This window comes from Christiangramia sp. 3-2217-3z (genome assembly GCF_051195275.1).
Lineage (GTDB): Bacteria > Bacteroidota > Bacteroidia > Flavobacteriales > Flavobacteriaceae > Christiangramia > Christiangramia marina.
Map to the genome: position 1 here is coordinate 57672 of NZ_JBNJLI010000003.1, position 57671 is coordinate 115342.

The 57671-nt window shown below is 39.1% G+C and carries 46 protein-coding genes and 2 tRNA genes (2 of these 48 cut by a window edge); 14 read left to right on the forward strand and 34 right to left on the reverse strand.

The window, feature by feature from the left end; all coding sequences use genetic code 11:
* The 7 genes from ACSHZO_RS06160 to ACSHZO_RS06190 all read right to left on the reverse strand — a co-directional run.
* Positions 1–886, reverse strand: the 5' portion of a protein-coding gene (locus tag ACSHZO_RS06160; protein WP_298246688.1) for a peptidylprolyl isomerase. 1235 nt of this gene lie to the left of the window's left edge; the window shows 886 of its 2121 coding nt (coding positions 1–886); it begins with the start codon at positions 884–886; its stop codon lies off the left edge, out of view.
* A gap of 94 nt (positions 887–980) precedes the next feature.
* A complete protein-coding gene (locus ACSHZO_RS06165) occupies positions 981–2267 on the reverse strand; it encodes a hemolysin family protein (protein ID WP_298246689.1) in 1287 nt (428 codons plus the stop codon).
* A 5-nt stretch (positions 2268–2272) separates the two neighbouring features.
* Complete coding sequence (locus ACSHZO_RS06170; RefSeq protein ID WP_298246690.1) at positions 2273–2464, reverse strand: hypothetical protein; 192 nt, start codon at positions 2462–2464, stop codon at positions 2273–2275.
* Positions 2457–3029, reverse strand: coding sequence for an LPS export ABC transporter periplasmic protein LptC (lptC, locus tag ACSHZO_RS06175; RefSeq protein WP_295181006.1), 573 nt, complete (start codon positions 3027–3029; stop codon positions 2457–2459). The genes ACSHZO_RS06170 and lptC overlap by 8 nt, the downstream gene beginning before the upstream one ends.
* 1 nt (position 3030) lies before the next feature.
* Positions 3031–4398: a hypothetical protein gene (locus ACSHZO_RS06180; RefSeq protein WP_298246691.1), complete on the reverse strand. Its 1368-nt coding sequence runs from the start codon at positions 4396–4398 to the stop codon at positions 3031–3033.
* A gap of 18 nt (positions 4399–4416) precedes the next feature.
* The gene (locus tag ACSHZO_RS06185; RefSeq protein WP_298246692.1) at positions 4417–5661 is read right to left on the reverse strand and encodes an OmpP1/FadL family transporter; all 1245 of its coding nucleotides are present in this window, start codon (positions 5659–5661) and stop codon (positions 4417–4419) included.
* Entirely contained in the window at positions 5658–6389 is a 732-nt protein-coding gene (locus ACSHZO_RS06190) for a type III pantothenate kinase (protein WP_295181002.1), read from the reverse strand. The genes ACSHZO_RS06185 and ACSHZO_RS06190 overlap by 4 nt, the downstream gene beginning before the upstream one ends.
* 104 nt (positions 6390–6493) lie before the next feature.
* Here ACSHZO_RS06190 and ACSHZO_RS06195 point away from each other — a divergent pair.
* Positions 6494–6566, forward strand: a tRNA-Phe gene (locus ACSHZO_RS06195).
* Between the two features lie 129 nt (positions 6567–6695).
* On the opposite strand, the gene ACSHZO_RS06200 is transcribed toward ACSHZO_RS06195, so the two are convergent.
* The 4 genes from ACSHZO_RS06200 to era all read right to left on the reverse strand — a co-directional run bounded on the left by ACSHZO_RS06200 (position 6696) and on the right by era (position 12125).
* Positions 6696–6845 (reverse strand): hypothetical protein, encoded by a 150-nt coding sequence (locus ACSHZO_RS06200; protein WP_298593598.1) that lies wholly within the window; start codon positions 6843–6845, stop codon positions 6696–6698.
* Between the two features lie 157 nt (positions 6846–7002).
* Positions 7003–9744, reverse strand: coding sequence for an outer membrane beta-barrel protein (locus tag ACSHZO_RS06205; RefSeq protein ID WP_298246693.1), 2742 nt, complete (start codon positions 9742–9744; stop codon positions 7003–7005).
* A gap of 109 nt (positions 9745–9853) precedes the next feature.
* Positions 9854–11158 carry a ribosome biogenesis GTPase Der gene (der, locus tag ACSHZO_RS06210; protein WP_298246694.1) on the reverse strand — a complete coding sequence of 435 codons (1305 nt, stop codon included), beginning with the start codon at positions 11156–11158 and terminating at the stop codon, positions 9854–9856.
* 79 nt (positions 11159–11237) lie between these two features.
* A complete protein-coding gene (era, locus tag ACSHZO_RS06215) occupies positions 11238–12125 on the reverse strand; it encodes a GTPase Era (RefSeq protein WP_141876728.1) in 888 nt (295 codons plus the stop codon).
* 246 nt (positions 12126–12371) lie between these two features.
* On the opposite strand from era, the gene ACSHZO_RS06220 reads away from it, so the two are divergent.
* A complete protein-coding gene (locus ACSHZO_RS06220; RefSeq protein WP_298246695.1) occupies positions 12372–13910 on the forward strand; it encodes a SulP family inorganic anion transporter in 1539 nt (512 codons plus the stop codon).
* Here the strand turns inward: ACSHZO_RS06220 and ACSHZO_RS06225 are convergent.
* Positions 13907–14353: a VOC family protein gene (locus ACSHZO_RS06225; protein WP_298246696.1), complete on the reverse strand. Its 447-nt coding sequence runs from the start codon at positions 14351–14353 to the stop codon at positions 13907–13909. The two genes, ACSHZO_RS06220 and ACSHZO_RS06225, sit on opposite strands and share 4 nt — an antisense overlap.
* A 172-nt stretch (positions 14354–14525) precedes the next feature.
* Between ACSHZO_RS06225 and ACSHZO_RS06230 the strand changes: the two genes are divergently transcribed.
* Entirely contained in the window at positions 14526–15971 is a 1446-nt protein-coding gene (locus tag ACSHZO_RS06230; protein WP_298246697.1) for a TonB-dependent receptor, read from the forward strand.
* Here ACSHZO_RS06230 and ACSHZO_RS06235 read toward each other — a convergent pair.
* Entirely contained in the window at positions 15968–16432 is a 465-nt protein-coding gene (locus ACSHZO_RS06235) for an RNA methyltransferase (RefSeq protein WP_298246698.1), read from the reverse strand. The two genes, ACSHZO_RS06230 and ACSHZO_RS06235, sit on opposite strands and share 4 nt — an antisense overlap.
* Before the next feature lie 132 nt (positions 16433–16564).
* On the opposite strand from ACSHZO_RS06235, the gene ACSHZO_RS06240 reads away from it, so the two are divergent.
* From ACSHZO_RS06240 to ACSHZO_RS06250, 3 genes are all read left to right on the forward strand, one after another.
* Positions 16565–17068 carry a hypothetical protein gene (locus tag ACSHZO_RS06240; protein WP_298246699.1) on the forward strand — a complete coding sequence of 168 codons (504 nt, stop codon included), beginning with the start codon at positions 16565–16567 and terminating at the stop codon, positions 17066–17068.
* A gap of 387 nt (positions 17069–17455) precedes the next feature.
* Positions 17456–19363, forward strand: coding sequence for a 1,4-alpha-glucan branching protein GlgB (gene glgB / locus ACSHZO_RS06245; RefSeq protein WP_298246700.1), 1908 nt, complete (start codon positions 17456–17458; stop codon positions 19361–19363).
* A 63-nt stretch (positions 19364–19426) separates the two neighbouring features.
* Positions 19427–21826: a glycoside hydrolase family 31 protein gene (locus ACSHZO_RS06250; protein WP_298246701.1), complete on the forward strand. Its 2400-nt coding sequence runs from the start codon at positions 19427–19429 to the stop codon at positions 21824–21826.
* A gap of 71 nt (positions 21827–21897) precedes the next feature.
* On the opposite strand, the gene ACSHZO_RS06255 is transcribed toward ACSHZO_RS06250, so the two are convergent.
* The 3 genes from ACSHZO_RS06255 to ACSHZO_RS06265 all read right to left on the reverse strand — a co-directional run bounded on the left by ACSHZO_RS06255 (position 21898) and on the right by ACSHZO_RS06265 (position 27162).
* Positions 21898–25728, reverse strand: a complete 3831-nt coding sequence (locus tag ACSHZO_RS06255) for a triple tyrosine motif-containing protein (protein ID WP_298246702.1) — start codon at positions 25726–25728, stop codon at positions 21898–21900.
* A 155-nt stretch (positions 25729–25883) separates the two neighbouring features.
* Positions 25884–26525 carry a deoxyribose-phosphate aldolase gene (deoC, locus tag ACSHZO_RS06260; protein ID WP_298246703.1) on the reverse strand — a complete coding sequence of 214 codons (642 nt, stop codon included), beginning with the start codon at positions 26523–26525 and terminating at the stop codon, positions 25884–25886.
* A gap of 1 nt (position 26526) precedes the next feature.
* A complete protein-coding gene (locus ACSHZO_RS06265; RefSeq protein WP_298246704.1) occupies positions 26527–27162 on the reverse strand; it encodes a DUF4403 family protein in 636 nt (211 codons plus the stop codon).
* A gap of 194 nt (positions 27163–27356) precedes the next feature.
* Between ACSHZO_RS06265 and ACSHZO_RS06270 the strand changes: the two genes are divergently transcribed.
* The 3 genes from ACSHZO_RS06270 to ACSHZO_RS06280 all read left to right on the forward strand — a co-directional run bounded on the left by ACSHZO_RS06270 (position 27357) and on the right by ACSHZO_RS06280 (position 28813).
* A complete protein-coding gene (locus ACSHZO_RS06270; protein WP_298246705.1) occupies positions 27357–27764 on the forward strand; it encodes a hypothetical protein in 408 nt (135 codons plus the stop codon).
* Complete coding sequence (locus ACSHZO_RS06275) at positions 27761–27955, forward strand: helix-turn-helix transcriptional regulator (RefSeq protein WP_295179705.1); 195 nt, start codon at positions 27761–27763, stop codon at positions 27953–27955. Before ACSHZO_RS06270 ends, ACSHZO_RS06275 begins: the two co-directional genes overlap by 4 nt.
* A 312-nt stretch (positions 27956–28267) precedes the next feature.
* Positions 28268–28813 carry a lipid-binding SYLF domain-containing protein gene (locus ACSHZO_RS06280; RefSeq protein ID WP_295179707.1) on the forward strand — a complete coding sequence of 182 codons (546 nt, stop codon included), beginning with the start codon at positions 28268–28270 and terminating at the stop codon, positions 28811–28813.
* 228 nt (positions 28814–29041) lie between these two features.
* Here the strand turns inward: ACSHZO_RS06280 and ACSHZO_RS06285 are convergent, their stop codons facing one another.
* Positions 29042–29947 carry a LysR family transcriptional regulator gene (locus tag ACSHZO_RS06285; protein ID WP_298246706.1) on the reverse strand — a complete coding sequence of 302 codons (906 nt, stop codon included), beginning with the start codon at positions 29945–29947 and terminating at the stop codon, positions 29042–29044.
* Between the two features lie 94 nt (positions 29948–30041).
* On the opposite strand from ACSHZO_RS06285, the gene ACSHZO_RS06290 reads away from it, so the two are divergent.
* Positions 30042–30635 carry an NAD(P)H-dependent oxidoreductase gene (locus ACSHZO_RS06290; protein ID WP_298246707.1) on the forward strand — a complete coding sequence of 198 codons (594 nt, stop codon included), beginning with the start codon at positions 30042–30044 and terminating at the stop codon, positions 30633–30635.
* Positions 30636–30696: 61 nt separating this feature from the next.
* Here ACSHZO_RS06290 and ACSHZO_RS06295 read toward each other — a convergent pair.
* From ACSHZO_RS06295 to ACSHZO_RS06325, 7 genes are all read right to left on the reverse strand, one after another.
* Positions 30697–30769 (reverse strand) — tRNA-Met (locus ACSHZO_RS06295).
* Positions 30770–30826: 57 nt separating this feature from the next.
* Entirely contained in the window at positions 30827–31180 is a 354-nt protein-coding gene (locus tag ACSHZO_RS06300; protein ID WP_295182588.1) for an STAS/SEC14 domain-containing protein, read from the reverse strand.
* Positions 31181–31247: 67 nt separating this feature from the next.
* Positions 31248–31430, reverse strand: a complete 183-nt coding sequence (locus tag ACSHZO_RS06305) for a CPXCG motif-containing cysteine-rich protein (RefSeq protein WP_298246708.1) — start codon at positions 31428–31430, stop codon at positions 31248–31250.
* A 3-nt stretch (positions 31431–31433) separates the two neighbouring features.
* Positions 31434–32777 carry a TolC family protein gene (locus tag ACSHZO_RS06310; RefSeq protein ID WP_298246709.1) on the reverse strand — a complete coding sequence of 448 codons (1344 nt, stop codon included), beginning with the start codon at positions 32775–32777 and terminating at the stop codon, positions 31434–31436.
* Positions 32778–32810: 33 nt separating this feature from the next.
* Positions 32811–36044 carry an efflux RND transporter permease subunit gene (locus tag ACSHZO_RS06315; protein WP_298246710.1) on the reverse strand — a complete coding sequence of 1078 codons (3234 nt, stop codon included), beginning with the start codon at positions 36042–36044 and terminating at the stop codon, positions 32811–32813.
* Positions 36041–37213, reverse strand: coding sequence for an efflux RND transporter periplasmic adaptor subunit (locus ACSHZO_RS06320; RefSeq protein ID WP_298246711.1), 1173 nt, complete (start codon positions 37211–37213; stop codon positions 36041–36043). The genes ACSHZO_RS06315 and ACSHZO_RS06320 overlap by 4 nt, the downstream gene beginning before the upstream one ends.
* Positions 37214–37263: 50 nt before the next feature.
* The gene (locus tag ACSHZO_RS06325; protein WP_298246712.1) at positions 37264–39180 is read right to left on the reverse strand and encodes an ABC-F family ATP-binding cassette domain-containing protein; all 1917 of its coding nucleotides are present in this window, start codon (positions 39178–39180) and stop codon (positions 37264–37266) included.
* A gap of 67 nt (positions 39181–39247) precedes the next feature.
* Here ACSHZO_RS06325 and ACSHZO_RS06330 point away from each other — a divergent pair, with 67 nt between their 5' ends.
* Positions 39248–39631 (forward strand): DUF983 domain-containing protein, encoded by a 384-nt coding sequence (locus tag ACSHZO_RS06330; protein WP_295180770.1) that lies wholly within the window; start codon positions 39248–39250, stop codon positions 39629–39631.
* On the opposite strand, the gene ACSHZO_RS06335 is transcribed toward ACSHZO_RS06330, so the two are convergent.
* The 8 genes from ACSHZO_RS06335 to ACSHZO_RS06370 all read right to left on the reverse strand — a co-directional run bounded on the left by ACSHZO_RS06335 (position 39628) and on the right by ACSHZO_RS06370 (position 50304).
* Positions 39628–40698, reverse strand: a complete 1071-nt coding sequence (locus ACSHZO_RS06335) for an NAD(P)/FAD-dependent oxidoreductase (RefSeq protein WP_298246713.1) — start codon at positions 40696–40698, stop codon at positions 39628–39630. The two genes, ACSHZO_RS06330 and ACSHZO_RS06335, sit on opposite strands and share 4 nt — an antisense overlap.
* 58 nt (positions 40699–40756) lie before the next feature.
* Entirely contained in the window at positions 40757–41650 is an 894-nt protein-coding gene (gldN, locus tag ACSHZO_RS06340; RefSeq protein ID WP_295180748.1) for a gliding motility protein GldN, read from the reverse strand.
* Positions 41651–41662: 12 nt separating this feature from the next.
* The gene (gene gldM / locus ACSHZO_RS06345; protein WP_298246714.1) at positions 41663–43213 is read right to left on the reverse strand and encodes a gliding motility protein GldM; all 1551 of its coding nucleotides are present in this window, start codon (positions 43211–43213) and stop codon (positions 41663–41665) included.
* Between the two features lie 47 nt (positions 43214–43260).
* Positions 43261–43908: a gliding motility protein GldL gene (gldL, locus tag ACSHZO_RS06350; RefSeq protein ID WP_295180752.1), complete on the reverse strand. Its 648-nt coding sequence runs from the start codon at positions 43906–43908 to the stop codon at positions 43261–43263.
* A 54-nt stretch (positions 43909–43962) separates the two neighbouring features.
* On the reverse strand, positions 43963–45327 hold the full coding sequence (gldK, locus tag ACSHZO_RS06355) for a gliding motility lipoprotein GldK (RefSeq protein ID WP_298246715.1): 1365 nt from the start codon (positions 45325–45327) through the stop codon (positions 43963–43965).
* A gap of 117 nt (positions 45328–45444) precedes the next feature.
* Complete coding sequence (locus ACSHZO_RS06360; protein WP_298246716.1) at positions 45445–46605, reverse strand: formimidoylglutamase; 1161 nt, start codon at positions 46603–46605, stop codon at positions 45445–45447.
* A gap of 3 nt (positions 46606–46608) precedes the next feature.
* Entirely contained in the window at positions 46609–49173 is a 2565-nt protein-coding gene (gene topA, locus ACSHZO_RS06365; protein ID WP_298246717.1) for a type I DNA topoisomerase, read from the reverse strand.
* Between the two features lie 150 nt (positions 49174–49323).
* Entirely contained in the window at positions 49324–50304 is a 981-nt protein-coding gene (locus tag ACSHZO_RS06370; RefSeq protein WP_298246718.1) for a hypothetical protein, read from the reverse strand.
* A 159-nt stretch (positions 50305–50463) separates the two neighbouring features.
* On the opposite strand from ACSHZO_RS06370, the gene ACSHZO_RS06375 reads away from it, so the two are divergent.
* Together ACSHZO_RS06375 and ACSHZO_RS06380 are read left to right on the forward strand one after the other, a co-directional pair.
* The gene (locus ACSHZO_RS06375) at positions 50464–51198 is read left to right on the forward strand and encodes an SDR family oxidoreductase (protein WP_298246719.1); all 735 of its coding nucleotides are present in this window, start codon (positions 50464–50466) and stop codon (positions 51196–51198) included.
* A 30-nt stretch (positions 51199–51228) separates the two neighbouring features.
* Positions 51229–51465, forward strand: a complete 237-nt coding sequence (locus ACSHZO_RS06380) for a hypothetical protein (protein ID WP_295180764.1) — start codon at positions 51229–51231, stop codon at positions 51463–51465.
* A 282-nt stretch (positions 51466–51747) separates the two neighbouring features.
* On the opposite strand, the gene ACSHZO_RS06385 is transcribed toward ACSHZO_RS06380, so the two are convergent.
* Complete coding sequence (locus ACSHZO_RS06385; protein ID WP_435066766.1) at positions 51748–53748, reverse strand: protein-disulfide reductase DsbD family protein; 2001 nt, start codon at positions 53746–53748, stop codon at positions 51748–51750.
* Positions 53749–54028: 280 nt separating this feature from the next.
* Positions 54029–55225 carry a GAF domain-containing sensor histidine kinase gene (locus ACSHZO_RS06390; RefSeq protein ID WP_298246720.1) on the reverse strand — a complete coding sequence of 399 codons (1197 nt, stop codon included), beginning with the start codon at positions 55223–55225 and terminating at the stop codon, positions 54029–54031.
* 1303 nt (positions 55226–56528) lie between these two features.
* Between ACSHZO_RS06390 and ACSHZO_RS06395 the strand changes: the two genes are divergently transcribed.
* Positions 56529–57671, forward strand: the 5' portion of a protein-coding gene (locus ACSHZO_RS06395) for a zinc-dependent alcohol dehydrogenase (protein ID WP_298246721.1). The gene runs 9 nt beyond the window's last position; the window shows 1143 of its 1152 coding nt (coding positions 1–1143); it begins with the start codon at positions 56529–56531; its stop codon lies beyond the right edge, outside the window.

A 57671-nucleotide genomic window follows, 5' to 3' on the forward strand; every position in this document is an offset into this window, starting at 1 on the left:
CTGAATTGTTGGCTATAAAATCTGCATAATTATCTGTATTGTCGAATCCAGGAAGTGTGTCATTAGCACCAACCGCAGCATTATATTCAACTCTCTGACTTCTTAGTTTAGATAGTGCTTCTTTAGCTTCAGATTCATCACCTTTAGAAGCAGCTTCTTCAAAGATCACATACTGCATGCTTCTGGAAGCATCAGATTCGAACTTAGAAGCATGATTTTCGATATATTTCTTGATATCAGATTTAGAAACTTCAACTTCGCTATCTGGAATTGAAGAATATGGGATCTGAACGAATTTCATATTGATATTATCGTTCTGCATCTTGTATGCCTGCTCACCTTCCAGTAAAGTAGCTCCAACACCAGCACTTACCATATTGTAATAAGCATTCATCTTGGCAGTTTGTGCAAGATTGGAAGTAAACTGCTGCCATTGAGCATAAGCTTCCGGGGAAGTTTCTTTCAAATTAGCAACATATTCTCTCAACCTGTTTTCATCAAACATTCCAGCTTCGTTAGAGAAGTTTGGATTTCCAGCCATTTGAGTACGCACAAGTTCCGTAACCTGATCTTCTCCAGCTCTTAGTCCAAGCTTTTCAACTTCTTCTTCAAGAATTACCTGGCGTAATTTCTGATCCCAGATACGGTTTACAGCCTGAGTAGTACTAATATTATTACCCATATTTCTTTCGAAAGCCTCAACTTCACGGGCGAATTCCTCTCTATCTACTTCATTCCCATTCACGGTAGCGATAACATTTTGAGAATCCTGGCCACTAAAGCCTCCATTTCTAATCACATCGGCCAATACAAAAGAGAAAAGAGCCAATGCAATGATAATAATCAAGAAAACAGACCGCTGTCTGATTTTGTTTAATACTGCCATTTGAATATAAAATTTGTCAAAATATAGGGGGCGAAAATAAGGTTTTTAGGCTAATAATAAAATTTAAAATTAGCAAATTCTTAACTTTCGATATTTAGTCTTCCGGATTGATTTTCAGCTCAACCAATTCGATTTTAGTGTTGGAAGTTTCCAGGATTTTAATCTCGAAATCCTCGATCTTAATAACCTCTCCCTGCTGCGGAATTTCTTCGGTATGATTTACTATAAATCCGCTTAAGGTCTCGTAATTTTCACCTTCTGGAATTTCGGTCCTGTAATTCTCATTTAAATAATCCACTTCCAGCCTTGCTGAAAATTTGTAATGATCGTCACCCAGTTTCTCCTCAATCAGGACTGCTGAATCATGCTCATCTTCGATTTCACCGAAAAGCTCCTCTACAATATCCTCCACGGTCATCATCCCACTGGTTCCACCATATTCATCGATAACCACCGCGATACTCTTTCTCTTTTTGATAAGAATATTCAGAACATCCTTGATCCACATGGTTTCGGGAACAAAGATCACCGGAAGTAATATGGACTTTATAGAACGAGGTCTTTTGAACAATTCGAAGGAATGCACATATCCAATGATATCATCAATGGTATCATTATAAACCAGCAATTTCGAGAGTCCGGTTTCAGTAAAGGTTTGCACAAGATCACTCGGCGCCTGATTTTGATCTACTGCTATGATCTCGGTTCTTGGGATCATTACTTCCCTGGCCTTAATATCTGAAAATGAAAGGGCATTCTGAAAGATCTGTATTTCACTATCTACGTCTTCATGCTCTTCAACTGTTTCCATTTGCTCGCTAATGAAGTTGCCTAATTCTACTTTACTGAAGGCTAATTGAACTTCATCTCCATCGGTTTTGAAAAATCTCTTCAGAATAATATCTGAGATCCAGATAACAAAAGAGGACACGAAACTGAATAGCAAGTAGAAAATATAAGCAGGTACTGCAAATAATTTCAACATGCTGTTCGCATAGATCTGAAAAAATACCTTCGGAAGGAATTCCGCAGTCAGCAAAATTATCAGTGTAGATATTACAGTTTGAGTAAGCAGACTAAGATCTACTACGATATAATTAATGATGCTGTTTTGTGGATCGAGTCCGCTAAGCCAGTACATTAAAAGGTCACCCATAAAGAAACCATAAACCACCAAAGCTATATTGTTTCCAACAAGCATGGTTGCTATGAATTTAGAAGGTTTCTTGGTAAGACGTTTTAAAACGGTCGCCAGAAAATCATTCTGACGCTTTTCTATCTCTATGAAGATCTTATTAGAGGAAACATAAGCGATTTCCATTCCTGAGAAAAACGCAGAAAGTATTAAAGAGCAAACTATGATTAGTATTTCAACCTCCATTCAGGCTATTTATTACGCTCTTCGTAGCGACGCCTAAATCGCCGTTTGAAGAAGAACATGAATATTGCAATTGCCACAAAGAACAGGAAAACATATGCCCTTTGACGCTGATCATTCCAGATGCGCACTGCTTCAAAAAGAAAGAATGCTGCGAACAGCAAATATGCATATTCAAAATATTTGAAAAACTTACTCATCTTCTTTTTCTTCTTCTACGATTTGAATTCCCGTATTGGTTCTAGAACGAAAATTACTGAAATCCTGATTAGAATCAAAACCGAGATCTTCAGTATAGGATCCATCAGGGAATCTTATCTTATTTGGTTTGTCTGTAAATACCCAGCTCCTGTCCTGATCCCAGAATAGCTGACTTGCTTCCAGCTTGGTACTATCGGCAGTGATTATGACCACATTTCCCTGAAGATCGATAAGTTTGGTATCCTCATAAACGATCCCGTAATCTGCCACCACCGTATTTTTTTCGTCCTTCTCATCAAAGAACTCTACTTCCACCCCATCAGGAAATTCACGGTAAGGAAAGCTTTTGTTCGTGAAATCCAGCATACGCGGACTTTTTAAAGTCGCAACCAGTCTACCGGAATCTGTGAACTTTAAGTTGATACCCTCGGCTGTAGCCTGCGGCGCATCTTCTTCCATGCTAAATGCACGTACCTCGCGAAGATTACCTTCACATGAAAAAAGCATTGTCACGCCTAAGAGCGTGACAATGCCTGAAATTATATTGCTATATGTTAGCTTCATCTTATAGATTCGGCACTTTTACCGATGCACCAATCCAACATCCAAAAGTGATTGATTGTCCAGGCTTGTATTTAGACTGGAAGATATCAGACTTCTGTGGAGCAAGACCTTTATAAGAAGCTGCTGCCTGATTTGCGTTAGATGCTATCGATGGATCAACCCTCGCTGCTCTCGAAGCATAGTCTGCTGCTAACCAGTATACTGCTCTTTTAGTGAACGTATCTGTACCACAACTGTTTGCACTTTTCGCATACATGTTTGCGATCTGTAAGTAAGCACTACCTAAAGATGGTTTTGCAGCTACCGCTTTGTTGTAGAAGTTTCTAGCCTGCCCATACTGACCTTTATCCTTGTAGTTACCAGCAATTCTGTAGTAGATCTTCGCTTGATCAGACTTGTTAGTTTCAAGCTCTGCCGCCTGGTTGTAATATTGTAAAGCTTTAGAAGCGTTACCTTCAGATTCAGCTAACTGACCTAAAGAGTAAGCAGACTTAGCAGAAGGCTCTAACTTGTGTAATGCTTCAGAAACCTGGATGAACAATGGATCTTCAGTACAATCTTTAGCAGAAAGTCTAGCATTCGCATTCTGCAACCACTTCACATCTCCCTGCTTTTCTTCGAAATCTTTCTTGTACAATGGAATAAGGTTACTACAATCTGCTCTTGCACCTAACTTTCCATTCAATGCATTTCTAACCATACTGTAGTTCTTCAGGTTGATCTCTGCATTCTTGATCTTCTTTTCTTCCTTAGAAGTAAGCTCTTCACCATCTTCCTGTTTTTTAAGAAGTGGAGCTAATGCCTCTGCAGCATCGTTTTCTTCTTTCTCGATCTTAGCGTAAACTCGGTCGTATTGATCGAATACATCCTGAAGATTTTTATCTCCTGCATCCTGCATATCCACTACAAGATCAAAATATGCATATAATGCTTTAGGACTGGTGAAGTTCTCTACATCTTCTTCCCATGCTTTATCATAAGCCATGTAAAGTTCTTCTTTATCTCCCAGTTTGTTGTCATACTTTAACTGAGCGATATCTGAATATACTTTACCAGCTTTCGTTTTTTCAGGATATAATTCAAGTCTGGTTTCCCATACTTTAATTAATTCCTTAACTAATTCACCTTTATCTCCTTCTTCAGCTTTATCGATTTTAGATTCGATAGCTCTTTCCAGGTACTGGTAAGTTGCAAGACTATATTTTGGACAGTCTTCCATCACTTCCATAAGTTTAGGATAAGCTGCTTCGTAATTTTTTGCTTTAGCAGCATCATAAGCTAAAGCTGCGGTAGTTGTACAATCCTGTGCACTAACAGCTCCAGTTCCTACCATGGCAACCGTCAATAGTGCTAAGAAATTCTTTTTCATCGTTGTAGTTTATTGTGGTTAATCAAATTTTCTTTTCGTGAACCATTTGTCGTTTAAAGAAAGTCCTACAGACAGTCTTAAAAACTTCTCCTGAACTAGTCCGGCATCTCTTGTACCTCTCTGTCCAAGCTCGATTCCGAAGTTTGCATTGGAGAACAATTGTCCAATCGGTAATCCTAATCCAAAAGACATGCCAAACTCATTAATAGATTCACCGTTGACTATAAGACCGGTCTCATCATACCTGAATCCAGCACGATAAACCACTCTCTCCAGGTAACTTGTGAATGAATTATAATCTGGCACATAAAAACCTCCCAGACTAAATTGGGACGCATCCTCATACTCTCCTCCATCATTTCTGAAGCTAAAGCTATCCTGGTAAGAGCTTGATCCTACATTAGAATACTCAGCTCCAACAAACCATTTGTTCGTTTGACCAATTCCAGCTCCTAGACTGTATTTAGAAGGAAATGTAAATTGGGTTTCACTAAGGTCCAATTCTCGCTGATCTATCGTTCTACCCGTACCACTCGCAAAATCTATAGTGGAAATTGTTCTGAAATTTTCAGAATCAAGATCCATTTCTGGCGCGTAGGTAGTGGAGACATGAAGATTCAACTTTTCTGAAATTGGGCGCTGGTAATTGGCTCCAAAGTTGAAAGTGAAACCTTTGATGTCTGATCTGTTCACATCGCTGGTTCCATATTGCAAACCTTCAGTATTGATACTCTGCGTATTCTGGAAATTTCCGAAGTTATAGTCAGCATCAACACCCAGACTTAAGTGCTCATTCACGGCATATCCGGCAGAAAGGAAAACTCTGTTCATACCACCTCTACCTGTAAGCAAGCTGGAAGCATCATCTTCTACATCCAAAATCCTGTATCCCACAGAGGTATACGGCATCACTCCAAGACCAATCCCGATCTTGTCGCTAATTGGAAATGCCAGTGCTAAATAATCCAGAGATGAGATCTTTGAATTATCTGATGCTTCATCAGTTTCGAGTTTTACTCTATCGTGACTTGCACCAATAGTGAAATCTGTAAGCTTTAGTCTACCATAACTTGCAGGGTTCTGCAAATTCACGTGGATACTATCCATAAATACACTTAAACCCCCCATAGACCTGTTTTCCACAGTTCCCTGAAAATTGGTTAAACCAATACCGTAATATGAATAAGGCGAAGAAACATTTTCCTGAGCTTCAGCGATAAATCCTGTAAATAAAGCTACGATTACTATAAATCGTTTAATCATTGAGTCTTGTTAAATTCTAGAATGAAATTAAGTCCTTCTAACAAAAAATTTGAGTTGGCAAATATGCTATTTTTAGTTGGTATAGACAAAAGTTGACTGTCCCCTCCTGTAAATATTACTGTTAAATCTTCAAATTCAGAAGCATAGGTTTCTACAACCCCTTTTAATTCCATTTTGAGTCCGTTAATAATTCCGGATTGTATGCTGCTCTCGGTCGTTTTGCCAATAAGATCAACATCCGGCTTCGCAGATACTAACGGTAAATTTGCTGTAAACTTGTGCATACTTTTAAATCTCATCTGCAATCCCGGAGAAATTGCTCCTCCAAGGTACTTTTCCTTAGCCGTTTTCAGGTCAAATGTGATACAGGTTCCGGCATCGATGATTAACACATTCTTCTTCGGAAATTGATCTACGGCCGCGGCGACCAAAACAATTCTATCCAGCCCCAGTGTATGCGGAGTATGATACTCATTCTGAAAAGGTACGTGTGTATCCTGTCTTAAACGAAGAAAGTCTGTAGCTTTTTCAAGCTCGAATATGACCTGTTCGTCAATTTTTGTTACTTCAGAAAGTATCGAATGAGTGATTTGCGGATAGTCTTTGAAAATTTTTTCTAATTCCTGCAAAAAGATTTCTTTTGGAAATATGAGTTTCTTCTGAAGTGTATCGTTTTGATAAACAGCAGCTTTTACTGAAGTATTCCCGGCATCGAGTACTAAGTTCATGCTTGATTTTGTTCAACTTCAAAAATACAAAAGCAATTTTTTAAAATTTCCTTTGCCAGTTCCTAAAAATGAAATTATATTTGCCACCGCTTAACAAAGCAACTGGTGCCTTAGCTCAGTTGGTAGAGCAAAGGACTGAAAATCCTTGTGTCCCTGGTTCGATTCCTGGAGGCACCACCTTTAAAAACCCGATTCATCTGAATCGGGTTTTTTTATGCATATAATTGAACTATGTAAAATACAAAAAGCCGGAATTAGCATTCCGGCTTTTCGCACAATAACCTGATTCCTCAGAATGCAGTGTTATCAAACAGTGTGAATTACAAGGTTTACTACCGCACCTACAATGGCGGCGAAAATAAACAGCAGGGTTAGCATGACCAGTATCTTTCCGATAATGTTCAGGCCATGAATACTCATCTTGTAGTTGTCCACAAATTCAGTAAAGATTTCCATACGCCTGTTATTTTTGATTTATACTTAACTCACTATAATATAATCACTTAAGTAGTTAAATCATAATTTTTTCGGTCAGGTCATTGGAAAATCGTTAAACGCACTAATTGGGTTAAATTCCCGTATATCTGTACCAAAAATCTACTTTATTTTTCTATTACATACGTATTACTCTACCTCCTCTTCTGGATGGCGCCTTTCCACCTCCAAAACTACTTAGCTTGTAAGTAAAACTCAGCATTGCATATCGTTGCAGAACGAGGTTATTCACATCCTGAATATAATCGTCTCCTACAAGTCTTCTAGTATCCACATTTTGATCCAGTAAATCATATACTTTCACTTTTACAGTAGCATTGTCTTTCAGGAACTGGTATCCAAGACTCATATTCCACAATAGACTCGTACTGTCGAATCCCGGAGTAACATTTCCAAATTTGTTATAGGAGATATCATTTCCAAAAACCACGTTCTTTGGCCAGTAGGTTGTAGTTTCAAGAGACAGACTATGGTTTACATAATTTTGATCTCTTCCACTATTGATATCGTACTGAATATCATTGAAGGTCGCCGAGTAACCTGGTTCAATCTCAAAGACTTCATCGATCGCGTAAGTAAGCCTCAAAGTAGGAGTTACCGTAAATTGATCAGATTCATACTGTACAGCGTTAATAAAGCCTACATTCCTGTTATAGCCTCCATTTGCTCCAATCCTATATCTAAACTCTGTAGCGTCCTTCTTGTAGCTTTTACTGTAAGAAGCTCCCAGATTTCCGTTAATAACTCCATCTACATTGGTATAGGTTGTAGTTCTAACAAAATTATCCACGCTGCTGGTTGCTGCCACCTGATTATCTGTGAAATTGAAATAGGCATAAGCAAAGATTCCACTTCGGGAAGCAAAATCGAAATTTCTATAATTTAAGTTCACTCGCTGATTAAAGGTTGGTTCAAGCTCAGGGTTACCAATGATGATATTTGTAGGGTTTGTTCTATCCACCACTGGCTGCAGTTGCCTCACTGATGGAACATCGGCATTTGTACTGTAACCAATACTTATACTTTTGGATCTTTCCGGAGAATAGCGGAGATCGGCATCCACATACACATTATTAAAAGTATTGTCGAAGCGTATATCTTCCATAAAGTTCTCGGTCTTTAAAGTTGTGCTAAGCAACCCAACCTCAGAACTAACACGCCATTTCTCACCTTCATAATTAAGTCCGGCGTTTGGAGTATGTTTGAAACTACGGAATTCAAAATCATTACTCAATAGCTCATTTAAATTAGTATACTCACCATCAACAGCATCAAAAACACTTCTGGTATTGCTGCTCTTTTGTGTATCAAACTCATAATTGATGTCCAGAAAGAATTTATCTGCCAATACACTTCTTTTTGAAGCTCCAACACTAAAAGAATTGGAATTTTCATCCTGATCTATAAATTGATCCTGAACGATATTATTTTCAGGGTTATTTACGAATGTGCTTTCAGAAAAGTAAATATTCTCATTCTCCTGTTTGCTGTGGGCATGGTCCAGATCCAACTGAAGATAAGAACCCCTGCTTCCAAAACGTTTTATAAAGTTGATATCATTACTAAAATCCAGACTTGTAAGATCTTCAGTTTCATCTATAAGTGTGGTATTCTGAAGCTGCATGTCCTCATCAAGATTTTCTTCAAATCTATCTCGATAGGACGTTCCAATGTTAGCATTGAATCGTGGAGCGATAGAAAGCCTCGTAAGAGTATCAAATTCTACTTCGTATCGAAGTGTCGCTCTGTGACTATCATTCAGTAAATTACTGGAGCTGGTGGAATTAGTGAAGTACCTGGAATCTGGAAGAATATTCTCCCGTTCGATCCTGGTTCTGGTTTCTGTATCTGACCCTCCATAGAAGTAATCGGCAGTAAGTTCCATACCATTGTCCCATTCATTTACAAAGTTGAATCCGCCGGTTTCAGATTTCGTAATCCCATTATTAGATCCAAAACCGGTTCCATTGATACTGAAACTTCCATTCCCATTGAACCTTACACTACGGGCATGTCCACCCATCATGTCGAACACCTCATCAAAACTAAATCCGGAACTATTGATATTATTGGAACTAGCAAGTACACTTACCCTGAGGTCATCTTTAAAATAATTGGCGATACCACTAAGTTCATATCGGTCATCTGTACCACCACCGGCAGTTGCCCGTGAAAACCAGCCTTTGTTCTTGTCTTCCTTCAGTTCAATATTGATGGTCTTATTTTCTGAATCTCCCGCCTTTCCGGTAAATTCTTCACTTCTTGTTTTGGTATCCACTACCTGTATCTTATCTATGATTTCCTTCGGAAGGTTTTTCGTAGCGATCTTGGGATCATTTCCGAAGAATTCCTTACCGTTTACCAGGATTCTCGAAACAGGCTTCCCGTTCACGGTGATATTACCATCGCTATCCACTTCTACTCCCGGCAGCTTTTTCATGAGTTCTTCCAGGTTGGCATCCTGCCTGGTATTGAAAGAATTGGCATTGAATTCCAGCGTATCCTGCTTTACAGAAATAGGTGCTCTTGTAGCGGTTAAAGTAACCTCATCCAGCGCGTTATCCAGGATTTCCAAAGAAATAGCACCTAGATCCTGCTTTTTGGTAATTTCTATTTGCTTACGGTAAGGTTTAAAACCAGCGTAGCTTACGTAAAGATTTACAGCTTTATTTTCGGTATTTCCCTTAAGCAGAAAACTCCCGTCCTTTTCAGAAATAGTGTAAGTGACCAGACTGCTATCAGCAATCTTTTCGACATAAACCGTGGCAGATTCAAGAGGATTGGATTCAGTATCAACGATCTTTCCTGATACTTCGAATTCCTGGGCAAAGCTTAGTGCACTCACTAAAAGTAGCAGCAAGCTGAAATAATTTCGCATATAGATAGTGTAAAAAATTGAACCAATGCTCACTACTGAACATTTGTTTGAGATTTAGACTACCTACAACGTTAAAAGTTTAAGGTTTCGTTTACTTTTTTCTAAAAAAGATACTGATAGGCACCCCTTGAAAATCGAATTCCTGACGTAACTTATTCTCTAAGAAACGTTTATATGGGTCACGAACATACTGTGGCAGGTTACAGAAAAATGCAAACTGTGGATGTGGTGTTGGTAATTGTGTACAAAACTTGATCTTTACGTATTTCCCTTTATATGCCGGTGGCGGATTCTTCTCAATGATCGCCAGCATAATATCATTAAGCAAACGGGTCTTGATCTTCTTGCTTCTGTTTTCAAAAACTTTTACAGCAGTTTCAATTGCTTTAAAAACCCGCTGTTTAGTTAGAACAGAAATAAATACGATCGGCACATCTGTAAACGGCTCGATCTCACGACGAATCATGGTTTCGTAATCCTTAAGCGTATTGGTCTCCTTATCCAGAAGATCCCACTTATTCACCAGGATCACGATTCCCTTGGAGTTTCTCTGAGCGAGCCAGAAGATATTCTGAACCTGACCATCAAACCCACGGGTTGCATCCAGCACCAATAAACAAACATCACAGTTCTCAATTGCACGCACAGAACGCATCACCGAGTAAAATTCCAGATTTTCCTTAACCTTAGATTTTTTACGAATTCCTGCAGTATCTACAAGGTTAAATTCGAAACCAAACCTGTTGTACCTGGTATCGATAGAGTCACGGGTAGTCCCGGCAATATCGGTTACGATATAACGATCTTCCCCAATAAGGGAATTAATAAACGATGATTTTCCTGCATTTGGACGGCCCACGACCGCAAATCTTGGTAATTCTGTATCTTCCTCTTCTTCAATTACTGGTAAAGCTTCTACAAGTGCATCCAGAAGATCACCGGTTCCACTACCGTTTGTACTGGCAATTGGAAAATAATCACCCAGACCAAGCGAGTAAAATTCTACCGCGTTAGCAAGACGTTTGTTATTATCTACTTTATTCACTGCAAGTAAAACAGGCTTGTCCACTCTACGAAGTAGGTTGGCTACTTCTTCATCCATAGACGTCACTCCTGTTTCCACATCTACGATAAAAATGATCGCATCTGCTTCTTCGATCGCAAGCTCTACCTGCTTATCGATTTCAGCTTCAAAAACATCATCGCTACCTTTCACATACCCACCGGTATCGATAAGGGAGAATTTATGACCATTCCAGTCAGATTTCCCATAATGTCTGTCCCTGGTTACACCACTAACAGAATCGATAATGGCCTCTCTACGCTGTATAAGCCTGTTAAAAAAAGTAGATTTACCAACGTTTGGTCTCCCTACAATGGCGACAATATTGCCCATAATATGATATTGATTTCAGGAAGCAAAATTAATGATTTTAAGCTAATTAGCTCAACTTCCCGTATTCTTGAAAATGTAGTTACTTCTTATCTGTATAGCCAAATCTCTTCAGCTGCCTGGCATCACTTCTCCAGTTCTTATTCACTTTTACATAAAGTTCTAAATGAACCTGTTTTCCGAAGAATTTCTCCAGGTCCTTTCTAGCCTCTACTCCTACTCTTTTTAATGCGGCACCTTTATGACCAATGATGATCCCCTTCTGGGTATCTCGCTCTACCATGATTACACTGCGCATCCTGATGATCTTTTCCTCTTCAAAGAATTCACCGGTTTCGATCTCTACACTATAAGGAATTTCCTTTTTGTAATGCATAAGGATCTTCTCACGAATGATCTCGTTCACGAAAAATCGTTCAGGCTTATCGGTAAGCGTATCTTTAGGGTAGAAAGCCGGAGATTCTGGCAATAATTCGATGATCCTGTTAAATACCTCTGCCACATTAAAACCTTCCAATGCTGAAATTGGGTGAATTTCGGCCGTTGGCACTTTTTCACTCCAGTACTTTACCTGTTCTTCAAGTTGATCCTGGTTTGATTTATCGATCTTATTCAGTAATAATAAAACCGGCACTTCAGAGTTTTCGATCTTTTTAAAGAATGCTTCATCCTTTAATCCTTCTTCTCCAATTTCAACAATATAGATCAGAACATCTGCATCTTCAAAAGCAGATTTCACAAAATCCATCATGGAAGCCTGTAGCTCGTAAGCTGGTTTAATGATCCCGGGTGTATCACTCAAGATCATTTGGAAATCTTCTCCATTCACAATACCCAGAATTCTATGACGGGTTGTTTGTGCTTTTGAAGTGATTATTGAAAGTCTTTCACCTACGAAAGCGTTCATTAAAGTGGATTTCCCAACATTTGGGTTACCTATGATATTTACGAAACCGGCCTTATGTGCCATAATGAAATTTTTGCAAAGGTATTTCATTTGTGAACTGTTACCTAATGTTTGTTCAATTTCTAACATTCGGCGTTCAGCCCGCTGGAATTTGCTATTTAGCGTACCTTTCTAGTATGATATTATGAATATAATCATTTGATAATCAAAATTTAGTAAAAATTTCAATCAATAATACGATCGGGTTGTCCTTCTGTTTTTAATGACTATTTTTGCCGCTTCTTAAAATTAAGCTGAAAAAGCCTCATTATGAAAAAAGTGCTGAACTTATTCGACTTCAAACAACAGGTTAACTATAAAACTGAAGTACTTGCTGGATTAACGGTTGCTATGACCATGATTCCCGAATCACTTTCTTTCGCTATTCTGGCTGGTTTTCCTCCGCTAATGGGTCTTTACGCTTCTTTCATTGCTGGTTTGGTAACCGCAATATTTGGTGGTAGACCGGGAATGATCTCTGGAGGTGCCGGCGCCACTGTAATTGTTTTGATCGCGTTAATGAAGTCAGACGGACTCGAATACGTTCTTGCCGCAGTTGCATTAGCAGGAGTTTTCCAGATCATCATTGGTGTCTTCAAGCTTGGTAAATTTATAAGACTGGTGCCTCATCCCGTAATGTTCGGGTTTGTGAATGGTCTGGCTATCGTGATCTTCATGTCTCAGCTGGATCAGTTTAAAACCGTTGTGAACGGTGATATAGAATGGTTGTCTGGAACTGCACTGTACATTATGGGTGGCCTGGTCGCTTTAACGATTGCCATCGTGGTGCTTTTACCTAAGGTCACTAAAGCTGTTCCTTCTTCTTTAGTTGCCATCATTATCGTGTTTCTACTGGTATATTTCTTCGGAATAGACACCAAAACAGTAAAAGATATTGCCTCTGTTAGTGGTGGTTTTCCTCCATTCCATATTCCTCAAATTCCACTAACCTGGGAAACCATAGAATTGATCGCTCCTTATTCCATGATCATGGCAGCAGTTGGTCTTACTGAAGGTTTATTAACCCTGAACCTGGTGGATGAGATCACTGAAACTAAAGGAAACGGTAACAGAGAATGTATCGCGCAGGGTGGTTCTAATATTCTAAACGGATTCTTCTTCGGAATGGGTGGCTGCCCGATGATCGCTCAAACTCTTGTAAACCTTTCTGCTGGATCAAGAGCCCGGTTATCTGGAATCATTGCAGCATTTACAATTCTTGCGATCATTCTATTTGGCGCTCCTATTATTGAAAAACTCCCAATGGCAGCACTGGTTGGTGTAATGATCATGGTGGCAATTGGAACTTTTGAATGGGTTAGTTTGAAGATCTTTAATAAAGTACCTAAAAAGGATATTTTCCTGGTAGTTATCGTGGCGTTAATTACCGTATTTCTGCACAACCTTGCCTTAGCAGTTCTGGTTGGTGTGATCCTTTCTGCACTGTTCTTTGCCTGGGAAAGCGCGAAAAGAATTAGAGCCAGAAAATTTATCGATGAGAACGGGGTAAAGCATTACGAGATCTACGGACCTTTATTCTTTGCTTCCACCACTAATTTTGCTGAAAAATTTGACGCATTGAACGATCCAGAAGAGATCATTATTGACTTTAAAGACAGTCGCGTTTCAGATATGTCTGCTATCGAAGCCTTGAATGCCGTGACTCAGAAATATAGCAAGGTGGGCAAAAAAGTTCATCTTAGACATTTAAGCGATGACTGCATTAGGCTACTGAAAAATGCAGATGCTATCATAGAAGTTAATATTCTGGAAGATCCAGACTACAAAGTGGCGGCAGATGAATCTTAAAGCATGTTGTCATTGATCTCGATCCAGTAACCGTCTGGATCCTGCAGGTAGATCTGCTTAATCCCATCAGGGCGGGTGTTTGTTGTCTTACTTTTGCCCGGCCAGTTTTCAAAAGCAATATTATGTTCCTGCAGAAACTTCATGAATTTATCCAATTCCGAAGTATTTAAACTCATATGCACACCTTTGTGGGTAGCAGGAACTTCCTCGCTCTCGATCAAATGGATCTGTACGGAATCTTTTAGCTGAAACCACCTTATACTGGCAGGCAATCCTCCGTTATCTATTTCTTCCAGTCCTAATACTTCGGAATAGAATTTTGCTGAGCGGGAGAGATCTTCTACGAGTAAAGCGTCATGATCCTTATTAAAACTGAAGGTGTTAGTCTGAGCACTGCTGTTGTAACCCAGAAATGCAATTAGAATGATAAGTATCTTCTTCATAAAAATTTTATTTAAAGTTCAAGATACTTAATTTTCAAAGTAAAATTACTTCCAAAAATTAAGCGCTCTATTGAAGCTTTAACGAGTTAAATTCTTTTAAACATTACTTAAAACGAGCATAGGGTTGTTTTAATATTCCTAACTTTCAGCTACCAACCAAAACAATCTGCAAATGGCCGAATTAAGCGAGGATGAATTCCAAAACATACTTTCCGTAGAGAATAAGTGCACACGCTTGAACCTCAACGAAAACATCTATGGAACTTTCGCTGAAATTGGAGCGGGACAGGAAACTGTTCGCCATTTCTTTAGAGCACGAAATCCAAAAGGGACGATTGCGAAAACGCTTAGCGCCTACGACAAGGATTTTAGTGATGCGATCTATGGACTCGACCCTCAGAACCGTTATGTAACCGAAGCTCGTTTAAAAAGAATGATCGATTACGAAGCAGAATTGATCGAAAAAAGACTTTCAAGAAAAAAATACCCAGATAAATTATTCTTTAGTTATGCTAATACGGTAGCGACTATAGACTGGGCGAAGAAATACAAAGGCCACGGGTGGCTTGGAATAAAATTTCAGCGAGAACCAAAGCAGGAATATAGCGAGATCATACTTCATGTTCAGTTTCATGAAAATAATGCTTCCCAACAGCAAATTAGCCTGGGAATCATGGGTGTAAACCTCATCTATGCTGCATTCTACCAGAGTAATGATCCTAAGGTGCTCATCAAAAAACTATACGATCACTTAAGCACAGATAAGATCGAAATTGATTCTATCAACTTTCGCGGTCCGGTTTTTAAAGATGTCGATAACCGACTTATGAGCCTGGAGCTTGTTAAGGATGGTATAACAGATGCGGTGATGTTCTCCAAAGATGGAAACAATATTCTACCGGCAAATGCACTTTATAAAAAGAACATCCTTACACTTAGAGGTAGTTTCCGTCCAGTAACCAATCTGAATCTCAATATGTACATGACCTCACGGAAACTGTTTCTGGAACAGGAAGAGGTCGATCCTGAAAATACGGTTACCATCTTTGAAATGACCCTGAATAATCTTAAAGCTGAAGGTGAAATAAATGAAAAAGATTTCCTGGATCGTGCAGATCTTCTTTGTGCTTCGGGACAGACAGTAATGATCTCCAATTTTCAGGAATATTATAAGGTCGTTGAATATTTTGCGCAGCATACCAAGAAAGAACTAGGTCTGGCCATGGGAGCAGATAATCTCGTGGACATTTTCAATGAGAAATATTACAGACACCTAAGCGGGGGAATTCTGGAAGCCTTCGGCAAACTTTTCTTTAAGAGTTTAAAGGTATATCTCTACCCTATGCTTGATGAAAAAACCGGGGAGATCATCGATAGCTCGAATTTAAAAGTGCATCCAAGAATGCGAGAGCTTTATAATTTTTTCATAGATAACAATAAGGTGATCGATATTACTGAGTACGATAGAGATTCTTTAGAAATTCATCCTAGAAAAGTGTACGAAATGATACGCGAGGGCAATCCGAAATGGGAAGAAATGGTTCCAGGCCTTACCGCTAAAATGATCAAGGAGAAAAATTTGTTCAGCAAGGAACGAGCATCTGAAAATGAAGCTTAAGTAGAAAATTCAGATTTCATTCTGCGGTCATACATTACGATACTTCCGGCCACAGAAACATTCAAACTTAAAGTAGAACTAAACTTTACCAGATGATGTGATTTTTCGATGGCTTCATTGGAAAGTCCATGGTCTTCAGCCCCAAGCAAATAGACACAGCGCCTGGGATGTTTGAAAGTTTCCAGAGGAACTGCACTTTCGGCCAGCTCCACACCTACCAGCATGGCACCTTTTGGGAGGTGTTTATAGAATTCCTCGAAACTTTCATAATGAAAATAAGGCATTGCACCTACAGCTTTATGGGTATCACAAGCCTGTTTCGCGTACCTGTTGCCAATGGTGAAAATAAAACTCGCTCCCATATTTTGAGCTGAACGCCATAAAACACCAAGATTTTCAGGCGTTTTACCATTTTGGATTCCGATTGCAAAAAATCCCTGTTCGAGGTTGTTTGTTGTCATTTTGCAAAGATACTATTAGCACTCCATATTTCAGAATAGAAGTAAAACTTCCGTAGTGTTATGAATGGCAGAACTACTAATAATGAAATATTTATTATTGATAAGTATTGACAATCAACTAATTACAATCTTATGGAAATTCCTAAAAAAAGCCCATCTACTTTATTCAAGTTTATAATTACAGGCTTCTTAGCTTTAACTATCGTACTTATTTCCTGCCAGGATAAGAATGATTACGCTAAAGTTCCGGCTCAGGAACTTAGTCCTCAGGATAGTATTTCGCATGGTGAATACCTCGTAAACACCATAGGTTGTCATGGTTGTCATTCTCCAAAACGAATGACAGAAAGAGGTCCAGAGATCATACCAGAGCTGGCACTTTCGGGTTACCAGTCAGGAGATAGCCTTCCTTCGTTTTCTTCAGAAGCGATCAAAAATGGATGGCTACAAATGAGCGGTGATCTTACCGTGGCCATAGGTCCATGGGGAATTAGTTATGCTTCAAATCTTACTTCTAGTGACACGGGACTGGGTAACTGGAGCATGCAAAGGTTTAAAATTGCTATTAGAGAAACTCAAAGGAGATTCCGGTGGCAGGATGATCTTACCACCTATGCCGTGGCAGAATTACAGTGAGCTGACCGATAAGGACCTTGAATCTATTTTTCGTTATTTAAAGTCTACTAAGCCAGTTGAAAATGCCGTACACGCTCCGGTGGCGCCTAATAAACTGGATAGCCTTCAGAATGCCTGATTTTATGTCTCTATATTATTCGGGAATCTGCAATAAATCAACCGTTTAAAACTTAATCTTCAGCAAATTATAAACGAATACAGGATTTCACTATAAACTCCTCAATTAAAGATCAAAAACCGAAACAACTTTGAGATTGCCGGTATTTTTAAATATCAGTTTGTTATTTTTATTTCCTGATCGGTAATTTCAGGAATCAAATCTGGGTTTAATTCAACAGAGAATTTTCAGAAATAAAATTTAACCGTAAATACAATTAAAAACGACGCATGAAACAGGAAGTACAGGTTTACTCATTATTTACAGAATTTGACATTTCACTTTTTAGATCGGGTAAACATTACAGACTGTACGAAAAGTTCGGTGCTCATTTAATAACTCATGAAGGACAGGACGGAGTTTACTTTTCTGTCTGGGCTCCCTCGGCAAAGTTGGTTTCCGTAATTGGTGATTTTAATTACTGGAATATTGATGACCATCCTCTAAATGTACGCTGGGATGAGAGTGGCATCTGGGAGGGTTTTATTCCGGGTGCTAAGAAAGGAGATAAATATAAATTCAGAATTGTATCTAATAACAATGGAGAAATTCTTGAAAAGGCTGATCCTTACGCTTTAAGATGTGAACATCCACCAAATACGGCTTCTATTGTCTGGGATCTGGATTACAAATGGAAGGATAAGAAATTCATGTCCCGTCGTGAAGAGGTGAATGCCTTGGATAAGCCTTATTCTGTTTATGAAGTCCATCTTGGCTCCTGGAGAAAGAATACCCTCGAAAACCGTTCTCTTACTTACCTTGAAATGGCAGATGAGTTGGTAAGTTATGTAAAGGAAATGGAGTTCACGCATGTAGAATTCATGCCAATAATGGAATTCCCTTATGACCCGAGCTGGGGCTATCAATTAACAGGATACTTTGCTCCCACCTCCAGGTTTGGCGATCCCCAGGAATTCATGCAACTGCTGGATGCCTTTCACAAAGCTGGCATTGGAGTCATTCTGGATTGGGTGCCTTCACATTTTCCAGAAGACAAACATGGTCTTGGCAAATTTGATGGTTCACATCTTTACGAACATCCAGATCCACGCAAAGGCTATCACCAGGACTGGAAAAGTCTCATTTTTAATTATGGCAGAAATGAAGTGCGGTCCTTTTTGATAAGTAACGCAGTTTTCTGGTTGGATAAATACCATATCGACGGTCTTCGAGTAGACGCCGTAGCTTCCATGTTATACCTGGATTATTCAAGAGAAGATGGTGAATGGGAACCTAATGCTGAAGGCGGAAGAGAAAACCTCGATGCCATTAGTTTTATAAAAGATCTTAATACTGAAGTATATAGCAGTTTCCAGGGAGTACAAACAATTGCTGAAGAATCCACCTCATTTCCTAAAGTTTCCAGGCCGGTAAGCCATGGAGGTTTAGGTTTTGGAATGAAATGGATGATGGGCTGGATGCACGATACCCTGGAATATTTCAAAAAAGATCCTATTCATCGCAGGTATCATCAAAATGATATCACCTTCAGTATGACCTATACATTTACTGAGAACTTCGTATTGCCTTTAAGTCACGATGAAGTTGTCTACGGAAAAAAATCATTGCTTGGCAGAATGCCGGGTGACGACTGGCAGCGTTTCGCAAATTTGAGATTGATGTATAGTTATATGTATACACATCCAGGTGCGAAACTTTTATTTATGGGAGCTGAGCTGGGACAGTATGCAGAATGGAACTACAATACCAGCTTGGACTGGCATTTGCTGGAACAGGATTCTCATAATGGTATTAAGAAGGCACTTACCGACCTCAATATACTTTATAAAAAACAGCCTGCATTATACGATAACCAATTCAGTGAAGAAGGATTTGAATGGATCTCATTTGATGATAATCAGAATTCGGTGATCAGTTACTTGAGAAAGGGAACTTCAGAAAAAGAAATACTGGCAGTTGTCTGTAATTTCACTCCCACTGTATTGAAAGAATATTCCATTGGTCTTCCGAAGAAGGGAAAACTAAAAGAGATTTTTAATTCAGATGATACGAAATACGGAGGATCTGGAGTAACGAATAATGCTATTAAAATCGAAAAAGAAGCTTTTCACGGGAAAAAATTTTCAGCAAAAATTACTATTCCTCCACTTGCAACAGTGGTATTTAAACTTGCATAATATCAAAAAAAACATACTCTGGTTGCAAATTTTGGTTGCCGGAATAATTAGAAGCTAAGAAAAATGATTACAAATACAGAACTTGAACAAAAGGGAAATCTATACCCTACCGGCCTAATTTCTTACGAACACGATCAGGATACCGTCAATTTTATCACTAAAAATGGCGTAAGGCTACAACTAACGATCCTTCGGGACAATATGATGCGATTTCGATATACCACCAATGGTATTTTTGAGCACGACTTTTCATATGCAGTAGATCAAAATCATCCTCATGGTTTTAACCACCTGGAAATTTCAGAAGAGGACACACATGTTGTTGTAAAGACTGAAAAGTTCATTTGTAAAGTTGCCAAGGACGATCTGCGTGTAGGGATGTACGAACATAGCGGTAAGATCATTCTGGAAGACGAACTTGGGTTCCATTGGGAAGAAAGCTTCGAGTTTGGAGGGAATTTTGTCAAAATGAGCAAATCTTCGAAAGACCAGGAAAGTTTTTTCGGACTTGGGGACAAGCCAACCAACTTCAATTTAAAGGGTAAAAGACTGAGCCTCTGGAATACAGATCAATATGCTTACGGAAAGGATACTAACGAACTTTATAAAGCGGTTCCTTTCTACATGGGGCTTCAACAGAATATTTCCTACGGAATCTTTTTCGACAATACATTTAAAACCCATTTTGATTTTTGTAGTGAACGACGAAACGTAACCAGCTTCTGGGCAGATGGCGGGGAGATGAATTATTACTTCATTTACGGTCCTCAAATGACCGATGTCCTCACAACGTATACAGATCTTACCGGTAAACCAGAATTACCACCAATGTGGGCACTGGGATTTCACCAGTGCAAATGGAGTTATTACCCTGAAAGCAAGGTTAAGGAGATCACTTCAAAATTCCGGGAATTGAATTTTCCTTGTGATGCGATCTACCTGGATATTGACTATATGGAAGGCTTCCGTTGCTTTACTTGGAACAAGGAATTTTTTCCAGATCCTAAACGAATGGTTCGTGAACTGGAAGAAGATGGATTTAAGACCGTTGCCATCATCGATCCCGGTATCAAAATAGACCTGAGCTATGATGTTTTTAAAGAAGCTTTGGACAAAGACTATTTCTGCCGCCGTGCAGATGGACCATACATGCGAGGTAAGGTCTGGCCGGGGGAATGTTACTTTCCAGATTTCACCAATCCCGATGTACGTGAATGGTGGAGCGGTTTGTACAGAGAACTTATTGGTGAAATTGGAGTAAAAGGAGTCTGGAACGATATGAACGAACCAGCAGTGATGGAGGTTCCAGGAAAAACTTTCCCGCTGGATGTTAGACATGATTATGATGGTCATGCATGTAGCCATAGAAAAGCTCATAATATCTACGGAATGCAGATGGCGAGAGCCACCTATGAAGGAGTTAAAAAGTTCAATTTCCCGAAGCGGCCGTTTATTATTACCAGGGCTAATTATTCTGGAGGACAGCGCTATACTTCAACCTGGACTGGTGACAATGTCGCTACCTGGGAACATTTATGGCTTGCAAATGTCCAGATACAACGACTTTGTATGAGTGGAATGAGCTTTGCCGGATCTGATATTGGTGGTTTTGCCGAGCAGCCTTCCGGAGAACTTTATACCAGATGGATACAACTAGGAATATTTCATCCTTTCTGCCGTGTTCATTCCTCGGGAGATCATGGCGAACAGGAACCATGGTTCTTTGGAGAGGACGTACTGGACATTAGCAGGAAGTTCGTAGAATTGCGTTATCAGCTATTGCCATATTTGTATACGGCGTTCTATAATTACGTACAGGAAGGGCAGCCAATTTTAAAACCGCTGGTTTATTTTGACCAGGAAGATGTGCAAACACACTATAGATCTGATGAATTTATCTTCGGAAACCAGATCCTGGTGTGCCCAATTCAGGAACCAAATGTACAGGGACGAAGAATGTATATTCCAAAAGGCCAGTGGTACAACTTCTGGAGCGATAACCTTGTAAATGGTGGTAAGGAAATTTGGGTTGACGCGCCACTGGATATCGTACCGATATTTATCAAGGCCGGAGCAATTATTCCTAAATACCCGATCCAGCAATATGTAGATCAGGTAGAGATTGAACAAATGACGCTTGATGTATATTACAAACTAGGAAAAGAGAATTCTGAATTTTATGAAGATGCGCACGATGGTTATGAATACCGCCAGAACATTTATAGCCTTCGTACATTTAAGCTAACAGGTAAAGAAGATGAGGTGATCATCCAGCAGCATAAAAGCGGAAAGTTCTCAGCTTCCTATGACACCTTTAAACTGAATCTACACGGTCTTCCATTTGAAATTAGACGAGTATTCTACGAAAATGAAGAAGTGCCGTTAGAGACACTTCAATACAATGCTGAAGAAAAAAGCATGATCATAAAGAAGGATTTTAGTGAACTACAACTGGTAGGATAATTACTATTATTAGAAAGTAAAAAGCCTGTTCTTGACGAACAGGCTTTTTTTTGTGGAATGAACACTGGAAACTACCGTTCTAAGATAGAGTTATAATCCTTTCCGTAGAACTTCTTCAGACTTTCCTGAAGGCGTTTTGGACTGGAAAAACCTGCTTTGTATGCAACCTCCATGGTATTAAAATCACCATCGTTCAGCAATTCTCTTCCGTATTCTGCATGGACAAACTCTATAAATTCCTGAGGCGAAAGGTTCACCAGACTTTTAAGTTTCATGAACAGTGTATTACTCGAAATACCTAAGGATGCGCTAAGATCGTGCACAGTGAAATTGTCTTTTTCAATATTATCAAGGATAGTCTGTTTTGATTCCTGAATAAATTTCCTATCACGATCAGACCTGTATACTATGTCAATATTTTGCAAATGACTTTTGATGAAGCCTTCTCGAAATTCCTGCTGACTTTTCAAGGTTGAAGCGATCTTATTCATCAATAATGTCATATTCAAAGGTTCACTGATAAGTTCTGTAATTTCAGCTACCTGATCCGTATCAAATTGCTGTCCCTCATTTGTGATCATGAATATATCGATATGGTTGAGAGCAGGATTACGCCTAAGCATTTTAGATAGCTGAATAGTGTTCATATCTGACAGCATACTCGCTGCAATAATGATATCTGGGAAGATCATACTTGCTTTTTCAATGCCTTCTTCAGCCGTTGCCGCCTGATAAACCTGGCAATGTTGACCAATTAAATTCGCCAGTAGTTCCCTGGAGGAAGTTTCAGAATCAATGATCAATATCTTACTGCCACTAAGATTTTCAATTTCCTCCGGAAGGGATTTAGCAATTGCCTTCTGAGTGTTTTTAGACTGAAGGATTCCGGCAGCACGTTCGGGTACCCTGCGATAATCTTCCTGCCTGTTCTTTAATACGGCAGTATATGTTGAACCTTCATTACTTTGCGTTTCAAAATTGAAGCTTCCACCAGCTTTATTAATGAGTTCCATAGCCTTAAGGATATAACGAAGTCCGCTCTTATCTCTAAACTTCATTCGTTGATCCAGACCGCGCTTCTTTTCCAGCACCTTAATATCCTGCGCAGGAATGCCTTTTCCGGTATCTGTGATCTGAACTTTCAGATCTCCAGCACCAGTTCGAATAAGATTTAGAATGATCTTTCCATTTTTTACCGAATACCCTGCACTGCCCGATATCAAACTAAAGAAGATCTTATCCAGTATCTCCATATTGTAATAAAAAGGTTCTTCTCCCCAATGGTTATTAATGATCAAGTCGAGATCTTTCAATTTGTAGACCGGTTCGATCTCATTTACCACCTCTGGAAGATGTGCGTTTAATTTTATACTGGAAATTTCATAAACAGATTCTTCATAATTAAAATTCAGGATCTGGTTGAAAAGATCATCAAACCTTGCAGCGTATCGCAGTAGATCCTCTTGATTATCCGCATCTTTTGAAGCTGATATTTTACTTAAGGATTGTACCGCGCTTTCTACAGGTTTCTGAAACTCCTGTTGCAGTTTTGCTCTAAGTTCTTCCTTGGCCTGCCTGTCGGCATTTCTGGAACGAAGTACGAATACATATGCAAATATAATCACAGCCGCTATAATTCCAATGCCCATAAATAGATACACCACTCCAATTCCTCCTGAAACTGCTGCGACTTCTACGGGAATCTGTTTAACTTCAGACCAACTGGAATTTGGTAGTTTTGACCTTACTTCGAACATGTATTTTCCCGGAGGCAGACTGGCATAGCTCGCTGAATTCACTTTTGAAGGTTTGGACCATTCATCTTCGATTCCCTGCATTCTCCAGCTATAGAGCAATTCATCTGGAGACCAGAATGATAATCCCTGGAAGGCTACCTGGAAACCTGTATTTTCTTTTACTTCGATGATCGAACCACTTAGTAACGAGATCCTTCTTTGCTTTTCATTACGAACTGAAGCTTGCATAAGAGTTCTGAATTCCACTTCAGGTTTCAACTCCTGCTGCGCCAGCATACTTTTCGGCTTAAAAATATTAACCCCTTTCGCTGTCCCCAGGACAAGGGAACCGTTCGTCATTTTAGTAAAACCTGTAGTTAGTTCAGAAGTTGTAAGTCCGTTTAATTCGCTGAATACTCTAAGGTTCTTTTCTTTTGGATCATAACTTGCAAGACCTTCATCTGTAGATATCCAGTAATTTTCATCCTCCACGATCACTCCTTCCACATTATTAGACGGTAAACCAAAATCTTCATCAAAGATCTCTAAAGCTTCCGTTTCAAAATTATACGAGATTAAACCTGTGCCTTCTGTTGCAAAGAGACCTATGCCCTCCTGAGTGATATACAATTGGTTGATGGCGTAATAATGCATGGTTTCGCTGGCAGTAAGCATATCAAGATCGCTAATACGACCACTAATGGGATCTATGGAATGAACACGATTCCTGGTAGCTACAATCAGTTTTCTGGGTCCGAGTTCTGCAATTGCCTGGACTTCTTTTAAAGGAAAGGTTTTGATCTCATTGGAAGTACTTATTCTTGTCAAATAACCTGTTTCTCCGCCAATCCAAGTATTTTCAGAAGAATCAATAAATAGGGCATTCGCTTCCAGAACCTCTGTTTTGTAAAGTGCGGTGGGTGCATAATGAGCTCTAAGAAGTGTATTGATATTTATCTTATACACACCATCTTCACCGGTCGCAACCCATACATACTGCTCGTTAGCAGAAATAGAAGTTATCTTATCTGGATTTTGCCGGGCTTTTTTGTAGTTTAAATTTTTGATATGACTATAGCGATCGGTCTTAGGGTTCCAGATGCTCAGGCCTTCACTGGTTCCAAACCAAACATGTCCACGAGAATCTGTGGCCATGGCACTTAACCTATTGCCTGCCAGACTTGAATATTTCGCAGGATCATGGTGCAATTGCCATATGGATTCTGAAGATAGATTTTTTAGATAGAGCCCGTCATTTCCAACTAACCAGAGCAAGTTTTTATCATTTAACTGGGCTGCAAATAATTGCTTCGGAAAGCTTTCCTCTTTTTTAATAAATTTTAGTTCCTCATCGAATTTATATACCCCATTCTCACGGGTCAGGGCAATGACCTTATCGTTGGTTTTTAGTAAATCTGTTATATGACCTCTGGTAAGATCGAAAGGCAACCTGTAGATCTTCTGAAATCTATCTAGTTGTGCATCGAATTCGAACATCCCCTTTCTATTGGTAGCCAACAACAACTTATTACCGAGTGATAGAAGTGCCGTGAACTCCAGATTTTCGTAATATGAAGTTTTTAGGCGTCTGAATTTCCCGGATCTTCTATTAATAGCGATCACCGCATTTGGCCCGGCAAAAATGATTTCGTCCTTAAAGATAGTAGATGTGGTTGCCTGAGTATTTTCAGAAAGAAATCTTGAAAGTCCGAAATCCTTAGCTTTAGAATCGACGTTCAGCTTGAAAATACCGTTCTCTGCAGCCAGCCATAACTGACCCGCCGGGTCTTCCAGCATCTCATAGACCTTCCCGGGCATGGAACTTACAAATCTAAAATCCTGCTTTCCACTCTCGAGAACAGCCAGACCTTTGTCTCCGGTAAGCCATACCTGTCCTCTGGAATCTGTTAAAGTAGCACGATATTGTTTCCCAATTTCAGATGGAATACCCCGAAATTTATTGTAATCCTCTACTTCCGCAGAGTTATATCGAATAACTTTTAATGGCGTTGTGATCCAGAGATGATCACCGTTAGCCTGCTGAATATGGACTTTTTCAGCATTTGTAAAGCTATTGATCATCCTGACTTCCTGCAGAGATTTATGAACCTGTGCCGTACCCTTCACGATCATTCCCATAAAAACAACAAGGAATAAGCGGAACACTAAATTAGATTGTATCAAAGCAACAGAAATTATAAGTTAAACACGAATAATTTAGGTAAAAATCGACTTATTAAAGTTCTGTAAACAAAGACTTTAAAGCCTAGTTATTAAGACGATATGAACAAAATGAAGTAAGAAAAATCCTATGAAATCCATTAGCCGGAAACAATCTGAATCCCGGAAGAGGTTCCAATGCGGTCTGCACCGGCATTTACATATTCTAAGGCGGTCTCTTTATCTCGAATTCCTCCTGAAGCTTTGATTTTCATATTGCCACCAATGCTTTGCTTCATAAGCTTTATATGTTCGATACTAGCACCAGCAGTACCAAAACCTGTAGAAGTTTTCACAAAATCAGCTCCTGCTTTTTCTGAAATCATACAGGCCTTTACAATTTCAGAATTGCTTAAATAACAGGTTTCCAGAATGACTTTGAGAATCTTTTCTCCAATTACCGACTTTACAGACCTTATTTCCTCTTCTACTTCTTCAGTCAAACCAGCTTTAAGAAAACCAATATTCATAACCATGTCGATTTCATCTGCACCTTGTTTAATCGCAATTTTGGCCTCTTGCACTTTTGCTTCCGAAGTTGAAGAACCCAATGGGAAGCCTATAGTAACGGCTAGCTTTACATTAGATTGTCTAATTTGCTCTGCAGCTAAATAGGCATAACATCCTGAAACACAAACCGCATAGAACTCATAATCAATCGCTTCCTGACAAAGTTTTATAATTGCCTGAGGGCTGGCTTCAGGTTTTAATAGCGTATGATCGATATAGTGATTCAGCTTCATCTTAGGGAAGTTTAATTTTATCTATTTCAACCACACCATTTGCCTTTAAGCGCATAGAGATCCAAAGGTCATTTTCGTCAGCCATAAACTGCGCAACTTCAAGATCTTCCAGGAAACCAATAAGATTGATGCCTTCCTTAGCTTCTATCCTATTTTCCAATTTACTGTTCAAGTAATTCATTTGCTCTTCCAGTTGAGGCATGAAATTAAAATTCATTTTTTCCTTTAATTTAGCGTACAACCATTTGTTCACAACAGTTTCCAATGCCTGATTTACAAGCCAGTTGTTATTCTGACCATCGATCTCATAATTTACAAGTTCAATTTTTTGCAGTTCACGATCCAGGTGTAAACTCGCGTAGAACAAAAATTTAACCTGCTTGTTCTTAAAAAAACTAGTAAGCGTTTGCACCGTAACAGGCAGACATAAATCGTATTCCGGATTGTCACTTTTCTCAATCGTAATGTCCAGAATCTGGGCATAGTTAGACTTTTCGCCTTGCTCATTCTCTTTGCTGATGATCTCACCAACCAGTTTCTGCTTTAGAAAATCATTTAGCACAGGATAACCAATCTTTATAGGAATGGTAATATCAAAGTATGCTTCAGACATATTTCGGTTTGTATCAGTCATCATTTTGGAAAGTTTGAGAGATTCGAAGATATAGAAAACTTAGGTTTCAGAATGGATACAGGCGGAGTTTAGCAAAATCTTATCAAGACTGAAATACTAAAAAAGTAAAACCGAATGTAAGGTTTTATATACTTTTTGTAAAACAAACCATTCTAATTAAATCTTTTTCTATATTTGTGTCAAATAAACTTTACATCATGGAAAAATCAACGAGTAAAAACTGTACAACCGGACGCACAAAGCTCTTGGCATTATGGACCACACTTTGGGTTACATCCCTGGCAGTGGTGGTATTTGGAAATCTTTATCTATGGACAGGCAATAACACGATCACGACCATTTTTCTAATCATCAATCTAATAATTGGAGTTGGAATGATTATCGCGAACATAAAGCACCTGGAAAGCCTGGACGAGTTACAAAGAAAGATTCACCTTGAAGCAATGGGCTTATCACTAGGGATTGCGCTTATCCTTGGAATTAGTTACTCCACAATGGATGTTACAAACCTTATTAATTTCGATGCTGAAATTTCGCATCTGGTAATTGTGATTGGGCTAAGCTATTTCACCGGAGTGGTAATTGGACAATACAGGTATCGATGAAAAACAGAATCAAAATTTTAAGAGCCGAACATGATTTGACGCAGGCCGAACTTGCAAAAAGACTAAATGTATCCAGACAAACTATTAATGCTATAGAGAAAGGAAAGTTTGACCCCAGTTTACCTTTAGCTTTCAAACTCTCACACCTGTTTGACAAAACAATCGAAGAAATTTTCGAAGCTGAAAATTGAACATAAAAAAGGGGCCGATTCCCTACAAGTCGAGCCCCTAATCTTTAACTAAATTCAAAAGCTAAAGTATCCAGAATACCGAGCATGTCTTAACTCAATAGCTTTTATTATTAGCTCAATTCAATATTAAATATTTGTATTAAACTATATATTAGTAGTTTATAAAAATTTTTCAATACAAGCATAACTACATTAACAGCACATATTTTAACATCGTGTTTAGGTTCTGCTTTAAGATATTCCCAAATAACGTGAGCTTAACAGGACTTGTAATATGATTCGATTAGTTTTGAATCACCAAAAAAATAAGTCATGAAAAATTTAAATGTTTACTTAAGAAAGACCGGATTATTAATGCTATTCATTGGAATAGTAAGTTGTGGATCCACTAAAACGGGAGATATGACCGATCTTAAAGCTGATGCTACGGAAGCTAAAGCAGCGATGACCGCAGCAGAACCTAATTTGGCTGAGTTGTTTGCAAGTTCCGCTGGATATGCAATTTTCCCGAATGTTGGAAAAGGTGCATATATCATTGGTGGTGCTTCAGGAAACGGAATTGTCTACGAAAACGGAACAATGGTAGGATATGCTAATTTGAAGCAGGTTGATGTAGGACTGCAGGTTGGTGGAAAAGCTTACCGAGAAGTAATTTTCTTCGAAAATGAAGAAGATTTGAACAAGTTCCAAGAAGGAGATTATGAATTATCTGGAAATGCTACTGCTGTAATTCTGGAAAAAGGAAAATCTAAAACTATCAAATTTACTGATGGTACGGCTGTAGCAACTATGCCTAAAGCTGGTGCGATGGTTGGAGTATCTGTTGCAGGACAGAGATTTGGATACACTGCAATGTAATATTAGATATTATAAAATAATTAAAAACCGACCTTAGGGTCGGTTTTTTTGTTTTCAGACTTTTCATGATGGAATCGATTACAGTCTGTATACATTATATAGATATGAGGAGCCGGACTAAAGATGCCAGCACAAAGAACTATCTGATTTTTGGTAGATTGATTTATAGAAATTGCATCACCAAAAAAAATAATCTTTAAAGTTTGAGATAATTCTGTAATCACCTTTTTATAACTTTATCATTTTTCTTCTAAAAATACCTTTAATAACTGCGGTCTCTTCTTTATGCTTCAGATCACTTCGAGTAGCGAAGTAGAGAATATTACTAACTTCTTTTTTACCAGACCACACTAGTTGAATCTTAGCGTCCCTGAGTGAATCATTTATTAGGAAATCAGGCACTATGGCGAAGCCTTTATTATTCTCTATAGATCTTATAATAGAACCAATATTTGGTAAAATATAGTTCGGTTTAAAATCTACCCTCTTTTTAAAGTTTTCATACCAGAAACGTCTAAAGTGGTCCATCTCATTAGATGCGCTATACCATGTCTGCCTTTTTAATATCTTCTCCAGCTCACCGAAACCTTCATTGTCGATTAAAGAGTTTATCTCTTTTAATTCCGAACCTTTCCCAGCCACCATTACGATATTCTCTTTCGTAAATGCTTCATAGGTCGCAAGAGAGCTTTTAGTATCAAACTTATGGGTTATGACTAAATCCAGAATGCCATTATTTAGATCTTTAATCAATTCCTGATGATCCCCAAACTTTGCCAGCAGGTTGAAATCTAAACTTGAAATTTCAGGTTCGAGTATCGTTTGAAAGGTTTCAGTACACATTCCAATATTAATGGAAGGCACTTCTTCCTGGGAAGTTTTCTTGAAATGTTGTTCAGCCTTTTCAAGTCTTTTAACTGCATCCAGCACAAAATTGTAAAGTTGTTTACCTTCTTCTGTCGGGATCATTCTACGCGATGTTCTTTTAAACAGTTTACGACCTATATAGGATTCCAGTGCATTTAAATGAACGCTTACCCCTGGCTGACTTGTAAATAAGGCCTCAGCAGCTTTTGTTAAGGTACTTTTCTCATAGATCGCTACGAATGTGCGATACCATTCCATACTTATCATCTATTACTATCTTAATACAAAGGTATAAATCATACTATTTTTATGATAGTATAATAGCCTTTAATTTTGTCCCGAACTAATAATATTAAATGCTATGAAGAACATTTTTGTAATAAACGTCGGACATACTTTCGCACATTCTCCCGGCCGTTTTAATAAAACATTATTACAGAACAACACAAATTATTTCGCGAATAGACCAGGCTTTGATGTTAGAACGACTGAAGTTGGAAAGAAATACAATTTAGAAGAAGTTGAGAAGTATAAATGGGCAGATATTATAATTTACCACACTCCAATATGGTGGTTTCAGATTCCTTTTGGATTTAAGGAGTACATAGACAAGGTCTTTACTGCAGGGCATCAAAATGGAATATATACAAGCGATGGAAGAAGCAGGAAGAATCCTTCTATTAATTATGGAACCGGAGGAAGTCTTCATGGGAAGAAGTATCTATTAACAACTAGCTGGAACGCACCGGAAGACGCTTTTAAGCTTGAGGGAGAATTTTTCGACCAAAAGAGTGTGGATGAAGGACCACTTTACGCTTTTCATAAAATGAACAAATTTATTGGTCTTGAATTTATCGCTTTAACGCATTTCCACGATATGGAAAAGAACGCAGATGTTCCCAGAGAACTGAAAAAATATGATCAATTTCTGAGTCAGATCTTTAATGATTGTTGAGATTTCCGCAAGGACGATAATAAACGAAAAAAGCCATTCGAATGAATGGCTTTTTGCTTAGTAGCGGGAACTGGACTCGAACCAGTGACCTTCGGGTTATGAGCCCGACGAGCTACCTACTGCTCTATCCCGCGCTATTGGACGGCAAATATAAGACGTTTTTTAGTTTCTAACCAAACTTTTTTTAAATTTTATATCGAAATCCATTGGATCGCATCCAGTCTATCCTTTATATCGTAGGTCCTAACCTCTACGTTCAAAAATATATCACTCACATTAACAGCCTTTTGAAACCAAATACTATCAGTAACTATTGCAAATTTATTAAAAAAATCTGCATTGGAATATTTAAAATTTATTCCTTTTAATAAAGCCTTAAAGCTAATTTCATGACCTTTTTCCAGTTCTAAATAGACATTTACCTGTTCGTATTGCTCCAAACGTGCTTTAATCTCCAGGATCACTTGATCCAGGAGTTCATCTGTAAGATCTGTATTCACGATGATGCCGATCACATGACCGGCTAGATCAAATGTTGCTAACATGATTTATGTATAGGGTGAACTACTAAGATAGCTCAAATATAGATTAGGTTTACCTGTAAATAAAGAATTATTGTTCGATTGGCCGAGCTTCAAAAACCTGCAATTCGTTAGATTCAAACTCAATGTGAAATTCAATAGGATTACAACAGGTCTCGCAATCTTCAATATAAGTTTGTTGCCGAACAGAAGGATCCAGCAATACAGAAACTTCTTCCCAGCAGTAAGGACATTGAAAGAAATGTTCGTTCATCAATCAAAGATTTACATTCAGTAATTGACCAGTAAGTTGCAGAACCTGTAACTCCGCCAGCTTGGCATCGTATTTTGCCAGGTTAAGACTTGTCCTGGCATCCAGTAAATTGATCTGCGCCTGCCTGAATTCTATCGAGGAAATTCTTCCAAGCTTATATTGTTCCTCAGATCGATTAAAGTTGTTCAGGTTCGTTTCAACATTTTCCTGCTGCACGTTCAGAATAAAAAGTTTGTTACGGTAATTTCCGAGGGAATTCGCGATATCCCGTTGAACCTGACTGATTAATTGTTCTTTCTGAATTTGCTGATTCTGATATCTTATTTTAGAATTTCTAACTTGAATATTTCTAAAACCTCCATCAAACAAATCCCAGCGTAAACTTACTCCAGCGGCAAGTCCATCTGTAGTTGTTGTACTACCAGGAAAGAAGGCCGTTGCAGCACTTCGGTTCAGGTTCCAGCCATAAGATCCAGTAAGATCTATGGAAGGCAAATAGCCGCTCTTATTAATCTTGATATCGTAGTCACTAATTTCCAGACTTTGCTCGATCTGTAGCAGCGAAACATTATGAAGTTCAGCTTCAGTAACAAAGCTATCCAGTTCAAGGTCACTTATAAAAGTCACTGTAGTATCCACGGAAAATTCGTTCGCAGTTATTTCTCTATTCAGAAGTACATTTAGATCCCGCTTGGTATTCTTCAGCAATTGTTCGGTTTCTATTAAAGAGATACTATCGTTATTCACGTCTACCCTCGCATTCAGAACCACAAGATTATTCGCCTGCCCATATTCAAACTGATATTGAGCACGGGTTACACGATTCTTAGATATTTCCAGAGTTTCCTCAAGAACATTGATATTTTCTGAAAGTCTGGCAACCTCATAATACACACTCATGATCTGGAGAATAGTATTTTCTATAGTTTCACGGGCCTCTAATTGAGAGAGATCATATTGCTCCTGAAGACTTCTATAATTATACAAACGTCCCAGGCCATCAAACAGGGTGTAGCCTAAATTTATGGAGGCGTTATATCGGTTGCTTTCGATCCCGCGTTGATCTACCGTTTCCCCGTTTTCAGGTTCTGTAACACGATCATTCAGGTCGTAATTTGCTCCGGCGAGTCCCGTAAGTGTCGGTAAATAGCCAGAATTTAAAATATTCTGATTGTTATCGGCAATTTCGACATTATTCTCAGCGATTCTTATTCCAAAGTTCTCATCCAAAGCTCTGGAAATAACTTCCTGCTTGGTGAGCAGGCTATCCAGACTATCCTGGGCGTTGCTCCCCATACTCCAAAACAGTACGATCAAAAAGCTTAGGATATATTTTCTTAATGTCATTCGAAATTATTTATTCTGAAGTTCAATTATCTTCTAGTAATTCTGACTTTTATTCGCCTCGTCGATCTCACTCTGTCGTTCATCTTCGTCATTTTTCTCCTTGATCGCTCTTTCTACAGATTCACGACTCACTTTACTTCCGGTTTTCAACCACTTAGCTCTGGCTTTACCTGAATTGGTAATGGACAGCAATAATGGCAACACCAGTAAAGTTAAGAAGGTTGCTACAAAAATTCCGTACGCGATAGATATTGCCATAGGCTTTAAAAATTGCGCCTGTCTGCTTTTTTCTAGAAGCAATGGTGCAATACCTGCAATGGTTGTTAAAGAGGTAAGGAAAATAGCTCTAAATCGCGATTTTCCGGCTTCAATAAGTGCTTTCTCGAAGCGCATGCCTTCCCGCAAATAGGAATTGAACTTCCCAATAAGAACAAGTCCGTCATTTACCATAATTCCCACCAGTGCAATGATCCCTAATAGTGAAAGAATATTCACAGGAAAACCATGGATATAATGACCCCATGCTACACCAATGATACTGAATGGAATCATAAGCATTAGCAATAATGGCTGACTATAGCTTCTAAACGTAAAGGCAATCACCGCGTAGATCAAAAACAAAATGATAGGAAAGACTTTTTCCGCAGATTTAGTCAGTTTTTCCGCTTCGCGATTCTGCCCCTCATAGGAAACAGATACACTAGGATATTTTGATAAGATATCTGGAAGTACGTTTTCTCCAATATTCGCAATAGCATCGGTAGAACTGGCATCCGGATCATCCATATCTGCCTCTACCCTTATTTCGCGAAGTCCTTCCAGGTGACTTATAGATTCTGTACCACGTCTAATTTCATAAGTAGCGATCTCACCAAACGGCACCCGGTTTCCATCCGGAGTTACAATTCGCATATCATCCAGATCATTGATAGACTCTCTATTCTCCCGATCGTAACGAACCCAAACTCTAATTTCATCCTGCCCACGCTGAAATCTCTGTGCCTGTAATCCAAAGAACCCTGCACGCACCTGGCTCATCACCTCTCTTAGATTTAATCCTAAGGCATATGCATTTTCGTTAAGATCTATCGTGATCTCTTTGATACCATCAGGATCTGTATCTGTTACATCTTTTAGCGTGGAATTCTCTTCCATCGCTTCTTTCAGTTCTTCCTTGGCACGCTCAAGTTCCTCCAGGTTATTCCCCAAAAGAGATACAGAAACCGGCTTTCCGCCAAAGTTTCCACCGCTACCAAAGGTTAAACGTTCGACTCCGTAAACCTGTCCTACTTCGTCCCGAATTGCATTGGTAATTTCAGGAGAACCAAAATCACGTTCTTCTCCCGGTAACAAATTCACTCTCAAAGATGCTTTGTTATTACCCGGTCCAACTCTGCGAACAATATTTTTAACGACCTGCTTATTTCCGGTCTGGCGTTCAGTAAAATCTTTGTTCACTCTCCATGCAGCATCTTCGACCATGGAAATAATGCTATCTGTCTTCTTAGGATTTGTTCCTTCCGGCATCAATAGATCTATACTTACCCGGTCGCTGGCGATACTTGGAAATAAAGTAACGTTCACCACGCCACCCATTACAGAACCTACTGTCAGGATAAACAGTGTGATCAGGATAGAGAGACTTAGAAACCTGTGTGCGACTGTAGCGCGTATAACAGGTTCGTATAGCTTATCCCGTAGATAAGCCATCAATTGATCCCCATATTTATTGATGATCCTTAGTTTCAGAAATAATCTCGAAAGGCCTTTCTTCTTTTTCTGTTCTTCTTCAGTTTCCCGAACTAAAGCCCTCGAATGAGCAATGTGCGCTGGTAGTATAATTAATGCTTCGACCAAAGAAACGACCAGGGTCAAAATAACTACGGTACTAACTTCGCCGAAGAATTCTCCAATCCGACTATCTAAAAACAGGAATGTGGAAAATGCAAGTATTGTCGTAATGATCGCGGAAAGAATCGGTGGTAACACTTCCATTGTTCCATCAATGGCCGCCTGCACCGGCTTTTTACCTCGTTCGTAATGCTGGTAGATATTTTCTGAAATAACAATCCCGTCATCTACCAGGATCCCGATCACGATGATCATCCCGAATAAGGATAGTACGTTGATGGTGACCCCAAATCCCGCGGCAAAAATGAACATCCCCAGGAAGGAGATAGGAAGCCCGAAAGCCACCCAGAATGCCAGCCTGGTATTCAGAAAAAATGAGAGAAAAAGAAGCACTAAAATAATACCAACCGCTCCATTCTCAATTAGCAGTTGCGTTCTTTGATTTAGCGTGATACTACGGTCATCTTCCACAATGATCTTTAGCGTATCATTTTTCTGGTTAAATTCTTCTACATAATTACGAACCTTTTCTGCGGCTGAAATAAGATCCTCATTATTAGTCGTAGATATATTGACGCTTACCGCGATTTGTCCATTGATATAAGATGCATTTGGGGTTTCTGAAAACCTGTCGCGAATAGTAGCCACATCTTCCAGGGTAACGGTAGTCCCATCAGCTTGTGACTTTACCACCAACTTATTCAATTCCTTTCCGTAGTAAGAACGATTATCAGCACGAATTAGGAAATCTTCTTCCTGTGTTTTAATACTACCACCAGTGGTAAGTATATTGGCCTGAGCAACAGCTTGGGCTACTTCTGTAAAAGTTATATTAAAGGCCAGCAGGTCATTTTCATCGACTGCAATTTCGATCTCTTCATCAGGAAATCCAGACAGTTCAATTTGAGAAAGACCGTCCATTGCTCTTAGATCATATTCGATCTGCCTTCCTATTTGCTTTAAAGTTGCAAGGTCCACTCCCTCACCGCTAACAAAGAAGTCAAAAGTTTCACGGATATTTTCCTGTTTCGCGACCACCAATGGCTCCATACCCGACGGAAAATTAGGAACTCTATCCACTGCGTTCTTCACTTCGGAAAGCATCACATCAATATCTTCGTCTGAATCAATTTCCACTGTGATGCTACCACCATTCTCTCTTGAAACTGAAGTTACCCGGTCTACTCCCACCAGGCCTTTGAGGTTATCTTCAATTTTAAGAACAATTCCTTCCTCAATTTCTTCAGGCGCTGCTCCGGGATAGGTAACATTGATGGTTATGATCTCAGATTCGATCAATGGGAAAAAGGAAGATTGCATTCGCAACATTCCCACAACTCCAAATATGACAAATGCGATAATCATCACATTCACCGCAACGTGGTACTTTATAAAGTAACTTATGATACTTCTCATTGTACCTTGCTTTCAGAATTTGAATCAGAACTAGCTGCAGTATCTGCCGTATTATTTTCTTCAGCGATCTTTACCGGCATCCCGTTGTATGCTCCGGACACCTGCCTTGTAATGATTACTTCACCATCTGGCACGCCCTTGATCACCACTTTGCGATCTGAAAAATATACCGGCTTCACCTCCATAGTTTTTAATACGGAATCACGAACGGTATAAATTTCATTCCGATCGTTTACCAGGCTTCGTTCAATTTCGATCGCATTCTCCTCATTTCTTGCATCCAGGTTAGCCTGCATGTACATGCCTTCTTTCAAACCTTCGGCAGCAACTTCAATAAAAACATTTACAGTTTGTGTAGCCTGATCTATCCTTGCATTAATTCGGCTTACTTTGCCTTCGTAAGTTCTGTTACCACTATTATCGGTAAGACTTACTTTTTCATCAACCTTTAAGAGATCTGCGTACTGTTTTCCTATTGAAACCTGAAGTTCATAAACCTCGGGATCTATAAATTCTCCCAGTTTCTGTCCGTTTCGAATCAAAGTTCCCTCAGTAACCAGTGCTTCGGTTAGAACTCCGTTAAATGGCGCAGTGATCCTGTATTTTACCAGTCGCTGCTCTAGATTTTTAATATTAAAATATGCGGAATTAATTCCACGACCGCTTATAAAATAGCGTTCTTTATCATTAGCCGGTTCTGGCAATGGCGGAATAGAGCTGTTCACATCAAGATTATTTAAATATTCCTGCCACTTCGGAAAGATCTCCGGGTAATCCAGTCTAAGATCTGGCATGATCGCCGTGATCTGGTTGTAAAGTTCACTTTTGGCCGATTGTACGCTTGCCTCGTATTCTGCCGCATCGATCTTCAAAAGCGTCTGCCCTTTCTTGTATGCCTGTCCTGCTTTGAAATCCTGAGAACTGTAGCGAAACACCCCCTGAACTTCTGCGTAGAGTTCTACCCGATCTTTCGCTACCAGGTTCCCGTTTGCGGGAATCTTTATAGCTATAGAAGAATTTTGAACCGTATCTACGAATACCGTTTTTACGGTCTTCTGAATATTTGGTTTAGGCTGTTCTTTGCTGTCTATGATAGCCTTTGCCCCAAAAATGGCACCTACTATGAGCACGACGCCCAGTAGAGAAAGTATGATCTTGCGTTTATCCATGGTAGTCGTTGGACTCGATTAAGCCCTGATAGTTTAATTAAAAAATCTAATTAGCTGATTTCTTCCAGGCTGAATTGAATTTCTTCCCATTCCTTCATCAAATTCTCCAGTTTCTTTTTTGATTCGTTATACTTATTCAAAAAATCTGTTCTGGTGATTGTTTTCTCATAATTTTGAGCCAGCTCCTTATCTTTAGACTTAATATCTTTTTCAAGCTTCGTGATCTTTGCTTCTACTTTGCTCAATTGGTTCTTAAGTCTTTTTGCCTCTTTCTGATCTTCAAAAGAAGACTGTTTATTTTTGGTCTTGTCCTGCTTGTTTTTTCTGCCTTTATCCGACTTCTCCACAGCTCTCATATCCTGCATCTTTCTTTGATCAAGGTAATAATCCAGATCCCCAAGATACTCTCTGATCTTATGATCACGAAATTCGTAAACTCTACTTGTAAGTCCTTGCAAAAAGTCCCTGTCGTGAGAAACGATGATCAGGGTACCTTCGAAATTCTTCAAGGCATCCTTCAATACGTTCTTGGATTTTATATCTAAGTGATTCGTAGGCTCATCCATTACCAGAACATTGAATGGTTCCAGCAACATTTTACACAAGGCGAGCCTGTTTCTTTCTCCACCGGAAAGCACTTTTACTTTCTTTTCAACTTCATCTCCTCTAAAAAGAAATGCACCAAGCATATCTCTTACTTTCGTGCGGTTTGTTTCATTGGAAGCATCTTCCATAGTTGCCAACACGGTCTTTTCCCCATCTAGATATTCGGCTTGGTTCTGGGCAAAGTATCCAAGTTGTACATTGTGGCCAAGTTTTAAAGTTCCTTTATGTGATATTTCACCTATGATGATCTTTGCCAGTGTTGTTTTTCCCTGTCCATTCTGACCCACAAATGCGATCTTACTTTGTCTTTCAATAAGTAGTTCAACATCTTTTAGAATCTGCTTATCTCCGTAAAACTTCTGAAGATTCTCTGCCTCAATAACAACCTTCCCCGGGGTTACCGAAACCGGAAAATTTACGCTCATTACTGAATTATCATCTTCATCAACTTCAATACGATCTATTTTATCAAGCCTTTTGATAAGTGATTGAGCCATGGAAGCCTTACTGGCTTTAGCCCTAAATTTATCGATCAGTTTTTCTGTATTCTCAATTTCCTTCTGCTGATTCTTCTGAGCTGCAAGTTGCTGCTCCCGTAATTCTTTTCTGAATTCTATAAATTCAGAATAAGGCTTTCGGTAATCATAGATGTGTCCCAGGGAGATTTCAATACTTCTATTGGTCACATTATTCAAAAACATTTTATCGTGAGATACCAGCATCACACAACCGGTATAATTATTCAGAAAACTTTCCAGCCAGATGATACTTTCGATATCAAGGTGGTTGGTAGGCTCATCTAATAGCAAAATATCATTACTCTGTAGTAGAAGTTTAGCCAGTTCAATACGCATTCTCCATCCACCGGAAAAAGTCTGGGTTAGTTTCTCAAAATCTTCCCGTTGGAAACCAAGTCCCTGCAATACCTTTTCAGTTTCACCCTCATAATTATAACCACCAATGATCTCATACTGGTGAGTGATCTCACTGAGATCTTCAATCAATTGACTATAGGAATCACTTTCGTAATCTGTTCTGGTAGCAAGTTGTTCATTGATATGCTCCATTTTCGCTTCCAGCTGCTTAATTTCTGCAAATGCCTGGTGAGCTTCATCGATCACTGTTCTTCCCTGTTCAAATTCCAGATCCTGCTTTAAAAAACCAATTCTAAGTTCTTTATCCTTAGCGATCTGCCCGGTATCATATTCCTGTTCTCCAGAAATGATCTTTAACATGGTGGATTTCCCAGCCCCGTTCTTTCCAATAAGACCTACCCGATCTCCTGCACCTAGTCTAAAACTTACCTCTTTAAAGAGATATTCACCCTGGAACGATACTGATAAATTATGAATATTGAGCATTTTGTAACAATTGTAACTTTAGAATTCGTGCAAAGATGCTTAAATTTGAATTGCAAAAAAAACGATCATCATGCTTAAAGGAACTAAAGTTTATAGTATTGTCACAGGCACCTGTCCTGTGTGTCAGGAAGAAAGCATGTATAAAGAGCAAAACCCCTATAAACTCAACCGGGTTTACGAAATGCACGAACGTTGTAGTAATTGTGGGACGAAGTACAAAATAGAGCCTTCATTCTTTTACGGGGCTATGTATGTAAGCTACGGTTTAGGAATCGCCTTTGCGGTGGCGGCTTTTGTGATTGCATACGTATTTCTAAGTGCTAGCCTCTTAACTTCCTTTTTTGCAATTGTTGGTACCCTTATTGTGTTTATGCCTGTGATCATGAGGTTGTCACGTAATATCTGGATAAACCTCTTTTTCAGTTATAAGAAGAATGCAGGTAAGGCCTAGTATCTTTTAAAATATCTTTTCTGAAACCTCGCAATATCAATTTCTTTTTCTAAAGTAGAATTCTCAAGTATATGATCAGCCAATTTTGGCGCGAGATAAGGAGCTATTAGAACACCACGACTACCAAAACCGTTGAAGCAATACATAGTATCAAATTCCGGGTGTTTTCCAACTACAGGACGTCTATCCCCCGAAGTAGGACGTATGCCTGCCACCTGCTCCACTACCTTATAACTTGCATTGATCACCTGTTTTAAGGAAGCTTCCAGTTGCTCCCTAGCTTCTGAAGTTGGTTCTGGAGTTTTATCATGATTATTATAGGTCGCTCCTACCTTGTACAGGTCATTTCCCATAGGCATTATAAAAACTGAAGCTTTGATGGCAAATTCAAGCTTAAGTTCTGGTGATTTGATAATAATATATTGACCCTTATTCCCGTGTAGTGGAAAATAGTTGAAAAACGGATTCTTGGTGACACCGAATCCTTCGCAGAAAATAATATGCTTTGCATGTATATCCCTGTACATTATGCAGTCACTATCCATTTTTACAAGATCATGGTCAAATTTTTCAGCGATCAATTGCTGTTTCTTTTGAAGCTGATCTCGATAAGCATCTAACATAATTTCGGTATCGATGTTTCCGGTATGCATAACGCGTCCAAACCCATAATCTGTCTCTACTGAAGGATTAGAATTCTTTACCAGTTTTTGATCCAAAAAAGGTGCTAGTAAGGGTTTGTCTGCAGCTACGAACCAGTCATTTTGCTCTTCTATTGAATAAAATCTTCTATAAATATCCCAGTGACGTATAAACTTCTGCTGTAGTTCCTGTTCCAATTCAGCATAAAATGGCATAGAAATTTCCATTTGTTCTTTAGCTTTCCATGCGGGCGTAAATCGCTTTAGAATAACTGGATTAAAAATACCTCCCGCAACATACGAAGAGGTTTGGGAGCTGTTATCAAAAGAGATAAAGCTTTTGCCTCTTGAATGTAGTTCACGGCTAATAGCCAGCCCGGCAAGACCAGCCCCTACGATTATAAAATCTACCTTTTTATTTACCATGAGTTTAAAATAAAAAAAGCGCTCCTAGAAGAGCGCTTTTGAATATTAAAAAGTGATGTTAGTAACTCCACATATCCTGTTCAAAGTTTCGAATTTGCTCTTTGATTCTCTGAGATTCCAACAGTTGCATAAATGCATTATCTGCGATATACTCATCGATCTCACGGTCACCCTGCACATTATCTTCTTTGTAGATGACACCATCAAAACGCCTGGCATTCAATAAGTGATCGAATGTAATGGTTTGCGCCGTGTTACCTCCGGTGAATACCAGTGCATCATGAAGAACTTCACGCGCATCTGGATACCATACCCAGAATAACTCAACCAAATCTGTTTGTCCTGAATCTATAAAGTTAACATCTGGTGCTACCGGAGCAATCCCTAGAATTCTATACTTTAATTCTGCAAGACGCTTATCAAAATACCAGATCCCACGAATATGATATTCTACGATATCTGCAGCTCCAAGATCGCGACGATCAATGAATTGAGCATCTACCTCTTCCCCTGCATTATACTGTTCGATCCCAAGATCTGTTGTATCAACTTTAGAAATAGTAGCACTAATATCTTTTAAAGTACGTTTTTCAGTAAAATAAGAATCGGCATAAACGTTTTGAATCTTCCCTTGTTTGATAGCTGAAGTAAGCACATCATACAATGACCTTCTGCTAGAACCAATATTATTGGTATCTATTGGATAGTACATTGGAAAGTTCACTCTTTCATCCAAATCTATGATCTCCCAGGTTCCTTTGGACCATAAAATATCACGGTCTCCAACGTACCCATATTCGAGAGGTTTGTCTTCCTGATCTACCATAGCCTGAGCTTGCGATTTCTTCCCGATGTCCTCAGGTTTATTCGCATTCAGGATGTTTGCCTGACCGAAAGAAGAAGCACCCATCATCATCACAAAACCATAAACAAAAATTTCTTTCAAGCTCATTATATTCAATTTTTAGTTTGTAAGCTCAATTACGACTGGCGCAACTTTTTTAAGCTTATAACTTGAGTTCCCCTGCAGGGAAGCATTAATATCATAAATCTGAACAGATTCACCTCTACCAGCTCTTCTAAGAGCGGCTTTAGCTCTGTCATCAAGTCGACTACCACTTACGTTAATCGTTGGCTGACCAGGTACCTTAAATTTAAATCCTGTAACATTAAGATTTAAATCGAAATCGAAATCTGGAAGGTTAGCTCCAACTGTAGCGATTTCTAAGGAATTTCTCTGCATGGATACAGATCCATCTTCTCCACGAATCGTTCCAACTGGTCGAGGAATATCCTTTACTCGGAAAGTTTTTCTGTCTGAAACAGTCTTACCTCCTGGAAGTTCACCGCTTACGCTAATAGTAACTTCTCTGGCCTGTAGAGTAGTAACATCCATCATATAACTTCCAGCACCACCAGAAGCTCTAAGCCCTGGAGCATTTGCACTAACACTGCTTACACCAGGAATGGAAATCGTCATTGGGTTCTGAACTCCACGATATACCACATTCATCTTATCTGCTGAGATAACAGCAGAATTTGGCAACGGAATCACATTATAAGAATCTGAGATCTCAATACTTTTTAAAGAATCATTCTCAAGATACTGAAGCTCACCAGTAATTTTTTGCTCACCTACATTTCCAGCAGGGAACTTTAATACCACCTGTCCCGCTTGAGTATTTTCAACTTCCTTACCGTTGATAGTTACTTTCTCGAACTGTAAAGTGTTATCAAAACGTCCTAGAACCACTTTACCACTGAATTCCTCACCGCTAAAAAATGCCGGTTTGTCTGGAATTACGATTGCCTGGTAATTACTTAAAGAAACATCGCTCTGTAATTGTCCAGATAACATTTGAGACAAGATCTCACTTTCTGTACTCTTTACATCCGCTTGAATCTGAGTCATCTTAGTCAATGAAGCGATCAAAGGGAATCCCTGGTAGTTATAATATAGCCATGGCTTGGTAACCCCGTCACCATCTGTAACTTCTTCTATAGCGAATTCTCTTCTTACATTTGCAGCAAGTTGAGGGTATTTATTTTCAAGGATTGCAGAAACCTGCTCACGATAATTATCGATCTGATCTACAAATTCCTGACCCGTTGGAGAAACTCTGCCACTCTGGAAGAACATTTCATCAAGTTGATCAGCCTTGTCCATTTCCTCATAATTCCACTTACCGTTATCTTCCTTTTCCATATCGGCAGTAAGATTATTCTTTACCCCTTCAATGTAATCGTTAAGTTGTGTTGATAACTGGTCGATCTTGTCTGCGTTCTCTTTAATTGAGGTGTACTTTGCAGGTTGTTCATCTACTTTCTCAGCAAGACCAGCCATATAAGCAGCATTTCGATTCTCTGCAGTAGCGTTAGCCGTACTCAATTTTTCATTCATCATTCCAAATGCGGTAAGAACCTCTTTGGACATATTTAGTGCCATCATAGCGATGAAAACCAAATACATTAGGTTAATCATCTTCTGCCTTGGCGATTGTTTTCCGGATGCCATGTCTAATTAGATATTTTAATTAATAATTCGCTTAATTGAATATTCAATTAGACTCTTGGTTTTCCATTCATAGCTGTTAGCATTCCTCCGTAAACATTGTTTAGAGAAGCCATATTATTTGCTAACGAATCCATTTGTGCTTTAAGTTTACCCGCATTTTCTGCAACAGCCTGATTAACCTCTGCCTGTTTAGAAGCAGATTCAACCTGTACTTTATAGATACTGTTCAATGTTTCCATTTGAGCAGCAGCTACAGTTAATTCTTCACTATATTTCTTTTGAGAAGCCATTGAGTCAACTGTTGGGGCAATTCCTTTTGCGGCACCTTCAAAATTTCTAATACTATTTCCTAAAGAAGACATTAGATCTGCATCCAATTTTGCCTCTTTCAACATCGCATCAAGTTTCTTAGACAAAGATGCTTCAGCTTCTTTCTGCTCCACTACAACTGCATCTCTTCTTGCTCCTGTACCTCCAGCTAATTCTGGATACACTAATGACCAGTCAAGTTCATCATCAATTGGTTCGAAAGCTGAGTAGGCAAATACCAATGCTTCCACGATTAGACCGGCAATAAGCATTTCATTACCACCCGGCCAGTGCATAATTTTAAATAGCGCTCCTAATATAACTACAGATGCACCAAGACCATATACCATATTGGTCACCCGTTTTGCTCCTCTTGATTTTGCCATAACTTTAAGCTTTAAATTTTTTTGTTGGTTTATTGATAGGTTGAAGTTCTAATATTATTTGCTGGATTGATTCAGCGTAACATCGGTTCCAAGATAATCCTGAACAGTTCTAAAGCCAATATAGCTTCTGGCTGAATCCATATATTCGTAATCCCTTGAGCTTACCTGTAAGAAGTAAGCCACATCTTTCCATGAACCACCTCTCACTACTTTCCGCATATCCTGTGGATTATTCACAGTCGGGTTCATTGTAGACATATATTCGTAAGAACCTGGATCATAACTTGAGTCCACCCATTCTCCTACGTTACCAGCCATATTGTATAAACCGTAATCATTAGGGTCATACGACTTAGCTTCTACTGTGTAAAGCGCCTGATCTGCCGCATAATCACCTCGAAGAGGCTTAAAGTTAGCCATAAAACAACCTCGATCGTTCAGAGTGTAAGGACCACCCCATGGGTAAGTTCCACCTTCTAGACCTCCACGAGCAGCATATTCCCACTCACCTTCGGTTGGGAGCCTGTAAGAAGGTACGTTTGAATCTCCTTTTTCTCTTCGGAAGTCATTATGATATTTTGTTCTCCATTGAGTAAATGCTCTTGCCTGCTTCCAGGAAACACCAACAACAGGGTAATCATCAAATGCACTATGCCAGAAATAGTCATTATGCATAGGCTCATTGTATGAGTAATTAAAGTCTCTAATCCAAACTGTCGTATCGGGATAAACAGAAACTTGTTCATTCTTGATATAGTTACTTCGGTCACCCTGCTTTTTAGCGGCAGACTGAATGTCCATATAAGAATACTGGAATTTTAATTTCTTTACATCGATAGTTCTCTGACCGTTGTATACTTCATCAATTGGGATATACATCGAATCCATTACCTCGGCATAGTATACATCCGGATAATCTTCAGTATCCCAGTAAATGTCGATATCTTTATTCAGTCTTCTATTCGAGTAATCTTCTGAAGGACCACCCTGACCATAAGTATTTAACATGTACTCTTCGTAAGGAGTCATATTTCCTTCTTCAGCGTCTGCAAAGGCAAATTCACCAATCCCATTATCACCCGCAGTAGCACCTTGCAACTCAGCCATTTTAGCAAGTTCCACCCTTACTACAGAATCCTTTACCCAATCCACAAATTGTCGATATTCAGAGTTAGTGATCTCAGTTTCATCCATATAAAATGAACGTACGGTAACGGTCTTTGGAGGAGCATTCTTCTGTCCGGCAATATCATCATCAGATTTACCCATGACGAACGAACCACCAGGAATTAATGTCATACCATAAGGTTTCTCCGGATTCCACTTCTTTCCCTCCGCACCTACTAGCTGTCCACGATCGCCTCCACCACAGCTTGAAAGCAAGGCCAGAACAGCAATGAGCGAAATATACTTCTTCATAATTATCTTAGGTTAAGACATTTTGATTTAAGGCAGTAAACCTATCTAAATATTTTTTAAAAAACAATATTTCCGATAAAAATACAGCAATTACCGATAATGCCTGACTTTATTATTTTATACTTCGTTTTTTCTTTTGGCCTTATACCACCGTTCAGGGATAACCTGGTTGCAAGCCTCCAGATAATCTTCTTCACTGCAAGGTAATAACGTATGCCTTTTTAATTTATTATTGACCGAATTTAAAAAAGGAATCTCGATCCACCATCGCCCACTTACAGGACTCTTAAAGAATACCAGGATGTCATCATCTATTGGAACCTGATATTTTATAAAATCTTTTTTGGCCGAAATTGTATTCTCATTTGTGCGGTAATTTACCCCTTCAATGAAATACCAGATGATCTGTGCTACCAGTGTATCAGTGAGTTTATTCATCTCATTCTGATATTCATAAACACCAAATGAACTCACTTTGTCACTAATTCCTGCATATCGTGATAAAGCACAAATTTCCCTGCCATTGAAGCCATTCGGACTACTGAAGTAATCTGAATTTGCAGATGCTGAGTCTATAGATCTTATATCGAGACCCACAAGATTTGCATTCCGCACAATAGGTTCCATGTGACCAATATTCGAGGTCACTTCTCCCAATCTATAAGCTTCAAAGAACAAACGCTCCATCAATTCTATCTCCTCCTGGGAGTTAAAATAAGTTTGATATCCAATCGTAGAATAATTAAATAAATTATATGGCTTATCTACGACGATTTTTCCTACAAACGACTGATTACTAATAGGTTTATCTGCATCACCAAGATCAAATTTGCTATCGATATTTACCAGGTTCACCATTTGATCGAGATGATCATATGCACGATACTGCGCATAGATCAGATCCTGACTTCCACCTAGAATTACAGGAATGATATCCTGTTTAATTAGATCTGCACATAGTTTCGAAACTGCATAATAAGTATCTTCAACTGAATCTCCTTCTTGAATATCTCCCAGATCTGCCAGGTTCAAACGCCAGTTTCCTGGATACAGACTATATAACTGTCTGCGTAAACTCTCAAAATCGGGTGTTGAATCTTCTCTAACAGCCCGGCGATTCTCTCTTACTCCGAATATCGCTACATTAACCTTATCAAGGTCTGGTAAACCATGTTCAGATGTATGGAGTTTTAATTGCGCACCAATGGTTTGCGCATTCAGGTGAGTGATTTCATCCAGTAAGTTTTCTGATACAGGACTAAGAAAATCGAACTCCATATTTTATTTCTTTTTGGGTGATGTCTTTTTAGTCGTCTTTTTGGCCGTGGTTTTTTTAGCAGTCGTCTTCTTGGTCGCAGCTTTCTTCTTGGCCGGCTTTTTCTTAACAGCTTTTTTCTTCGTCTTACCACTTTTCTCCAGGATATCCTGCACCTCTTCCAGGGTCAGCTCCTGAGCATTAGTAGTTTTAGGCAGCTCAACCTTCGCTTTGCCTTTGATAACATTAAACCTTCCCCAACGAGCTTTTTCCACACGAATTCCTTCATCTTCCCAGTGGTGAATCAACTTATCTTTTTCCTTCTGAATCTTATCATCGATCAATTGTTCGATATCTTTATCTGAAAGGTTATCAAAGTCATATTTCTTGTTCACATTAATGAACATTCCATTCCACTTCAAATAGGGTCCGAATCTACCAACTCCTTTTTGAACCGGATGATCCTTATATTCGTAAATAGGAGCATCTGCCTTTTCTTTCTCCTTGATAAGTTCCATGGCTCTGTCAAACTCAACATTTAAAGGATCTTCTCCTTTTTCAAGAGAAACAAAGGTTTTCCCGAAGCGTACATAAGGGCCATAACGCCCATTATTCACCTCTACACTTTCCCCTTTATATTCACCAAGTGTTTTTGGTAATTGAAACAGATCCATCGCCTGCTCATAAGTTAGAGTCTCCATGCTCTGGTCCGGGCTCAAACTGGCGAAACGAGGCTTTTCCTCATCTTCCACACTACCAATCTGCACCATAGGTCCGAATTTACCTAAGCGTACACTCACAGGTTTACCGCTTTCCGGATCTTCACCCAGAATTCTTTCCCCAACTTCTCTTTCCGCATTTTGTGCAACATCCTGAACATGAGGATGAAAATCTTTGTAGAAGTTCTTCATCATAGACTTCCACTCTTCATTTCCTTCAGCAATATTATCAAAACTCTCTTCTACTCTAGCGGTGAAATTATAATCCAGAATATTGGAAAAATGATTCACTAAAAAGTCATTTACAACCATTCCGGTTGCTGTAGGAACAAGTTTCCCCTTATCACTACCTACGGTTTCGGATAATTTCTCTTCTCTAATCTTTTGATCCTTCAGAGTGAATTGCAAATATTCTCTTTCGGTTCCATCTACAGATCCTTTTTCAATATAATTCCTGGATTGAACGGTTGAAATCGTTGGCGCATACGTGGAAGGTCTACCAATACCAAGTTCTTCCAGTTTTTTAACCAGCGAAGCTTCCGTATAACGATAAGGAGGCCTGGTAAATCTTTCGGTTGCAGTGATATATTCGTTGTTTAAGGCTTGTGAAACCTTTAAAGCCGGTAACATTCCGCTTTGTTCTTCATCCTCATCATCGCTACCTTCCAGGTAAACTTTCAGGAATCCGTCGAATTTCAAAACTTCACCATTGGCAGAAAATTGATTGTCGTGCTTATCTGCCTCAATCTTCACATTGGTTCTTTCCAGCTGTGCGTCGCTCATTTGTGACGCGATCGCTCTTTTCCAAATCAGTTCGTATAATCTTTGCTGATCACGATCCCCGGATATTGTATGTTTTTTAAAACTTGTAGGACGAATCGCTTCGTGAGCTTCCTGAGCTCCCTTGGATTTCCCCTTAAACTGTCTTGCCTTGGCGTACTTATCTCCGTAAGCCTTTTCAATTTCTTCTTTAGCTCCCTTTCTGGCTTCTTCGGACAGGTTTACAGAATCTGTTCTCATATAAGTAATATGACCGGCCTCGTATAGTCGTTGTGCCATGGTCATGGTCTTACTTACTGAAAAATATAGTTTTCTTGCAGCCTCCTGTTGTAATGTTGATGTTGTAAATGGAGGTGCAGGAGTTTTCTTCGCTGGTTTCGTAGTAAGATCTGAAACCTTAAAACTTGCACCAAGATTATCCTTCAGAAATTGTTCTGCCTCTTCTTTTGTATCAAAGTTCTTCGGAATCTTAGCCTTAAAAGACTTACCTTCTTCCGTAGAAAATTCAGCATCAATTCTATAAGATGCCTGTGCGGTAAAATCCTGAATTTCTCTTTCGCGCTCTACGATCAGTCTTACTGCTACAGATTGTACTCGACCAGCCGAAAGACCACCTTTCACTTTCCTCCAGAGTACTGGCGAAAGTTCATAACCTACCAGCCTGTCCAGAACTCTACGAGCCTGCTGAGCGTTTACCAGGTTATAATCGATTTTCCTGGGATTATCGATCGCCTTCAGGATCGCGGACTTGGTGATCTCATGAAATACGATCCTTTTAGTTTTATCGTCTTCCAGCTTAAGCTCCTCTGCAAGGTGCCAGGCAATTGCCTCTCCTTCCCGATCCTCATCACTTGCTAACCATACCATTTCAGCAGTTTTAGCAAGACTCTTAAGCTTTTTTACAACATCCTTTTTATCTTTGGATACAATATATTTAGGTGTAAAATCTCCTTCGGTATCAACCCCTATCTCTTTAGTAGGCAGATCAGCGATATGCCCAAAACTGGAGGCAACTTTATAATCGCTTCCCAGAAACTTTTCAATGGTTTTAGCCTTAGCAGGAGACTCAACAATCACTAAATTCTTAGCCATAAATCTGTTGGTTTGTAGTTGCAAAAGTATATCAATTTTTTAATTTGCCATCAAACTTCAATTAAAACGGGCAGCAAGCCTGCGGAAACCACCAGCGATAAAGGGTAATTGAAATACTTATTTTTTTTCTGAAGGGATCTTCAGCAAAGATTATTCTGTATGGAAAAATACAGAAGAAACACCCGGCATATCGTATTGCAGGTCTGGTGATATATTTCCTGAAACTGAAGTCGCATCGTTGAAAGCAAGGATCTTACCACCATTATTCGCAGCTTCAGCAACAAATATCACATTGTAAGCGCTGTTGTACACAACATTCACAGGATTACCAAGTAAGGTATTATCGCCAGAGATCCGGAATTGCTCATCAAGGGCCACAAAACCATTTTGAGCAGCATTAAATTTTTCTTCAAAATTCTGAATAATATGTAATCCACCATCTGTCGCAGATTCAGCTTCACCAATATCTGAAAGCACCATAATACCATTATCGAAGTCCAGACCATGAGTTCTAAGCAGCCCTTGGAATGCCACCTGCTTATTCGCGGTCGCCAGAACATTCGTAGTATAAGTAGCTGCAAAATCCCTGTACACGGCAATCTTGTTGGTTTCATCCACCGCTGCATAAAGATCATTTCCTATGAACTCCAAACCCCAGAGCTTGAATTTAGTGGTTACAACATTCCGAAGTTTAAAGGAGTTTTCTTCCCGTACATAAATGAACAGCCGACCTTCTGGTGTAGTTTCATCAAGATCCAGATCTGTATTATCTGAAACCACATAAATATCACCCTGAACGGCAAGATCCCTTCCGCTCTGGTAATGAATATTGCCAAGAATATCTGCATCAAGTTCAATCTCGACACTATTGGCATAGTCGGTTATGTTATGGTAAGATTCCAGTCTGCCAGGAATTCTGGATACGATTGTAAAACCATTGTCGGCAGAATTGTAATAAATCCCTTCAGCGTCTGACGAATTTAGCTTGAAAGTACTGGAAGTGGCATTATTGATATCAAACTTTTTAACTTCCCCGTTATGGTTCGTCGCCAACACCCATGCGGTTGCAGAGGTCTGCACGCTCTGGTTGCCATCATCATCACTGCTACATGCTGCAAGTAGAAAAATCAAAATAAACAATAGGGAAAAGTGCTTCGTCAAATCCTGAAAATTTCTACGAAGATAGAATGAATCTTAATTCAGGAAAGTTCGAATTCGTTAAATATGTGTTATTTGAACCTATTTTAACTCAGAAAACGCTCTTAAAGAATCATCTTACTTAAAATGAAAATGATGAATGAAAAGGATCGAGTAGCGGTTATCACGGGAGCCAGTAGCGGAATTGGCAAAGCAATCGCGATAAAATTGTCTAATGAAAATTTCACCGTTGTGCTGGCGAGCAGAAGTGTTCCTGAAATGGAAAAAATTCAGGAGGAACTTCCAGGAGAATCTATGGTTGTGGAACTGGATGTCACCAGCACTGAGAGTGTCACTAAGGCATTTGGTAAAATTGACGAAAAGTACGGCCGAATAGACATTCTAGTGAATTCTGCAGGGATTATGCCACTCACCTATTTAAAGAACCGACACCTGGATGAATGGTTGTCTACTATAGAAGTGAATGTTCAGGGTACACTTAGATGTATCTACTCTGTTCTACCACTTATGAAAAGACAGGAGGATGGTCATATCATAAATATTGCCAGTGTGGATGGAAAGGAGATTTTTGCAGGTGGTGCTATATACGGAGCATCCAAAGCAGCGATCATTGAACTTAGTAAAGCGATGAGAATGGAACTTTCACCTGGATTTAACATTCGGGTCACCGCGGTCGAACCAGGCACAGTAGACACCAACTTAAGAGATGGAATTACAGATACTGAATTACTGGAAGATAAGGATTACGGAGGTGATGAACCTATGTTGGATCCTTCTAGTATAGCAGATGCAGTATATTACGCGGTTTCACAACCAGCTTCTGTAAATGTGAATGAGCTTTTAGTAAAACCAACCGGAAAAGCATAGAATTAATAAAAATCAATCAAAATAAAAATTATGGGTATTGGACATATAATGAAATTAGGAACTAAATTTTTAGTAAGAGGAATTATTTACAAATCTGGTAAGAAAGCCGCGATCAAAGGCGGGAAATTAGGAATAGGAGTATTTTCTGTTCTCTATGCAGGTTACCTCGCGTACACACTACATAACCTTCGAAAAGAAAGTATAGAAGAACAAAAACAATTAGGTGTAGACAGAGGTTGGGATCGTAAAACGGTAGAAAAAAGCTAGGTTTAAACCACATCTTTTAAACTATACGCAGATCAATTTTAGAAATTTCAGTATTCAATTTTGTGCATATAAAGTTGAATATTGAAATTTTCTATTATTTGCTATATAGAACTCTATTTTAAGTCCTGGTAAGAAGTAGCCTGTTGGTTTCGCTGCGGAAGAACCCGGAATCATTTTCAGGTTTAGAATCCTTCAGATTAAAATTCAAAAAGTCCTGAAAGGAATTGACAGTTGATAGGTCATGTTTTCCAGAACCTTCGTAAAATTCGAGCGAACTAGCACCTACTGAAAAATGGATGGAGAGTTTTTATTAAAAGTATCCAAGGACTCATTATCATTGTTGAAATTATGTATCCCGTCCTGTAGCCACTGCAAATATTTATTAGCATCTGGTTCGTAAGCAATGGGATCATTTAACTTATTACCTGCATTGTCAAGTAATACATAATATGGTTGTGCATTTGCCTTGTAGTTCGTGATCTGGAAATCACTCCATTTGTTTCCAATAGTTTCTATTTCCTTACCAGTAGCTTCAGATACATATTGTTCATTCTCAGGCAGATCTCGTTGATCATCTACGTAAAGGGAAATTAATACAATGTCATTCTGAAGTAAATTCAACACCTCATCTTCACTCCACACTCTTTCTTCCATCTTTCTACAATTCACACAAGCATGCCCCGTAAAATCTAGCAGGACTGGTAAATTCTGCTTTTCTGCATATGCCATTCCCTGTTCATAGTCATGGAAGCTAACCAGATCATGAGGTCCATAATCGGCTCCTTCAGGAAGGTTGGAGTTAACGTTCGTATTCAATCCTCCAGAACTTCCTAAACCATCTGGTGATTCACTGTATTGTAATGGCGGAGGAAAACCACTAATAATTTTTAAAGGCGCTCCCCATAAACCAGGGATCAAATAAATTGTAAATGTGAGAACTATAATTCCTAATAACAATCTTCCCACAGATATATATTCGAGAGGAGAATCATGTGGTAAACGTATTTTTCCGAAGAGATACATGGCAAGAACAGCAAAAATCGCTATCCAGATCGCCAGGAAAACCTCTCTCTCGAGGAAATGCAATTGCAAGACCAAATCTGCATTCGAAAGAAATTTAAATGCCAGTGCCAGTTCCAGAAATCCTAAAACTACCTTGACCGTATTTAACCAGCCACCAGATTTTGGTAAACTATTCATCCAACCCGGGAAGGCCGCGAACAAGGCAAATGGAAGAGCGATTGCCAGTGAGAATCCAAGCATTCCTATAATTGGTGCAATACCTCCTTTTGAAGCCGCTTCCACCAGTAAAGTTCCCACGATTGGTCCCGTACATGAGAATGAAACGATCGCTAAGGCCAGCGCCATAAAAAATATTCCAATGAGCCCGCCTCTGTCGGCTTTAGAATCGATCCTCGTTCCCCAGCTACTTGGCAGTACGATCTCAAAAGCCCCCATAAAGGACATTGCAAAAACCACTAGAAGTATGAAGAATATGAGATTGAACCACATATTGGTGGATAAAGCATTCAGACTATCAGCTCCAAAGATCAGGGTTACCAATGAGCCCAGAAATACATAGATAACAACGATGGAAATTCCGTAGAAAATAGCATTCCTAATGCCCGCTGCACGTGATTTCGATTGCTTAGTGAAAAAGCTTACCGTCATGGGAATCATTGGGAAAACGCAAGGCGTGAGCAAGGCTGCGAATCCAGATAAAAAAGCAATAATAAAGATACCCCAGAAAGAACGCTGATCTTCCGTTTTAAGATTTCCTGTTTCCTCAGGGTCTAGCTTTGCTGGAGTAGCGTCTTCCTTTAACTGAAAAGTAAATTTTTTCGAGTCAAATATACAGGCTTCATCATCACAGGCCTGGTATTCGATCTTGGCAATTATAGTGGATAACGTGGTATCGGTAACTCGTACACGCTGAGAAAATGTTGCCTCGTCCAGAAAATAACTCAAATCTGTCTCAAAAACCTTGTCGAATTCAGTAATAGATTCACTTTCCCTGGTTTCGTTTACCAATTCATACCCGGTATTTTGATCTTCAAAAGTAAAAACTGTAGAATTGACAGCTCCTTCAGGCTGAGTTTGTGAATATAAATGCCATTTATTCTGAATGCTGGCTTCAAATATTAGATCATATTCGTTCTCTGAAACTTTCTTAACTTCAGAAGTCCATTTGACCGGATCCTGGATTTGAGCGCTCGCGCCCATGGTAAATAACAAACAGAATAGAAACAGACCTTTTTTGAAATGTCCTAAAGAAATATGCATATAAACTGCGCCTTTGAATGAATTTGAATGGCATCAAAAATAAGGAATTTAACCTGATTTAAGCCCTTGGAAAAGCAGCATTCTCAATGATCAAAATAACCATCTCAACCTATACTGAACAATATAATGAGTCGTAAAAATTAGTTAGGACTAACCAATCATAAAATATAATTGCAGTTTAAAGCAATGGATAAAAACAAACGATAATTAAGGGAAGAATTGAATTATTTGAAATTTTGATATCCAGTGCTGCGATCAAAAGACCTTACAAGTCACCAAGCTAATTTATAGGAATCAGAATACTAATTTTAGTGCCTTTGTTGATTTCTGAGGCAATATTCATGGAGCCTCCCAGTTCATGCACCAGCTCATTGACCAGTTTTAAACCAAGTCCGAAGCCTTTCTCCCCACCAGTTCCGATAGATAATTCTGAAACATCTTCGAAGTAATTCTCCAGCGCCGCACTGCTCATTCCAACTCCGTTGTCCTGCACAACCACATCCAGTTGTTTCCCGATTTCGGTATTTATAATATTTATATGAACCTCAATACTTCCTCCAGATGGAGTAAATTTGATCGAGTTGGAGATTAGGTTACCAAAAATGGAAAGAACACGTCTTCGACTAAACTTTAACTGACCCTTTTCGCGATTAACAAATACGTTGAAACCAAGATTCTTAGATTTTGCTGGCAATTCATAAACCTGAATCAACCGATCCTGGAGATCTGCCATACTAATTCTCCTGCTTGCCTGCATTTCCTGATCTCGGCCACTACTGAGAATTTCATCGGTAAGATCTATGATGCCTTTTGCAGAATTTTTGATAAGAGTAAAATACTCTCTCATTTCATCTGCGGAAAGATCTTCATCTTCTACAGACTCAGCCAAGCCAGCGATACCATGAATCGGTCCTCTTACATCGTGTGCAACCTGGTTCTTGATTCGAACAGTTTCTGAAAGTGTATGCAAAGTTTCGTTCAACTTCTTTCTATGTTCCAGCTTATACACAATTTCACGTGCTATGACGGCAAGTGCCTGTTTCTTCTCTAATCCAATATCCTGCTGCCGGGTGTCTAGCATACATAACGAACCTACATTCTCCCCTGAACTTAACGTAAGAGGCATTCCCAGGTAATAGCGGTAAGCCTCCTCTCCAACAACATAGGCTTTGTTCTTAAACCTATCATCAAGATCCAGCCTTTCCACTTCCATAAAGCTGCTAGATCTTATCGTATAGGCGCAAATAGAGTCTTCTTTTGCAATACGCTTAGGCTCGTCCTCAACAGCAGAGAGCGTCCATTGCGAATAATTATCTATAAGGTTTACCACAGAAACTTCAGTTCCGGCAATATGCCCGGCCAGTTCCATCAAGCTTTTGAATTGGTCTCGTAATTCGTAAAGATCAAGATCGAACTCACTTAATTTTTTTATCCTGAGGTATTCCTGTTGAAGACTCTCTGCTTTCGTTATTCTCATAGCAAGATTTTCGGCTGCAAAGATAGATGAATCTTACAGACCATGTTATTAGAATTACCAAACATGATGAATTACGAACGTTCCTAAAAACAAAAAAGCCTTCTCCCACCAAGTGGAAAAAAGCTTTTCATTGGTTAACCGCAAATCCACACAAAAAGGATTATAGGGCGGTTAACTACACATTCCCCTCTCAGGGAACAAAAACAACACAACTAATCTTTAGCGCCAAAAAAAGCCCCCCGTATAGAGGAGCTTTTTTGCAACTTTGCGGTCTGGACGAGACTCGAACGAATCGCCCAATATCTTTATTTACAGGCTTCTCCAGAGGCCTATATTTAAGTAGCACCGAATTCGTCACCTATTAACAAACTTTAACACTATCAAAAGTAGCAAGTTACCTAATGATGATATTTGAATGCAAACGATGCTATTTATATCTATTTTTAAAGAACAACCTCATTTTCAAAGAGGGCTGGCAAATATACAATATCTTATTTCGACTAGGCAAATAAATTTTTCGATTTTTTATTATAAAAAGGACAGTTAAATAGATGAAGAGTTTTATAATTAAAATTTGAGTTTTTAGATTCATAGGTTGAATCAAGTAGTCGTCTTATTAAACTCTTCTAAAAAATCAATTTTTAAAGATATCTTCCACTTTCTGATGTAGAAGTTGCATTTCAAATGGTTTGTAGATAAAATCTGTTGCTCCAGCTTTCAAACACTCTTTCCTAACTTATGGAGCGCAGACATCATAAGAATAGGGGTTTATGCAATACTATCTGCTATACGTATCTTCTGCACAGGTCTGTTCCATCTATGCTGTTCATTAGTTAATCAATTAATACCAAAATAATCTCATTTTTTATAATAATATCAATCGTCTCTTCCGGTTTTTTAGAAAGAATTACTTAATCGCCTTTAAACCCAGGAATGTCCTTTATCATCAGGCCCAGATTATGATCATCCTCAACAATTAAAATAGTATTCATTATTTAGTTGCTTAATGTATTCGTATGGTTGGTATTTCTAAATAAATATACGACTTAAATTTTTATCACTTTTAGATAATAAAGGATTTTTCGATAGGTAGGCAGAAAATATCTACAGCACCTGCATCTAGATATTATATAACATCACTTACGATAACTCATCCAGGAGGAAATTAGAATTCCTAAAAGGCACCTAAATCTGCTCTAATGAATTGTTAAAAACTAACTAACTCCTATATTATTTTATAATTTGATATCAACAAGTCCCCTACCCTCAGAATATTATAGAAATTGAAAAAAATCGGAATATTATGTTAGCAATGAATTTTAGAGGCCCGTTCCGGGTGCGTGCAGATTATGACCAACCTTATCCAGAAATTGAGCATCCTGAAGATGCCATTGTAAGAGTATTACGCTCGTGCATTTGTGGTTCAGACCTTCACTTATATCATGGCCTGGTGCCCGATACCCGTGTAGGATCTACATTTGGCCATGAGTTTATAGGTGAGATCGTGGAGGTAGGCTCCTCAGTTGAAGACGTAAAAGTTGGAGATAAAGTAATGGTTCCTTTCAATATCGCCTGTGGGAAATGTGCTTTTTGTAAGCAAGAATTATACGGTAATTGTCACGAAGCCAATTCTCAATCTACCGCTGCCGGTGGAATTTTTGGTTATTCCCATACTGCAGGTGGTTATAATGGAGGACAGGCCGAATATGTACGGGTGCCTTATGCCGATGTTGGACCTACGGTAATTCCAGAATGGATGGATCTTGATGATGCTGTTTTACTTACAGATGTGGTGCCCACCGGTTATCAGGCTGCTGAAATGGGCGGAATCCAGAAGGGTGATACCGTAGTTGTATTTGGAGCAGGCCCTATTGGAATTATGGCTGCAAAATGCGCCTGGTTATTTGGAGCCGGCCGGGTTATTGTAATCGATCAGTTAGACTATCGTCTAGAATTTGTAAAAAAATATGCTCAATGCGAAGTTTATAATTTTAAATCACTTGAAGATCCCGCAGTTTTTATCAAAAAACAAACGGACTCCCTGGGAGCTGATGTATGTATAGATGCCGTTGGAGCCGAGGCGGCGGGAAATACGATGAATACTTTATTAGGAAGAAAATTATTGCTACAAGGAGGATCTACAACTGCCCTGCATTGGGCTATTAATTCGGTTAAAAAAGGTGGCATCGTATCTATAGTTGGCGTCTATGGTCCCACAGATGCTTTGGTACCTATAGGCAATGTGCTCAATAAAGGTATTACCATACGTGCCAACCAGGCTTCAGTTAAAAGGCTTCTACCCCGGATGATCAAACATGTTGAGTCTGGATATCTAGATCCAAAGGCTATTATAACCCATCGAATTCCGCTGGAAGAAGTTGCTGAAGGATATCATATTTTTTCCCGAAAACTTGATAATTGTATTAAACCTGTTCTTATCCCTCCT

Coding starts and splice junctions, on each gene's coding strand:
- ACSHZO_RS06285 (WP_298246706.1), bottom strand. CDS start 29,947: ATGATAAGTATGGAATGGTATCGCACATTCGTAGCGATCTATGAGAAA.
- ACSHZO_RS06235 (WP_298246698.1), bottom strand. CDS start 16,432: ATGACAACAAACAACCTCGAACAGGGATTTTTTGCAATCGGAATCCAA.
- ACSHZO_RS06380 (WP_295180764.1), top strand. CDS start 51,229: ATGGGTATTGGACATATAATGAAATTAGGAACTAAATTTTTAGTAAGA.
- gldK (WP_298246715.1), bottom strand. CDS start 45,327: ATGAAGAAGTATATTTCGCTCATTGCTGTTCTGGCCTTGCTTTCAAGC.
- ACSHZO_RS06270 (WP_298246705.1), top strand. CDS start 27,357: ATGGAAAAATCAACGAGTAAAAACTGTACAACCGGACGCACAAAGCTC.
- ACSHZO_RS06170 (WP_298246690.1), bottom strand. CDS start 2,464: ATGAGTAAGTTTTTCAAATATTTTGAATATGCATATTTGCTGTTCGCA.
- ACSHZO_RS06320 (WP_298246711.1), bottom strand. CDS start 37,213: ATGGATAAACGCAAGATCATACTTTCTCTACTGGGCGTCGTGCTCATA.
- ACSHZO_RS06360 (WP_298246716.1), bottom strand. CDS start 46,605: ATGGAGTTCGATTTTCTTAGTCCTGTATCAGAAAACTTACTGGATGAA.
- topA (WP_298246717.1), bottom strand. CDS start 49,173: ATGGCTAAGAATTTAGTGATTGTTGAGTCTCCTGCTAAGGCTAAAACC.
- ACSHZO_RS06305 (WP_298246708.1), bottom strand. CDS start 31,430: ATGAACGAACATTTCTTTCAATGTCCTTACTGCTGGGAAGAAGTTTCT.
- ACSHZO_RS06180 (WP_298246691.1), bottom strand. CDS start 4,398: ATGAAAAAGAATTTCTTAGCACTATTGACGGTTGCCATGGTAGGAACT.
- ACSHZO_RS06325 (WP_298246712.1), bottom strand. CDS start 39,180: ATGCTCAATATTCATAATTTATCAGTATCGTTCCAGGGTGAATATCTC.
- ACSHZO_RS06335 (WP_298246713.1), bottom strand. CDS start 40,698: ATGGTAAATAAAAAGGTAGATTTTATAATCGTAGGGGCTGGTCTTGCC.
- ACSHZO_RS06280 (WP_295179707.1), top strand. CDS start 28,268: ATGAAAAATTTAAATGTTTACTTAAGAAAGACCGGATTATTAATGCTA.
- ACSHZO_RS06165 (WP_298246689.1), bottom strand. CDS start 2,267: ATGGAGGTTGAAATACTAATCATAGTTTGCTCTTTAATACTTTCTGCG.
- ACSHZO_RS06200 (WP_298593598.1), bottom strand. CDS start 6,845: ATGGAAATCTTTACTGAATTTGTGGACAACTACAAGATGAGTATTCAT.
- ACSHZO_RS06230 (WP_298246697.1), top strand. CDS start 14,526: ATGGCCGAATTAAGCGAGGATGAATTCCAAAACATACTTTCCGTAGAG.
- ACSHZO_RS06290 (WP_298246707.1), top strand. CDS start 30,042: ATGAAGAACATTTTTGTAATAAACGTCGGACATACTTTCGCACATTCT.
- gldL (WP_295180752.1), bottom strand. CDS start 43,908: ATGGCAAAATCAAGAGGAGCAAAACGGGTGACCAATATGGTATATGGT.
- ACSHZO_RS06315 (WP_298246710.1), bottom strand. CDS start 36,044: ATGAGAAGTATCATAAGTTACTTTATAAAGTACCACGTTGCGGTGAAT.
- gldN (WP_295180748.1), bottom strand. CDS start 41,650: ATGAGCTTGAAAGAAATTTTTGTTTATGGTTTTGTGATGATGATGGGT.
- ACSHZO_RS06310 (WP_298246709.1), bottom strand. CDS start 32,777: ATGACATTAAGAAAATATATCCTAAGCTTTTTGATCGTACTGTTTTGG.
- ACSHZO_RS06375 (WP_298246719.1), top strand. CDS start 50,464: ATGATGAATGAAAAGGATCGAGTAGCGGTTATCACGGGAGCCAGTAGC.
- era (WP_141876728.1), bottom strand. CDS start 12,125: ATGGCACATAAGGCCGGTTTCGTAAATATCATAGGTAACCCAAATGTT.
- lptC (WP_295181006.1), bottom strand. CDS start 3,029: ATGAAGCTAACATATAGCAATATAATTTCAGGCATTGTCACGCTCTTA.
- ACSHZO_RS06275 (WP_295179705.1), top strand. CDS start 27,761: ATGAAAAACAGAATCAAAATTTTAAGAGCCGAACATGATTTGACGCAG.
- ACSHZO_RS06250 (WP_298246701.1), top strand. CDS start 19,427: ATGATTACAAATACAGAACTTGAACAAAAGGGAAATCTATACCCTACC.
- ACSHZO_RS06265 (WP_298246704.1), bottom strand. CDS start 27,162: ATGATGACTGATACAAACCGAAATATGTCTGAAGCATACTTTGATATT.
- ACSHZO_RS06240 (WP_298246699.1), top strand. CDS start 16,565: ATGGAAATTCCTAAAAAAAGCCCATCTACTTTATTCAAGTTTATAATT.
- der (WP_298246694.1), bottom strand. CDS start 11,158: ATGGGCAATATTGTCGCCATTGTAGGGAGACCAAACGTTGGTAAATCT.
- gldM (WP_298246714.1), bottom strand. CDS start 43,213: ATGGCATCCGGAAAACAATCGCCAAGGCAGAAGATGATTAACCTAATG.
- glgB (WP_298246700.1), top strand. CDS start 17,456: ATGAAACAGGAAGTACAGGTTTACTCATTATTTACAGAATTTGACATT.
- deoC (WP_298246703.1), bottom strand. CDS start 26,525: ATGAAGCTGAATCACTATATCGATCATACGCTATTAAAACCTGAAGCC.
- ACSHZO_RS06185 (WP_298246692.1), bottom strand. CDS start 5,661: ATGATTAAACGATTTATAGTAATCGTAGCTTTATTTACAGGATTTATC.
- ACSHZO_RS06225 (WP_298246696.1), bottom strand. CDS start 14,353: ATGAAGAAGATACTTATCATTCTAATTGCATTTCTGGGTTACAACAGC.
- ACSHZO_RS06385 (WP_435066766.1), bottom strand. CDS start 53,748: ATGCATATTTCTTTAGGACATTTCAAAAAAGGTCTGTTTCTATTCTGT.
- ACSHZO_RS06300 (WP_295182588.1), bottom strand. CDS start 31,180: ATGTTAGCAACATTTGATCTAGCCGGTCATGTGATCGGCATCATCGTG.
- ACSHZO_RS06390 (WP_298246720.1), bottom strand. CDS start 55,225: ATGAGAATAACGAAAGCAGAGAGTCTTCAACAGGAATACCTCAGGATA.
- ACSHZO_RS06190 (WP_295181002.1), bottom strand. CDS start 6,389: ATGAACTTAGTACTCGATGCCGGGAATACTTCAGTAAAAGCTGCTGTT.
- ACSHZO_RS06220 (WP_298246695.1), top strand. CDS start 12,372: ATGAAAAAAGTGCTGAACTTATTCGACTTCAAACAACAGGTTAACTAT.